This is a genomic window from Carnobacterium maltaromaticum DSM 20342, assembly GCF_000744945.1.
GTDB classification, from domain to species: Bacteria; Bacillota; Bacilli; order Lactobacillales; family Carnobacteriaceae; genus Carnobacterium; species Carnobacterium maltaromaticum.
Map to the genome: position 1 here is coordinate 1 of NZ_JQMX01000004.1, position 57,671 is coordinate 57,671.

A 57,671-nucleotide genomic window follows, 5' to 3' on the forward strand; every position below is an offset into this window, starting at 1 on the left:
CTACATAAATAATGGAGAGATCGTTTTTTTTTGATTTTATACATAAGTCTTCAGCTATTAACTGAAGACTATCCGTATCAATCGGCGAAAAAGTTTCATCTATAAGAATTACATCCCAAATATCGAAAAATAACAATGATAGTCCTAATTTCATTTTTGTTCCTAAAGATGCTTTTCCATAGGGTGTATTTAAAGTACCTGAAAAAAAAGATTCTAACTTTTCCCACTGTATGATATTAGGAACTATTGAAAAAGTTGTAAAAAGAATTTCTAAATTTTCTTTGATACTAAAAGGACTTATACCTATTGGATAAGAGTCTAAGTATAAACATCTTTTTCCGGAGATAACTATTTTTCCTGTATAAGATGTATCCAAACCTGAAATTAATTTCAAAAGTGTGCTTTTACCAACTCCATTTTTCCCAACAAGACGATATAAGCCATTTGGAATGTTGAAGTTTAGCGAGTTGAAAAGCACTATATTTTTATTCTTTTTCTGTAGATTATTTAAATAAATACTCATAGAATTCTCCTTCTGAATTAGGATATTTACTGGAAAAATTTTCTAATTATTCCAGTAATTACATTTCACGAACTTTCTTAACCAACAAATCCTTCTACAATTGCCGAAAAGATTAATATTAAAAATGATAAAAAATATAATTTAATGAATTTTTTTTGTTCTGTTAACAACTGTGTTATAGATCTAGTCTTGATTAAAACAAATAACATATATTGGCTTAAACCTTGATAAAATATAAAATTAGGTAATTCCAAAAATGAATGAGGAAATAAGTATTTAAAAGATTCTTGGATTCCGTAAAGACGAATGCCTAGCGTTATTTGAAGTGAAGACGAAACTAAATCAAAAATTTGTAATATTGGAGAAAGAACGGGCAAAAAAAGATATAACATAAAATTTTTTGTATTAGATGTCAAGACAACAGACATAAAGCTATGCCCGGTTTTTGGTGGATTACTGACTATCATATTTACATCTAATGCAAAACCAATAAATATACCTAACGAAATACAAGCTATACAAAAAAATATATAATATGTCAAAAAATATTTCAGGTTAACTATTTTTATGCTCACTCCGTCGCTTTTTAAGTTCAAGAAACAACCCCCTTCCTCTAAGACCTGTAACGTCATTCTTTTTATCTGCAAAGAACTATAAATTTAGTCGAGAATCTTTTAGTTAAATAAATCTAAATTAAAATTAATTGATACTAAAAGGTCATACTAAATTTAAATTTTTATTTAGATATAGGAAGTATCCAGTGGATTAAAAACAAATTCACTGTACAATTTAATATATTCCAATTTTTGCGGTTTTAGACCTTTAAAGAATTAGTAAAGTATTAAATGTGATGATGATTAAATAAATAATTGGAAGAGAGAATTTTAGAATTCCCAAAGGTGTACCTATTATGAGATATTCCGATTTTATAAAATAAACTAAACCGATAAAAAATGGAAAAGGTAACAATAAAATATTTTTTAGTAATTGAAATATATCGAGATTTGATAAGGTAGAACCTAATAAAATGATGAAACAAATCAAGGAAAATATTAGAGAAATTGCAAATATTTCACTGATTAAAAATCTTATTTTCCTATTCAATCTGCTGGAATATAATAATTTTGTTCTAGATGAGTTAAAAAAAATATCATCAGAATCGGATCCAATTAAAAGTTCTAAAATACTAATATAAATTATTTGGAAATATGAAAGTATGGGGAGAACTTCACTATAAATAAGAAAGTGTTGTATAATCCAACCAATTGAAAATAGCAAAATTGCAATTAACGTTGTGAATAATGCATTTTCAGTAATATATGTTTTTATTAGTAATATAAGGTTCATTCGTGGAATTTTAATTTTAGAAACTTTTAGTAAATTCAAGTTTTGACTTAAATATTTTCTACAAAAAATATCTATTAGTATAAGCGTTGCTTGTAATAATATTATGTAAAATATCACTAATTTATTTTCTGTAAGAATTAGGGATGCAAATACTAAATATATTAAAGCTCTAATTAATACTTTAGTAACAGAAGTTAAAATAATAGATATAAAGTAGATTGCTGCTTCAAAATAGGGAAGTAACAATAATAAGTTAAAATCTAAAGTATTTATTGCTATTAAGCCAAAAATTGCACTGAATGATAGCTGAATTAAATAACCATAAAAAACGCCATAAAAAAGGTGCTTAAACCCATAATGTTTTGAAGTATAAAAAAGGCCAGGTGTTCGATAACGATATGGGAAATCGAGTTTATTTAAATTTGAAGTAGAAATTGTGAATATATTCGCAATGATTATAAAGCTAATTAATTCATTCTTAATTAGAAATGGATTTATTAAACAAAAAAGTGATATTATTGTAGTAAATAAGATCATCCCAAAAAAATTGAGATGATCTATTATTGAGTTACCATAAAACCTAAAATTAAATTTCATAGCTTACCACAACGCTGCTTTTGCTTTTCCTTGTTTTTTTAGTAGAAATAAAACGGTAGCAACAATTCCAGATGTAATACCCCCCACACCAGTTAACGCTCCAACTATACTAACAATAGCTGCCGCAGTTTGATATGCTGAGATTAAACTAACTACTTGAGTAGCAGTTCCAGTACTAAGTCCTAATGCTCCAGCAATATATGGCGTTGTTGATATAAATAAAATACCTATCGTAATAGAAATTAATACCAAACTAATTGCTCCATAGAACTTGTAATTTTTTGTAAGTCTAACATTCATCATAACTAATACCCTCCATTCATTTTTTTATTCTGAGAACTTTAACATTATAATGCCATTTGTTTTTCATGATATCATGTTTTAAACTATAACATTTAATTTATATTCTGTAAAGACAAATTTGGGAATTTGTAAAAATTATTTATTTACTAAAATAAAAGTTCTATACATATAATTTGGCTATTACAAATATAAAGAGCATGATGGATAGATTAAAAACGGCATTTTTTAACTATGAAATTTTATCTGCTATATTAAACTGTTAAAGAAGCATGAATAGTATTTGAATAGTATTATTTTTTTTCTTTAACAACAGAACGCACAATTAAAAAGCTTGAAATTATAACTATAATGACAGCAATACAAAAAATTAAAACAAATAAAAAGCTATCCCTGAAAGATACAGGAGCAAAGTTTGCCAATGCATATACCAAAATGAAACCTAAAATATCTGTTGATATATATATAATTTTTTTATCCATACTTAATCAAACTCCTTTTCTATTTTTTACGCAATTCTTGTAGCATTATATATAATGTTACACTTAATAGCGTACAATAAAACAAACTAATTGTCTAACTATTTTGAATATTAATAATTTTTGATTTATATTTAAAATGAAAATGAAATTTGGTTATGTTATAATTTTACTATGTAAACGCGTTTAGAGTTTTTATGTTTCACTAAATTTCAAAAATACTGAATTAAAGAATGAACAAACTAATTTTTTTACTAATTAACAGACTGGGGATGACGATATGAGAAAAAGTAAAGTAATCTTATTTTTAGGATTAATTGTTTGGGGATATTTCGGATTAGGTCCATGGAGTAAACCTGTAGATGATTTCTATGATATAAAATGATAAAGGCAGGGCTAAAATATATTTTATAGGGGAAACTAACGTGAATATTATTGTTGATTTTTTTTTAATAATACTGGATACATTTCAAATGAAAAGCACAAAGAATTTCAGAAAGAAAAAATAAATTGATTTAAAAATTTTTCATTAAATATTTTAGAGAAAACATATGAAACTTAAACAATGACAATTTAACTTTCGAACTTGACACAAGCGTGTTGTGTCAAGTTCGGTAAAATGGCTCAATCCCATGTGGCTCTAAGCGTACGTCCATTTATTGGAGGTGCGCTTATTTTATAGTCTGTTTGAACTTGACTTAAACTGTGCTATAATGAATTTGAGTAAAGTTCAGAAAGGGAAGACTTTTTATGGAAATTGTGAACCCAATTCGGGATAAAAAAAAGATTGAGGACATGAAAGCCGTTTTGGCTTCCACAGAAAAAGGAAAACGAAATGTCTTACTTTTTACATTAGGAATAAATACCGCGTATCGTATTTCAGATTTAGGTCGATTGAAATTATCGGACGTCTTAATGGTCTCCAGACAAAAAGTGGTTGCAAAAGAGCGACTTCAAATGAAAGAGAAAAAAACGAGCAAAAATAATTCAATTATCATTTCGAGTAAATTAAGAAATCAACTCATGGAGTATGTGAGAGAAGAATTTCCAGAGCAGCTTGCGAATCAAGACTTTGATACGTATTTATTTCCGAGTCGAAAAGGAGTCAATCAACCATTAAGTCGTCAAGGTCTGTGGTTAATTATTAGTGATGCGGCCAATCGAGTTGGACTGAAGAACATTGGTACGCATTCGATGCGAAAAACATTTGGCTATTTTCTTTATAGTAAGAATAACATTCCTATAGAAATTATTCAGTCTCTACTCAATCACTCTTCAGCGAAGGAAACTTTACGTTACATTGGAATTACACAAGAAGATAAAGATACTGCAGTAATGAGTTTAGATTTATAAAACGACAAAAAACGAGAAAAATAATACGTTGTGATAACGAGAGAGTGATTTTAATAACCGTTCAACATGACATGGTACTATTTAACCATGAAAGATCACATTAATAATACAACATAGGAGGAATAAAATGAGTAATTTAGGTAAATATCAAGAATTGATCGAGGAAGCATATAAAGCAGGTGGAGTTGATGAATTAATAAACAATATTGAAGTTAGAGGGGCAAAAAAAGCAGCTGCAATTTTGACCGCAAGTATTGGACTGACATACGGTGGTTACAAAATTTTTGAGCCAAAAATTAAAAAAGGCTCAAAATTAGTGAAAGATTACAGCAAAAAAAAAATTCAAGAAATACTAAACAAATAGATTCCAATTTCTTTATACATTTGCAAAAAAAAGAATCCAATTAAATATTGGATTCTTTCTAAAATTTAATATATTTAGATATTTTTTAGTCAGGTTAATCAAAACCTCAATTCTTGAAAACTTTTTTTAGTCAGGTATGTTTAAACCTCAATTCTTAAAAATATTTTTTAGTCAGGTCTATTTAAACCTCAATTGTTCTTTCTACAAAATAATTGTATCATGTTTTTTAAAATTAGTCAAAACAAAATGTGTTACCTCAGTAATTATCTAGATTTTGTTTTAGAGTTCATTTCTTCTTTAAACTTTTGTTCATTATCAAAACTAATATTATTAGTTGAAATGAAAAATTCTTTCATTAAAAATTTTTCAATGCCATCTTTTGTGACAAATGAATTCTTATTAAAGTGTACGGAATCATCTGTATTTAAATCATTTGTGTCTCCAAAAAAATCTGAGTTCAATAATTGAATACCAAATCCTAGACCTTTTTCAGTAAAAGTAGAATTATAAAAAATACCTAACATGACTTTCTCGCTAAATTGTGCTCTCAGTAATCCTCTTAATTCCTTTTGCATATTTTTATCTTCAATTTTCAAATTTATAAATTTAATAATCCTATAGGTATGTCTTAAAAAAGTTCCGGTCTCATCGTAATGTTCATTGAATATTTCATTGCATTTTTTGAATATATCATCATAACAAAGTTTTTCTTCTTTTAAGTCGAATTGTTTTTCAAACAAACTGAATATTTGTCTAATTTCTTTCTGGTGATTGGTTTTATTCAAATACTTAAAAACTTTATTTTGTTCACTTGTAAGTAAATTTGAAAATATAGAAGGACTTTGATCGCTCATTTGGGTAATAACTATTCGCTCAACTACATTGTAGTTTAATATTTTTAACTCTTTCAAATCTTTCAATATGCCTGCCTTTTTTCCACTTGTACCTGATCCTTTTGTTATTGAAGCTTCACTTTGTTCAATAGCAGCAAGTATAGTCACTTCATTATTACGCCAGTACTCAGTTAATGTTGCAATGTTTTTTTCCAATAGTTGTCCATTATTGTTAAAATACTTATCTAATTTATCTAGAATAATACTCAAGTTTTTCCGCTCTTCTTTAAACATAGTATAATTATTTTCTATTAGTTTCATAACGAATTGAATATCATGGGTTTCTTTGTTAAATTTTGAATTTTTAAATAATGTTCCAATTGCAACGCATAAAGATCCGGTCGCAACAAAAGCTGTAAAAACAGAAAAACTTACTGTCTTATCACCAAAGCTAAAAGAGTCTATATTTGTACTGATCAACATAAAACCTGATAGTAAACCTCCTACAAAAATTGATACACTTAAGCTAACTAAATAAGGCCAATTTTTAAATTTATTTACTTTTCCACCTTGTGTGTCAATTTTTTCACCAAAAAAATAACTTAATATACTAAGTCCAAATGAAACAAAGGATAAGCAAAACAATAAATTATTTACACTTCCAAATATTTTTTCAACCATATTAAACTCCTTAAAGTAACTCCATTTATTTTTTTATTATAACAGTTTAATAGCTTTATTTCTAGGTTTAGAAAAATGACTAGAAATATTATGTTTATCTTTATACTATAAATAAGGATGCCATTGTAGTTATAAAGTCCTCCACTCTTTAATAAAAATCTCGTCCTCAGTAGTCATATTTTTACATATGATTACATTTGATGCATTTTGGATTACCAATCTATTTATGTCAGTTACCATTTTTTCTGACATAATATGAGGTGCGTAATAATGAATAAAATTGATTTCACTAAATTTCTTTAAGGCTATTGCATAAGTTGAAGAAATTGGTAAAAAATAATCGATGTCACTTACATCATGTACTATTACAGGACTATCAGAAAAAAATAGCTTATTCTCTTTTGGAGTTTCATAGAATTCTAAATAATAATCGTTAATAATGTAATTAATCAAAGTATTCAACACCCCTGTTTGAGGATTACGACTAAATAGTTCTTCAAACATTTTTAATTTAGTATTCTGGTAAGAAGCTTTAGCTAATTCTACTGCTTCTTCATCACCCCATAGAATTCCTTTATAAAACATATGTTCAATTTCTCTAGGTAACGTTCCTTTGAAAGCTATTTTCTTAATCTCTGGTAATCTTACTATTACCATTGATAAATGGGTCATTAACTGAACTGTTAATGTTTCGAATTCTCCAGTTTCGACCATTTTTTTTAGTTTTTGATCTCTGTCTTTTTCTTCTAATATACCTAATATATGTTCAAGATATCCAGCTAAATCGGATTCTATTTTTGCAAATTTATTTTCTGTGTGATTTCGATTAATATAATTACCATTTCTATCTTTATCTTCATAAAAATCCTTTTCAGTGCAAATATCTTTAATTGAACAGGTAATTCTTTTTAGTGAAGGTTTCAAGAGAACAGCATCTATTTGACCGTTGCTATTAAGAAATCTTTTTAAAGTGTACTGTGAAATGTAGTGTTGTTTTTTAGTAGGTTTCAAAATATAGCCTCCATATAAATAATCAGTATTATTGTAAATATTGAATAAAAAAAAGAAGACTGAGTGTGACAATCCTCTTTTCAGTATTGAAATACATTTAAAATTTTTAATTAATCTAATTGTTTGAGTAGATCATTTATAAAACTTGATGCTGAGGGATAATGATACTTATCAGCTAGGATGTCAGCATGCTTACGGACACTTGGCTCCAGGGTTATGTTGTAGCGTTCCTTTTTCTCGCTTATATTTTGATTATAAGGAATTTTAATTTGATTACTTATTTCGTTTTCTACTGGATTAACCGTTTCTTCTTTCCCAGGGTTCATCATTTCTTTTAAAATATCTTCTTTAGGTTTACTGAAGTCAAATGCCATTTATTATTAGCTCCTTTTAAAAGTGTGTATACACATACCTATACACACTATATAGTTTTTTTGTATTACTTTTTTTAATTACATTGGATTGAAACGTATGTATAAGTATGTGTATACACATACTTATACATACAAATCGATATACTTACTTATATTTTCTAATGTTTCTTCAGTGTGTAATAGATATTCTCTAGATGACTTATCTTTCATTAGGTTTTCGTCTTTTAGCATTTCTACAATCGGGATATTCTCACTTGTTGAATTGGCCATTAATGTACGATCCCAAAAGAATCCTAAAAAATCATCTCGATCTTCAACAACTTTTTTAAATGAAAAGCTTGATTTTGTATTGTGTTTCACCTTATTTCCGATAAACATTAGTTGAGCTTTTACAAGAGTTTCTCTTGATCTAAAATCAATCATTTCTCCTCTAAATTTGTCCAAATTTATCTTCGCAGAATCAAGACCTTCAAAGCTGAATTTATGCGGTTCAACGGGACAAAGAAGTAAGTCACAAACAATCAAGAAATTTTTTGTGATTATTGACATATTTGGATGTAAATCAATATAGATGCGATCATACTGTTCAAGTTCATCGGCGTGATCTAATAACCACATAAAAAACTTTGTTTCTTTATTGGTAGCAGTAGCTAATTGAGTATTTAATTCCCCTAGTTCCTTTGAACCAGGTATTAAATCTAAATTCTCTTTCACATGCACAAATTCAACTTCTTCTTTGTCAGAAAAACAATTCATTACAGTTCCTGTGTTCTGATAGTTGTTATAGATGCTGCTGAGATGTCTATTTTCGTCACCATCAATTAATAGGACCTTTTTACCATTAGCAGCATCATGTTCTGCCTTGTTATAAATTATAGTAGTCTTACCAACGCCACCTTTATCAGCTAAAGTTCCAATTATACTTGTTTTTGACATATTTTTTATACACTCCTTTTATTGTTGTGCGTGAGTATGTGTATACACATACCTATACACACGCTTTGATTAAAAAAATTAATTAATTAACTCTTCTTTCTTTTTTTGCACTAAAAATCGAATGGCGACCGTTGATTTACCTTGTTTAATAGTTGAGTAAGTAACGGTCATTGTCGTTACTTCAGTAATCGTATTAACTGCTTTTCTAATGTAGTTTAATAATCTATACCATTCAGTATTTTCTTTATTAAAGAATTCTTTCATAAATTCAACAGTACGTTCTACCTCTTCGCCGTCATCGTAAGATTGCAGCAATTCATATAATTTCTTAGCATAAATGCTTTTCAGATTAACTTGATCCCTGAATGAATAATGAGAATGTTTCTTTCCAGCATAATGTAGTAGATAAGGTGCTAAATCTTTGTCTAACTTTAAAACAGCCTGTCCTTCTTTTATATAGACTTTTTCCAACCAGCGACCATTCGTAATCCAGCCGTCTTCAGTTTCTACTAACATACCTTTACTTGTTAAATTGTAGAGAGCTTTCTCAGTACTTCCATATGAAGCGCCGCCCTCTCCAAAATCACAAATAGCATTTATTTCAGATAATGAAGTTTCAACCGACAATAATTGGTTGTCATTGTCTTTTACTCTAGAAATCATAAAGTCAACAAGAGTAGTTTCTTTTGCGGAAAGTTCATGTCTAGCCTTCCGGACAAGATCAACAGATTTTGAAACGACTCGATCCCGTTCCTTGTTTATATCGAGGGCATTTATTCCACTCAATGTAGCACCTCCTAAATTTATTATATGCATATCATAGCATACTGAAAAACAGAAATCAACGATTAAATAAGCTAAATGAAAAATAAGTATGTATAAGTATGTGTATACACATACTTATACATACACAAACACTTTAAAGGGATTTAAAAGCATTTTTAATGAATAGAACACTGATTTGTGTATGTGGGTGTGTATACACATGTGTATGTTAATGAAATGCTTGATCTGTATAATGATGGAAAAAAGTGTGCTATGTAATCTCGATTAACTCATGGAAAAAAGTATGCTACGTTGGTTGAAAGAGATAAAATAGTACGATTAAAGGGCTTATTTAGGATTATTTAATAAAATTAAAAAGAAAAACATCGTTTTTGGTTCTAAATGAGTCAAATGGAAAAAAGTGAGCTACGTTAATCGACGTGGAAATTTGTGTGCTATATAGATACCGGCACTATATGGAAAAAAGTGTGCTATATAGTTGTAAACATTAGTGTGATAACGTTTATAAAGCAGTTTTTGTAAATAATGAGATCTTATTATGTAAAAAAAAAAAGAGTGAAAGATATAGCACACAAATTTCCATTGCTATATCTATTTACATTCAATCCTATTTGTTGTATTTTGGATATAAGGATTTAAACGGAAACATAATTTAAAATAAAAAAAAGAGACGGAATGTAAAAGAGATTGGTCCCTCTTATACATTTCTGAATCACATACAACACTATGTGTTCATTCTCGTCCCGTAAAATTAGTATTTTATTTTGATGAAGCAGGCGGTAACCTGTTTCTGATAACTTATTATACCAAAATTTTGCTGAAACTTCAACCTTTTAAGGCTTATTTGAGTGTTTTTTATATTGATTTACGCCTAAAATAGTTTGAATAGACGAAAGAGAGCGCACAAGTAAAAAGTGCGCTCTCTTTTTTTATATCAAGTCAAACTGGAGGTGTTAATATGATTGAAATGCAAAAACAATGGGCTGAAGAAGCTAGAGAGTTCGTTTTAAGAAATGGAATTAAACAAGTAAAACCTTATAACAGTAGAATAATTAGTCTTTCTCAAAAAGAAGATAAAAACAAAAAAGGATCTATCTTTGGTTTCAGAACGAAAGAAGCTATGCAAGAGTCCCGTGGCATTGTACTAACATCTTTAGAGGGTTTAAATGAAAACCCCAACTTATCTCATTGGACACCCAATATATATGGGTGGGGTGGTTACGCTGATGCTGGTCGCAATTATGTAAAAGGGCACTTTGAAAAGAATTTAAATCAAATTAATTGTTTTGTGGTAGACATCGATTGCAGCGAAGACAAAAAATTAACTGAAAATGAATTAGTCCTGGAGTCATTAAACACTGACTTAGGACTATTACCAACACTTATTTTAGAAACACCAGCCGGATATCATGTGTATTATGTATTGGAGCATGCTAGTTTTATCTCAAGTGAAAATAATTATAAGTCATTAAATGTTGCTAAAGCTATTTCGATTAGTATCCGGATGGCTTTTGAGGAACGTTTGGGTTCAATGATTGACATTACGTGTAATCATTTTGGGGTTTTTAGAGCGCCTAACCAGGAGAACATTGTGCACTTTGAACCTAATTTTACGTATAAATTTGAAAAGTTAATGAAATGGTCAATGAAATACCAGGAGAAAAGATTAATTGAACGAAAAACAAAGTTATCTGTTGTTAAGACTCCGTTAAAAAAAGTTAAATATAAGCAAGTAAATTCAATGTGGTACAAAGCTTTAATTAATGCTGAAGAAGTTGATTGCGGCCACGGAACTGATTCAGGAAGAGATAACACAATATTAACGTTATCACTAGCCAACTTCAGTTCTGGAGTACCGTTTCAAGACTGTTTAAATGAAATGGATCTCTTTAACAGCAATTTAACTAATCCATTGCCACATCGAACTGTAGAACGAAAAGTAATTAGTGCTTATTCAGGAGACTATTTAGGAGCCAGTAGTCGTTTTATAGACTTACTAGTGAATGAATGGGTGAAATCTGATCAGCTACAAGCATTAAAAAAACAAAACACTGGACGAGTGGACCGTTCTTTATGGGTAAAACATGCCAAGAAACGTGAAGATCGAGAACGTACTCATTATCATGAATGGAGAGAAGACTTTTTCACGTATATTCATTCAAAAACAAGTCATAATAAGCCAACATTAGAAATTACAACTAAAGAAATTGTCAAAGATATGGGTATTCCATTAAGTACCCTAAAGGATTTAATGTACCAGCTGCGTACTGAAGGGGAGCTTTTCGTAAAAACGACCAGAGGTCGATACGGAAAAACATTCTTGACTACAAAATCGTTTATGCTTCAGTTAATTCTTAAAACTAAAAGAGAACAATTAAACAAATTTCAAGAGGCACTTTTAAATATAATCCCGGAAGCGAATAGAATCTTCCAACAGTTAAAAGAACACACGTTAAAAGAGCTGAAAATGCCTATAGAACAACAAATATTAGAGTTGGACACAGGCTGATTTTAAATAGCCGATGTGCCAATAACAATATATCAAGTATACGGCAATGACTAGCCTTCCCTGATACCATGCTTGTTTTATAGTTAATGATTATTTACAGTATATTCGTTGTAGACCTATTTTTATTTGAAGCTTTATTCTGATTGCGATATAATTATCGCATATGAAATAATTCTTTTATTGAAAGAGGGTAGGCAAGGAATGACTAAAGTGAGACGTATTGGGAAACACCCTATTTTTACATTTTTAAGGGATGAATTGAAGATGAATTTATCAGAGTTTTCGGTAGTTACAGGAATTCCACAATCTACAGTATCAACATGGATTGAACGTGAGAGGACTATAGAGACTTTACCAATGTATTTTTTTGTTGGTTTAGCTAATTTAGGGAATTTGATTTTAGATCAAGTTTACAATGCTTTAATTGTTCTTGAGTCTGAATATGTAATCAATCAGGTCGAGAATAAAACGTACCTAGCAGCTGAAGGTATTGCTTTAACAGATAAAGTTGAAAATGAAGCTCGTCTTTTAAAATCTGAATTTGAAGGAAAGGCTAAAGAACTTGGTGTACCTGGTATAGTTAAAAAGCTTAAAGTTGCAACGAGAGAAGCCAAGAAAGATGTTTTTATGTCAGAAATAATTGGAATGTATGCTTTAATTGGTAGAATATTGCCAGTATGGATTGGAATGATATTTGATGAAGACGAGGATATATTTGTTGAGATTTCTTTAATCTACGTTAGAGTGTTAAGTGAATTATCTTAATTTTACTAGATATTATGAATTTTTATACTAACATGCATGTTGACATGAATGTTAGTGTAGTATATATTAAATTTACTTGAAGGGAAGATCAGCTGTGATTAATTATGAAAATTTACTTTTGGAAGTTGAGAAAGTAGAACCTGGATTAATCTTTAAAGTTTCAGATTTATTTGTTCCACTTATTTGGAAACAAGTAGATTTAACAACAAGAAGACAAATGGCCATTAGATTTAAAAATGAAGTTGAAGAAAAAGGAATTTGTAATATTGAGACTGCGGGTAAAAATACGTCAAGTGCACAATTGTATAAAAAAAAGAAATAGAACATAAAAATGCACTATTTCAAGGGGAAATTAATTTTTTTTTTATGACCATGGGGTGTTACCGTATGGAGTGATATTAAAAAAGGTAGCTAAAAATTGCATTTTTTCACCTCCAAATATTAATTATTTTTAGTATACACTATGTGAAACTCATTGTCTAAGGGGGAGAATGTTATAAATAGGGAAATTGCTATGAAAATTAAGTCAAAAAGAAAACAATTAAATATGTCTCAAATTGAATTAGCAAAGGGGATTTGTACTCAAGGTACTATTAGCAATATTGAAAATGGCAATAGTATGCCTTCAACATATATTTTGAAGGAGATTGCAATAAAGCTAGATATTGATATATTTGAGATTACAATTGGGAATCAAAGTTCTACACAACGAGTATTGAGCAATGTAAGTAAACTTGTGGCACTAGGTAAACATGAAAATGCTTTTTACCAATTAGTGGGACAAATTAATCCTTCTGAGATTATTAATATTTCTCAAAGTAAAAGATACTATTACTACTTAGGCATGACAACATTAGTTGGTTTGGGGGATGTTGATAAAGCTGAGAAAATTTTTAATAGAATTTTAGAAGATTATGAAATTAATGGTGATGTTGAAGACATTTTAGTTTACTGTGGACTTGGAATTATTTCATGTGAAAGAAAAAAAATTAAAAAAGCTCAAAAATGGTTTGATAAGGCAGTATTAATGTTAAGAAATGAAACGTTGTTTAGAGAAGAAAACATTTTTGAAATATTGAAAATTTACTTTAATATAGCAAAATTTTATTCTGAAATAAAAGAATATGAAATATCAATTCAAATGGCAGATGAAGGGATATTTTGGGCAAATGAATTGAATAATAGCTATCATTTAGGATACTTAATTTATGAAAAAGGGTTTAATTTACTGGCATTAGGTCAAAAGAAAAATGCTGAAATTAATTACAATATGGCTTTAGTGTATGCGATTACTAGTAAACACGAAGTTTTAAAAGAAACCATTATTAATGACTCGAAACAGCTAGGCATCAACCTTTTTATGAGTAAAGCTGAAATCAACAATTATTAATCTGCTAATAATTACTAATATTTGCTAATATTTTGAAATCACCTAACATTTTTAGAAGTACTTATGATATATTTATATAGTAATAAGTGAAATTAAATATGCTATATCGTTTATTTATTTTGTTTTGTCTTGTAGTTAGTTCATTTATGTGTTAGATTAATATTGCAGAAATGAACTTAACTATTAGAGAATAACTTTGAAAACTAAATAAAAATTTTGTTTTACTGGTTTTTTGTTAAAACTGGGTAAACAAAAAAGGCCCTGAATGCTCGCATAATAAGTCGTTTGGCGACGATTTATTATGGTCAGTACATCCAGGGTGCAGCAATCTAACTCAGAATTAGATAGTGCACATTGCCTTTTTTCGTTGCTCCTGTACAAGAAGCCCCGGTTGCGACTAAATGTCACAACAATTAATAATATATCATACAACGGTTCATTTTTCAGCTTATTTTCAATAAGATTTTTGTGAAAATAGTTTTTTTAGCTGAAATGATTGAATTAATATATTATTTTTATGGGGTTAATTGTTACAGCGCGATTTAAAAGGGGGTTATCACTATTTATTTATAGTGATAGCCCCCTTTTTTTGTTTGTCGAGCTTTACTAAAAAATCATGGCACTGAGAGTTGATAAAATAACTTGGACCAAACAGTGTTGGTGATGGTAAGACATTAAAGATTTTCACATTAGATAATAAGTAAATTAATTAATAGGAGAAAGGAAGGATCAACATGGCAAAAGGTATGACATTAAAACAATCGGATGTTTCTAGGTTAGGAAGTACAGCAAAATTATTTACAGGGAGACCCATTGTTATAGACGGAAACACGACATTTGTAAAAGATTTCTATTATCACAAAGGGAGACGAGTAGAGGTTAAAGGTTGCGAAATGCCATTAGAATCCGTTTTTCATGAAATCAGTAGAGTGATGGATGAATCAGGAATCGTCATTGCAGAAAGATTAAACCCAAGAGCAGCATTAATAAGCACCGGAAAAGGAAAATCTAAAAAACTAAATAAAATTGATACAAAATTTGTTCAAGAGCTTGCTACATTAGGGAATAAATAAAACTGCACGTACCATTGCTAAACAATAGACATTTGATAGTTGCTAATTTGCTTGGACTTTCTTCTAAAGAAAATACCAGTTCGAGAGATTAGAAACTATAACCAGGTAAGAGAGTGAATTTCGAACATGGGGTGGAGACTTCTTTTCTAGTTTATGGACTTAGGCGAAATTAGAAGCGATTGAAAAATCTTTGGGTAACGAAAATACCTAAAGGAAAACCACAGGCTAAAGAAATAAGCTCACTAATTGAATATTTCGGTCTAGTCAACCGCCTTGCTGATCAGCGTAGCTACTAAGGAGCAGGGGTAAAAACAGGTCAAAATAGTTGTGCCAACAACTGAAAAGATTGTCTGCTACGTACATTGAGGGATTTGCCAAGACATACAAACATAAGTACATTTGTGGGTTGTATCGAGCAATAGCATGCCCAGAGAGACTTTGGCAAGTCTTTCGTTCATAGAGTTGCGGTAACTGATGCTTAACCGTGCGAATAAAACATGACTAAAAAATTTGAAAAAACATTTACAAAATTAGTAACTATCAGATGTCTATTTGATAATAAATTTAAAACTATTAATAAAAGAGAGGAAGGATTTTGTGGGAGAAGTACAAATAAATCAACTTATTGAATACCTAAGTCATAAAAAATCGAAAAAAGTAATTTTGCACTACTACAGCGATTTAAAACGATTAACGCAGCACCAAAGGTTAGCTTTAACGGGTGCTATTAAACATGATAATCGTGTAGGCATAACTTATTTACAAAACGGAAACCAAGTGTCGAAAGTAGTCTATCTCAGAGAAGTGATTGATTAATCAAAAGGGAGTGCATTTTTTTGAAAGCTTACATTGTTGAAGATCAATACAGAAATAACCAGGTACTTGTCTATGCGGTAGATGCTTTAGAAGCTCGAACAGCTGCAAAGAATACAAAAGAGTTATCTCATGTAGAATGGATTGATTTGCTAGTTAGACGAGCTGATTATAAAGATCACTTAACAGCATGGGAAGTAAGATGTTTTAGGCTGGTAATTGAACTAAATGAATTAGTAAACGGTTGGTCGTACGAAATTAGCAATGAGCTTATGTATGAAGATAACTGGAAGGACTTTCTTAACAGGCTTGATTCCATAGAACGGAAAAATATACTTGCTGCATTAGATAGGTTAACAGAAGAAAATGGAGGTAATGAGATGGAATATCCCTTAACCAAAAAGGTTTAAAAGAATATGAGGATGTGAATTGAGTGGAAAAATTTAAAATACCAGATATAAAGGACTATGAAACCTATCAACAAGCAATAGATGCAATTAATTTAAGTTCATTTTGTATTTATGTAGGTATTGTATTAATCAGTTTAATTTTAAGCACATGTTTATACAAAATTGCGGTAGTTGTCTTATATAGAAGAAAAATTGACAAAACTTATTATATTATGTTTTGGTTAATGTCATCGTTAGCAATAGGTATAATCACAAATTACATTTCAGCAGATATAAAGAACAACTTAAACGAAAAAATAGTAAACACTCCCAACCTTGTGTACAAATGGGAACCAAAAAAGACTTTTCAATTGAATCAAGTTCAAGTGGAATTATCCAAAAAGATAGGAACAAACATGATTTTAACAGTACGTTCTGAAGATAATGATTCAATAGATCTCAATGCAGTATTTATGCTTAATCGAAATAATACAATTATTCATAGTTCAGACAAAGTGAAACAAGAAAAACTAGTATTGGAGCAACAAGTATTAACGGATAAGAGATTTGAAAGTGTTCTTCTTTCTATTGAAGAGAATGAAAGAAACTTTTTATCAAATTTACTTTATCCAAATAGACAATACAAACCTCCAGTACGTTGGATATTCTATGTTGAAGAAAAAAATAAGGAATTACTACAGCTGCAGGAGATTGATTTTTAATGTCATTACACCAAATGTTAAAGATATTAAAGGAGGAACAAAAAATGAACAAATATGAAGTAAAAGATGTCGTTTGTGACTATGGAATTTTTGAAAACGGAGTGCTAATACCACAACTGATTTTAAACAGTAAGTCAAATGCTACTATTATCAAAGACATTTTAGATGTAGATCAACAACACAAGCGAGTTGTGGGACTTTTAGAAGTTGAAACAAAAGCTGATTAATCAACGTTGTCCCCCATCTAATATATTTTAACTAAGAGGGACAACACTATAATCATAAGGAGTGAAGGTAAATTGATAGAAGGAACAACAGATATAATACTTCAATTGACGTTAGTTTTGCTGAAAATTGCACTTTATATGAATTTTCTATTTCCCATAGGTATAGTTTTTAAACATGTAAGTCAGGGAATCATAGTTATCAATAAAATAAAGTTTAAAAAAAGTATGTTTACAACATTTGTAAATATACTTTTTCTTTTTGTACTTTTTGCAGTTTATAGGGATATTTATGAAAGAAATGAACCAATTTTACTAATGTTTTATGTTTGTGTGATTTTGCCGATTTTATTGATTTATCTATTGAATCAGACAAAAGTGATATTTAAACAGAGAGAACTTGTATTTATTGGAATAGTACCCATGATTTATCTTTACAAGAAAGTGAAAAAAAGACAAAGAGAAACAGTAGAGAAAATAATAGAAGAATGGATCCAGAATGATTTGAAAGAAGCCCATACCACGAATTTTAAAAATTTAGTTGATCGGGAAATCACTTTAGGGAAAGGTGCAATAGGCACACGAGAGAATTTGATAAAAGAGCAGGGGAAAAGTACCTCTATCGATGTTTCTGTACCTATTGTACCAATTGAAATTGAACTTATTAAGAAATATGAACAAAGTATTCATGGTTTTAATGGTGCACAAGGATTTTATATAAGAAGCGCAGAAAACCTTTTAACGGTTCTCATTAAATATATCGAATATGTTTATGATGAAAAAGGAATTAAGTTATCACGTGAAACAATCCTTCAAGAATTACTAGCTATTGATGAACTCTTGTGGGTATATGAATTGCCATTAAAAGTATTTTTAGCAGTAATAAAGGACATTATGCTAATTGATTCCAAAAATCATGACTTTTCTGTATTGGGCTTTTTAGGTGACAATGCAGCTCAAAAGACATCACATGAATTGAAGTTTATATTAGATCAAGTTGAAGGTGTAGACAATTTTGTTTCAGAAATAACTCCTAGTTTTATGAATGTTGAAATATGGGACGAGTCATTAAAATATAAGAAACAAGTCAAAGAAGATTGGAGAATGAGATAGTGAATATAGAAGGTTCTGAAAAGATGATTGATCGATTAAAGAAAACGGGCTATAACGTAAGGATTTTGAACATAGATGCACCAATAGATACTTTTAATCCAATTATCAGCCTTAAACAACAAATTATTGAAGTGTATATAAATGAAGTTTCCATTATTAATTTTAAAACAGAAAAAGAATTTGAAGAGTTTAAAGAGTATTTAAAAGAATACGGAGTAACAAGTGTGGATATTGATAATTTTACTCCTGGAGATACGTTCAAATTAACAAAGAGTATTCAACGAGCAGAGAAAGAAAAAAAGACAAGAGACGAAGAACTGTTGCGAGGTGAAAAAATTGATAATATTGAGAATAAAGGATACAAAGCGAGAATTATGGAAGATTCCGCTATTTTAGGAAACATGCTAAACAATATGGAACCAAGACCAGTTGCTGGACTACAAAAACAAATAAGAACAGCAAAAAATGCGAGTGTAAAAAATTATCTTTTTGTACAGAGCAAAGAAGAATTAAAAAAAGTATACGGAAAAGGAGAATAACAATGAATAAACTAAGAGTAACAATAGAAAATTACAGAATGTTATGGAAGGAACCGTATTTTAGGTGGTTGCAGGAATTCAATTGGTTTAGAGTGATGATAAATTTTGTCAGGGGATTGGGATTATTGGCTAGCCAAGTACTTTAACAACGACTTTTCTAGTTTTATATTTTTTCCTTGAAGAATTATTTTTAGACTATCTTCAAGTAGAGACAGATTTAACTTCAAAACAAATGGAGCCGTTAATGAAACTATTTCCTACGATGCTATCAATGATTTTTTCAATTGTTCTTGTTGTTTTAATTATATGTTTCTTTCACAAATTTATGCTTCATCCGAATTATGTAAGGGAAGACAAGTATATAGAAAGGTATAGCAAATGTGGAATCCATTTTGAAGAAAAAATTAAAGGAAATGAAGTAAGCAAAATAATTAGATTTATGGTTGTCATGGTTGTGTTTATGGGAAATCTACAACTAGGAAAAAATTCTATAATGGTTTCACCTGAATTTTTATTTCGAACTTGTTGGGTACTTGGTTTTTGGACGGCTTTTCTTCTTGTGCTTAAATTTATAGATAAGATGAAGTTCAAGAAATGGGCAAAAGACTTCAAAGAGAATATTCATATTTTAACAACCGAGAGAGATTTCATTCGATTAACCAATCAAATGGACTCTCTTTTATTTTTGCCCGAAAAATGGAAAAACTATTTGAAAGAAGATCAAGCACTATTTACACAATCCGTAAAAAGAACGGATATCGAAATTGAAGGAGAACCAGTGAATGATGTGGTATCAAGTCTAAAAGTTGTTTATTTAGTTCCATTTACGAGTGTAAGAATTGTGTATTTCATTCAATTAGTTGAGTTTGAAACAGAAGTGGAATTAAAAGAGTATAAAAAAGGGTTAGAGGAAGCCTATGAAAAGGCTCCAGGGAAAGGTCCAAGATCACCAGAAATTAACGTTCTTTTGGCAAATGTAGAAACGGATAATCTCAATCGAATTAAAGCGGACAGCCAATCAAAAAAAAAGTAAAAAGTAAGCTTGTTAACTTTGGAAAGAACATGACTAGTTTTAAAAAAGTAACGAATCCAATTAAGACTAAGACATAGAGAAGAGGTGAAGAAATGAAAGCAATTAAAATTAGAAGCCCAACGAAAGTAAGAGTATTTTAAAGAAGTTAGGAGACAATGAATTTTAGAAAGTTGGGGGCACATGGCGAAGGGAGAGACTATTTATTTAAAAAGAGAACAAGTTGAAATTTGTAGGAAACGAGATTCAACTAGAATCGAAAAAATAAAAGTCACAAATATTTTTTTTGGAAATGAATCAAATATGAAAAATAAATGGTACGGATTTGAGCAACTAAAAGAGGCCACACAACTTACAATTATTTCGGACACAAAAGACACTGTACTTTACTTGAAAGTTAAGAGCTTTAGATTTAACCGGAAAGCTGCTTCAGTGACGTATACTACTTTTTAGATAAATAAAAATAAGAAGGAGATCACAAATCATGTTAAAAAAACTAACGAAGATTTTATTAGTAAGTATTTTTTTCAGTGGATCCACGTTGGGAGTCTTTACACAAACTGCTTTAGCGGAACTTATTGTTGTCGATAAAGATAACCCAGCCATAAATGCAACAAATAATCTTGTTGTAGAAATGAATCCTGAAAGAAAAGGGTACAAAGTGGAAACAAACACTGGTAGTAGAGCAAAAATTTATTCAAAAGATGAGAACGCTCCTTTAAACGAAAGTTCGTCTAATTATCAATTTGAAGAAAATTTCAAAACAGATTTAGCACCAAACTACGTTAAAGGTTATGGAGCAACAGCGGTGGCATTACACGATGTGAAAAATACGGACACTGTTACAGTAACTTACAACAATGTTGGAAACTATAACAAAAAGCCAGTAAAAGCAATTGCTACGTATTCAAACATAAAATCTGTTGATGCCCCAACAGATTATGATTATCCTATGATCGATATTTCAGAAAATTTGTTTAGTGGAAATATTTTCTTTAATGTTGGAAGTTTCAATTATGATTTGGAATTTCGTTTGGCAGAAACAGATGAAGTCATTGAATTTAACAAAGATGCTTACATTGGTATAAATTCTCTAAATATAGGGGAATTTGCTGATTATAGTAAATCAAATGAAAATAATGTGTATATTACGAACGATTCACTTGTTAAATACCAAGGAGTCACTGCAGCAACGGGTGTTACAGGAGACTATTGGAGAGGAAGTTCTAATGATTTTATAGACAAAATTGGATCAGAAAATTTTAAAAAAGCGACTGTTAGTTTCCAAATTTCTGGAAAGAAACAGTCTTTTACTTTAGGGTCCGAACATGGAAGTGCTTGGATGTCAATTTCAAGTGCGACACTTTTTAGTGTTGAACCGGAAAAACCAACTAAAACCGTTGTAAATACTCAAGGAAAAGACATTAACAAAGTTCAAGTGCAGCATGGACAAACAATTGCCTATTTGATTAACCAAAAAATCAATACACTTGGCCAAGATTTACTAGAAAAATATTCCAAATTTATTATAGAGGATCCCTTACCAGAAAATGTAACGTTTGTATCAGCTGAAATAGTGGATGAAAAAGGAACGGTAGTTCAAAATGCTGGAACAATTGATTTTAATGAAAAATCAAACACAGTCAAATTTACAGCCAACGAGAACATGTTGAAAAATGTTATGCAGTATACAGGTGAAACCTATTCATTGAAAATAACAGTGAAAGTAAAGTAATAAAAACGTAAATAATCAAGAAAAAAGGAGGGAAATAAGATGAAATTAAGACGGTTTATTTCTAAAGTTACTATAGTAACCATTATCGGTAGTTCTTTTCTGGGGTTCTTTAATTCAGTAAGTGCAGAACATATTACAGTAGATAAAGATAATCCAGTAATTGAAGCCACAAACAACCTAATTATTGAACGTAATCCTCAAAAAAAGGGGTATACGATTGAAAGTTCAGCTATTACTGAAGGAAGAGCTACAATCTATAAAAAAGCGGCTAATGCAGCCAAAAAACGACCTGAACGGTTAGATGGATTAGAAACAGGAGTACACCCGCAATACCTTGATGGATACGGATCACAAGCGATTAAATTTAATGATTTTAAAGCAACAGATACGGTTAAAGTAACGTATAACTATGTAGGGAAATACAAAGGTAAAGACATTAAAGCGGTAATGACATTAAGTAATATGAAAAAAGTTAAAGGAGTGGCCGTTTTTTATGAAGAAGCAGCTATTGATTTTTCAGAAAATTTATTTTCAGGATATTTCTTTTTAAACATGAATCAATTAGATACGAAATATGAATTTTTTGAAGCTGAAAGTGGGAATAAAATCACATTAGGTGGCGATTCCTATTTTACGATTAATTCTTTAAATACAGGTGAATATGTGGCATACAAAACAACTGATAAAAATTTAAACAGCTATACAACCCATAATACACTTGTTAACTACTCCGCTAATCCAAACTATCCAGCTGAAACAGAAAAAGTATGGCTAGGTATTGCTTTAGGTGGTGGGAACGCTGAAAACGACTTTGAGGACGTACTTGGTGCAGATTCATTCAAAAGAGCAACTGTCAGTTTCCAGGTAGCTGGAGATAGTCAAGTTTTAAAAGTTGGATCTAAAAATGGCTTGGCTTGGAATTCATTAAACTCAGCCACGTTGTTCAGCGTTCAACCAGAAAAACCGACTAAAAAAGTAGTTGATTTATCCGGAAAAGACATTAACAAAGTTCAAGTAAAACACGGGCAAGAAATTTCCTATCTCATTACTCAAAAAGTAAATATTCTTGGCCAAGATTTACTGGAGAAATATAAGAAATTTATCATTACAGATCCTTTACCGAAAGAAGTAACTTTTCTTTCGGCGGAACTTATAAATGACAAAGGCGCAGTTATTCCTAATGCGGGAACTATTGCACTAGACAAAGACACAAATACATTAACTTTTACAGGAAATGATCACTTGTTAAAAGAAGTAATGGTGTATGAAGGCGAAAGTTACTCCTTAAAAGTGAATGTACGTGTGGATTAAGAAAGAAGGGGAGAAATAGATGAAGAGCAAAATAAGAAATTGGCTTGTCGTTGCGATTATGCTAGTCATGGTTTTTAGTGCAAATAATTTATTTGCTAACGCTGCTGTATCTTTTGTGATTAAAAATAAAGCAACAGTCACAATAGAAAATAGTACTAAGGAAACAAACGAAGTAGAAAATCCAGTAAAAGAATTGTTGCCTAATTCAATTATAAAAAAAATAATTGATGCAGACGGAAAAGAAGTTGATTCAATGGAAATTGATAATATTAACACTGAATTAACGTTTAAAGGGACGATTCAAATTACAGATGATGAGGATATTGATTCAGTTATCCTAAAAGATGTATTAAACAATTCGTTTGATTTTGTCAGTATGAAAGTACTCGACTCTGATGGGAAAGACATTACAACTAAAGGTAAAGAGGTTGTAAAAGAAAAAGAAGTGGACAGATGTCAATAAAGTAGACACAAAAATAGATACAATTTAGATAGACCCAAAATAGATTTTTTCTTTTTCATTCGGGGTCATCATATTGTTTGCTGAATGGGGGCGTTTTGAATTGTAAAAACCCTCTATATATTCAAATGAAGATTGTTCAACTTCTTGGATTGTTCTAAATGTTCTGCGGTTCAGTTCTTCTTTTTTCATATATTTAAAAAAAGACTCGTTTACGGCATTATCCCATGGGTAAGCTGCTTTGGAATAAGATGGAACGAGGTTATGTGTGTCTAAAAATTGACGAACACTAGTCGCACAGTATTGGCTTCCACGATCTGTATGGAATAGAACAGGCTCTTTGGGATTTCTTTGATTCACAGCTGTTTCAAGTGTCTCAAGGACTAAAGAAGCTTCCATAGTTGGACGAACGCGCCATCCTATAATTTTCCTGGAAAATAAATCTAAAATGACACAGAGATAAACAAACCCTTTATTAACAGGAATGTAAGAAATATCGCTCGTCCAAACTCGATTCGGTTCAGTCGGATTGAATTGTTGGTTTAAGTGATTTGAGTAAGCTAAAGAAACCTTTGGTTTCGCATATAAAAATTTCGGCTTAGCTGTAGACATTTTTGGCAAATCCATTGATTTCATTAATCGGTACACTCGCCCAACACTAATGAAAATTCCAAAATCACGCTCAAGAACAACTTTTATTTTCGCAGCACCTAATCGTTTTTTAGAATCCATATAGATAGAAAAAATGGTTTGTCGAAGCTGTTGATTTTCAACAGTTCTAGGAGCAGGAGTTGGGTCAAAGTGTTTATAATAGGTACTTCTATTTACGTTTAAGACTCTACAAAGGCGCACAATAGAATGATCAAAACGTAATAAATGAACCGCATCTAATCGTTGTTTGAGTGTGGCGTGAAGATGGCAATCGCTTTTTTTAAGATGAGGTTTTCCTCTTCTAATAAAGCATTTTTCTTCTGTAAGTCTTTAATCTGTTTAGCAGTAAGGATAGAACCATCTTCAATTTGAACTTCAGAATATTGTTTTACCCAGCGGGATAACGCTGTAAAGGAAACGCCATAGTCTTTACACAACGAAGTTTGTGTTTTACCTCCATGGTAAAGATTAACAAGGCTTTTCTTAAATTCTTCATCATATTTTTTGTAATTGGACATTTGAATCATTCCTTTCGTTTTAGTGTCTACTTATAAACAGTATACCATTAAAAATACTGTCTACTTTATTAGTATATATCCAAAGTGTCTTTTGAGTTCAATACTGACTATGTACAGTCTTTAAAAGGTAAGAAAATAGAGTGGCTTATTAAAATTAAATACAATCCAAGTGTTCCGATTGAAAAAGAAGAAGACCAAGAATTTATTTCATTGCCGAATGTGATGGAATTGATTGTAAATGGAAAACCAGTAGTAAGTCCTCCAGTTGAGGTTTTAGTACCACCTATTGAAGCTACAATCACTCAAAGAGTATTAAAAGCAACTGGAGAAGAAGATATTGATGATGTTTTTACTGACAACCAACGAGATATTATTTTTAGAGGAACGTCAGTGGTGACAAATGCTACACAATTAGAAAATGTTAGTGTAGATGAAGAACTCTATAAAGCCTTGAGTTACAAATCTATGAAGGTATTTAGTGCCGATGGAAAAGATATTACTGATAAAGGAAAAATTTCAACAGAAGGACAAAACTTGGAATTTAAATTTGATCAAGATTATGTATCGACCATGTACGGGAAAACTTTTGTTTGGGAAGTGACAACGAATTATGTAGAAGGATCTGACCTTTCAAACTTAGAAGATGGTAAAATTCCAAATATCATGAATTTACGTGTAAATGATGAAGTAACAAGTAGTGATCTTTCAATGGAATCAAACATTGTAACCGTAAGCCCAATTCCTTTAGAAAACACCATTGTTAAATCTATTGTTAATGATTCTGGTGAACATGTTGAAGAATTAGAGTTAATTGATGTAACAAAAGATATTCTTTTTAACGGAGACGTACAAATCGCAAATGATACAGCTGTAAAAAACGTTGTATTAACCGATATGTTACATGAAGCCTTTTCGTTTAAAAAACTAAGCGTTTTTGATCAAAATGGGAAGGATATCACCAACGAAGGTGTTGTTAAAGTAAATGGTGAAGTTATCAGTAATTCTGAGGAACCTATGCCAAACGACAACGAAAAAGAACCAACGAATGAAGAAAGTGAATCAACAGTAGAAAAAACAGACGAAAAAGCACCTGGTGATTATGCAAGTAATGAAGTAACCTTTGAATTTACTGAAGACTATGCACCTCAATTAATAGGCCAGAAACTAAATTGGCAAATTAAAGCTAACTATATTGAAGGAAGTGATTTAAGTGCCTTAGAAGCGCTTAGAATACCAAATAACATGAAGTTAACTGTTAATGAAGCCACAATTGATTCTAATATTGTTCATGTTACTCCACCGGCTTTGGAAAGTAACATTATGAAGAAAATTGTTGATGGAGATAAGTTAGTAGATTCAAAAGAAATTGTGTCTGTTAAAGATCCAATTGAATTTGTTGTGTACGCAGCAATTCAAAACGATGAAAAATTAAAAAGTATCGTGATTCAAGATGTATTAGATGATCGACTAGAATTTAATAGTTTAAAGGTTGAAGATTCAAACGGACAAGATGTTTCAAATTGGGGAGAAGTACAAGTTGAAAAACAAGTTGTATCGTTTAAATTTAATGAGGAACGATTAGAAGACTTACACGGAAAAACATTTAAGCTAACGATTTCAACAAAAATAAAAGAAAGTGTTACTCCAGAAGAATTAAAACCTCCAATTGATAACATTGCTTTCTTGTTAATCAATGATGAGAAAATGGAAAGTAATAAAGTAACAGTCATTCCTAACATTCCTGAAGAAATTTTACCACAAACTGGTGAGCGTAATCTATTAACTGGAGTTATAGGAATTAGTGTGGCGATTGCTGGAACCGCAGGTTTTATTTTATGGATGAAGAAACGAAAAAAAGCAAAAAAAGAAACCACGTAAACAAGTGATTAATAGAATAACCGACTGAAGACTCTGAAACTAGAGTCTTTTTTGTTTTTCTACTGTAATTTAATGGTTTTGGTTATGGGATCCAGTTAAAACCCAAATTTAAAAGAAGTGAGGGAACAGAAGTGGCCGCAAAAAAAGAAAGTATTTTTGAAACAGCAGCTAAAACGATTTTAAACAACCAAAACAAAGATTTTAAGAAGTGGCGGGACGACATTTTAACAAAAAGAAAAATGAAAATTCTTAATGGAACGGATAAAGCTTGGGAAAAAGCTGTTATTGAAGAAGAATGCATCAAATTAATGGCAAAAAATATTAAATAAAAAGGAAGTAGGAATAAAAATGAATGTAGCAGCATTAGAAATTGTAAACAGAGTGAAAATGGCAGTCACATTAATAAAGTTAGGTATGGAGAACTGGTCTTTAAATGCTTTAGGAGATAGCGCAATCAATAGCATGAATAGCATTGTAGAATTTGTTCAAAAATTGGCAGTGCCTGGTGCAGCTGTATGTGCCGTTGGAATCGGTATTATGTTTTTCATGGGTCGTAAAGGGGCAGAAACAGCAAAGCCCTGGATCATGTATGTGTTGATTGGGATGTTTTGTATTTTTGGAGCTGCAGAAATTGCAACATTCTTCAAAACTTCAACTGGGTTCTAAAATAACTAGATGACTAAGAGAGGGATTCCCTCTCTTTTTCTTTAAAAATAAGGAGGATGAAGATGGTCCGGTATGTAGTAAAGTTTATAACCATTGGAAAAGAACTAAAAAAAGCCAAAATCTTAAAGTTAAAAAAATCTTATAACCTTTTAGAAGCTGAAAGTTTGTTGTCTAACTGCTATGATGCACTCGAAACATTAGGAATGACAAGTATGAATCTATCTTTGGAAGTAACAGAGACTGAGCAAAATGAAGACTTCGAGTTTGACGATTTAACAATACACTTTGGGGATAATCGAGAATTGTTAATCGATGTTTTAACAACGGATATCTATAAATCAATGGAAACAGCAGAAGATAATGATCAAGAAGTGTTAGAAGCGTTGGCTGAAGGATTACAAAGCCAGGTTGAAGAAGAATACAACAATCCAGAACGCTATTCAGAGCAGAATAATAAGAAAGCATTCTCTCTTAAAATTCCATTTGTTGGGAAGAAAAATAAGGAGAATCTAGGACCAACAGAAAACAAGCTACAAGAACCTTATAATACGACTTGGGATCAACCAGAAGAACCGCTTGTTGTAAACCTTCAGAAAAATGAAGAACCGCCAGAAATGGTTACCATGCAAGTAAATGCTGAAGAATCAAGTGATATTGAATATGAAGATGAGTATTCTGGAGCTGAAGAAGAGAAAAAACAACTTGAAACAGAAAATCAAGAAAAAAAACAACATCAAAAAGTCGAATATGTCGCACGTATTAATGGAACCTATCAAAATCAAGATCAAAATAATCGAACAGCCACAAGCGCCTTAACCTCGTTAGAAGCCTATTCAGATTTAACTGAAACTGGAACGCTAGAAGCGATAGAAGTGGTTTTAACAGCATTAAAAGAAGAAACAAAGGATGAAGATAGGCTTTTATATGAACGTTTTGGTGTGAGTGCAAATGAAAGTGAATTAACGCCACTGCAATTAAAGAAAAAGGAGTATTTGAATTCAATTAAACAGTTGAATTTTACAATGTCACTTGTAAGTAATTTTGAGAAAAATGTCCGAGCGTTAAAAAAAGCAGCTGGAAAAGTGCTAATTTCAAAATATCAATCGAATAGAGAATTAACACCTGAAGAAGCGATAGAAGAACAATTAGCGCAATACAAAGAACAATTGGCTTTAAAAGCTGAAACAAATGTGAATCAAGTTATTGAACGAATAGATCAGGAATGTAAATCTGAAGAAAAACAGCTTTCTATTAAACATGAAAACGAAATGAATGCCCTTCAAATGAAACAAAAAAGTGAACGTGAAGTTGTAGAGCAACGATTTACTCAGCGAAAAATTGCTGAAGAGGACTTGGCCACAGAAGAAAATAAACGAATCTTTAAACTTGAAGCTGAAGAAAAAAGAATTGAATTAGTCAATGAAGAGATTACGAAGCGTGACGAAGACTTATTACTCTTTAAAAATCAAACATTAGAAGGCTTTTCAAAAGGATTAGAAGACGTTATCAGTGCCATGAAAGATACACAAGATGCCTATTATGACGACTTAGAAGCACGTTTTAAAGAACAAGAGGAGTCTTGGAAGAAAGAAGTGGCAGCTGAACAACGTTTGGCTATGCGTAAAGCCGAACAGCAATTAACTGAAGAACAAAACCGATTAAAAGCCAAAGAGCTGCAAATACTTGAAGAAGCAAAAGTAAAAGAAAGCCATTCGGCTCGAACTAAAGATACTTTGATGCAAGAAATTTTAGAATCAAATGATCAATTGTATCAAAAGCAGCGTGAAGAACGAAGAAAAAACCAAGAATTTCAAGAACTAATCGAAAACACACTACGCACGATGCAAGAAAAAAATTCGATTCCACAAGTGGTTCCAACAGAGGTAGTTCAGCCACCACAAAAAGAAAAAAAGAAAAGAAAAATCTTGTTTCCTATTGTGACGGGTATTTGTGGTTTGTTATTAGCTGGAGGTGGGTTCTTTGGATATACCGAACTTCAAACCGTTCATGCGAAGAACCAGGAGCTTCAGCAATCCATTATTCAACTGAAAGAGGACAGTGTTAAACAAGTTGAAAAAGTTAAAAAAGAACCTACAGTAGAAAAAGTAACCCTTGAAGACCTTTTAAAAGATAAAAAATATTTGGATGCAGCTGAAGCTTATCCGGATAAATTAGACGTCATTGAAAATCAGTTGTTTAAGGACAAGGAAATAGGCATATTGACCGCTTTTAATGTCTTATATAAATCAAAAAATGGCGCTTTAAATCAAGCTATTTTAGAAGGAGATAATGCCAAAATTATCGAGGCATTTGAAAAGAATGAAGCAAAAGAAAATCTTAGTAAAGATCAAGAAAAATCAGTTGCACTTGCGTACTTTGCGACAGGAAAAACGGAAGAAGGAACAAAATTAATTACAAAATAAAATGAAGAGAGGTTTATTTGTGAAATTCTATTGTACAAAAAAACAATTAGCCGAAAAGCAAGAAATGAATTTTTTGTTTGAGGAAGTTGAGGACAAAGAAAATTTTTTAAAACCGGACGTTGATGAGCCTGATGTGGATGTATTCAATTTATTTACTGTTCGAACTGGTGAAGATTGGCAAATAGTTAGAAATGCTCGATGTGATTTAGTCAGTGAAAAAAATCCAAATAGACAAGAAACGAAACTTACGTTAGTTACAGAGGGTCTATCACAAGTAGAAATTAACAAGGCTATTTATAAAATGCAAAGACAACTAGATAAATATTCTAAAAAATCTAAAGAGGCTCCTTTTATTAAATTAGATAATAGTAAAGGCTATTGATTTAGGGTATTTGTTAGAAACAAAATCAGTGAAATCACACAGGAGGAAAATAAAATGAATATGCACTATGGAATGCTTCAAATTAAAGTTATTCAATCAAAGGACCCATTGCTAAAGCTGGGTACTTTATTTCTTGATGGTTTACCAGGAACAGGAAAAACTTATTTTATCAATTATCTAAAAGAAATTACTGGAGAAAAAATGATTGTCTTGGATTTTTTAAGTCCAACCGCAGAAATAATAGCTAGTCTGAATAAAATAAATACTGACACTAAGGTCATAGCCATTGACCATCTTAATCTAGAAAAAGCAAGCCCTTCTAAAAAAGAACTAGCAGAAACTTTTTTTGACATTATGAACTCTTATTTGGAAACTGCAGCTTCTAGTTGGAATGTAAAAATAATTGTTACTAGTCCAAATGCACACCATTTAAGCTATTTAATGAATACAAAAAAACGAATGAAAGACCAAATGGAATGGGAGGAAAGTGAAAAAGAACATGCAGAAAATCACAGCAAAATCATTAATCAAAGAAGTGAAGAATAAATTGAAGCAAAAAGAATCTAAGATGCAAGAGGATGTAACAAAAAAATCAAACTATCTACTTGATGAATTTAACCGTATAACCTAAGTGAAATTGGAAGAAAAGGACTAGTACAAAATGTACGTACTCAAATAAATAATACAGGGGGAATAAGATTATGAAGTTTTTAGTTGTTACGGAAGTATTCAAAGAAGCAGAAAACGGTGAAAAAGAGCATTTAAGATTTGAACAAGAACATGCAGAAACAGAAGAACCAGTTGCAGCTGTGTTAATGACAGGTCAAGAGGATTGTGCAAAGTACCTTTCTGGTGAACAGAATGATTCTGACACAGATGAACAGAAAGCTATTGTTGGAGTATATGAAGTAATGGGTTCCGAAGTGGGTTCATACAATCATCTTTTTGCGATTAATGACTTGCAAAATAAAGCTAGCTGGGGAAATAAGCAGTTGGAAAGAGTCGAAGAATTAGAAGATCAGCTATTAGAAAAAATACAAAGTTAAAGGAGTAGAAATATGATTTTAGCAAGCCTGATTTTTATACTAGTAAATGTTCTATTGTGGAAAATAATAGATCATTTGATGTCAGTTTTCTTTACTTTTGGTTTTCGGTAGGTTCGGCCCACGTCTATCAATCTATTGGTGAAAGACAAAGTAATTCCTTAATATATCCATTAATATTGCCTATTATCGTTTGTTTAATTAGCATGATTTGTTTAATTATTTCTTTTTCTTTATTTGAAATGAAAAATAATTATCTAGTAAAGAAAAAACAGGGGGAATAAAATATGTTCTATCAATTAGAATACGATAAATGCTTAAATGCTAGGGGCACTTTTTATTATCAAGAAAAAAAGGAGTTATTATCAGGTGTTAGCCTATGGCTAAGATTTGATCCAATCTTTCATTGTGATAGCGATAAGGGATTTGAACAACATTTGGAAATAGATGGAGAGATGAAGTCATTATGCGGGCTTGTTCGAGTAGGTTATGATAATCAAAAAAAAGTATTTTCATTTAAAGATCAAGAATTTATTAAAGGCAACTATCAAATTGTTGGATATACAAAAGATGTTGTCGAAAAAGTCGAATCGGAATTAACTAAAGAATTAAATGCACTTATTGGATTCAAAGCTCCGATGAGTGTTGCAGTCATGATAGAAGCAGATGAATTTTATTCAATTATAGAAAAATACGGCACTCTTTTTGAAAATGACAACTGGTTACAAAGCTGTGCTTACAGCTGGCATGAAGTCAGTAAAGACTCAAAAATAAAGGCATCTAACTAATAAATCAAAGGAGGAAAAATTATGTCAAATGTAAATTTAGACAATCTTACTCAAGCAAGAGGATTCATTCAAAATATTACTACCAGGTCCAATGATCAATTCAGTACAACCTTTTTTAGCTTACGGGTACGTAGAAATTATCAGAACACAAACGATGAAGGAGAAAAGGTCTATCAATTTGATACCATTAATTGTAGAGTTCGAGGAAATACAGAAAAATATTTACTCAATCACTTGGTTGAAGGTCAAGCAATCCGTGTAATAGGGGCTTTAGAGTCGTTTGTGCAGTTAATTATTGGGGGCGAATTAAAGCCTTACTCAGAAGAATTAAAAGATCATGGGAAGAAGGTTTTTCGCCATGTGTTAGCAGTTGACACAATTAAAGCAGAAGAATCAGCAGATCGTGCAAATAAACGAATGGATTCCTTTAAAAATGAACGAGAGAAAAATCAGTCAAATTCCAGTCATTCCGAACAACCAGTGCAGCAACTACAAATGAGCCAAGAAAAACAAAAAGAAACTGCAGTTGAAAAAGTAATGGATCAGAATGATTTTTCTGGTGATGATGCTTTTGATGACTATTTTCCTTTACCTGAATAATAAATGGAGGGAAGTAGAACATGAAGAAAAAAAGAAAGCTCACAATAAGCGAAAAGTTGAAGCAGAAGCGGATTATTAGACGTTGGGCTTTAAGAAAAAAACGGGGATATGAAATAAGTGGGGAAGATCTTCCGGATGAAATAAAAGGATTAAATAGAATAGGATTAGGAGGCGCTGGAATAACATTTCTAGTCGCCTTTTTTGTTTTAAATTATTTGATGACTGCTTTTGTGAAGTATAGGACTGTACTTGCTAAGACTTTTGAAACGAAGTTTTCAATGGATTTGTTTTCTTCAAACTATAAAAAAATAAATCCCTTCAGTGCAACTAATTTTCTAAATTTCCAATTTTCAAAATTATCCTTTTTCTTGATTATTCTAATGTGTATCGCCTTATCGATCTATGTGTATTTAAAATTAGCCTATCGTTTTACGAAATTAGCACATGGTCAAAAAGGGGATAACAGGTTAGCCTTGCTAAAGGAATTAATTATTCAATACCCTGGTATTCCTGATAGAAAAGAACCTTTTGAGGGTATCGGTGGCGTGCCTATCACTCATTACAATGGTAAATATTACATCGATGTAGATACCGTAAATAATTGCTATATCGGGGTTTCAAGGTCAGGTAAAGGGGAAATGTTCGTTACTGTATTAATGGATATTCTTTCCAGGGCGCTAATTAAATCCGCCATGATTGTTAATGATCCTAAAGGTGAACTTTACGCAGCTGCAAAAGAAACATTAGAAAAAAGAGGCTTTGAAGTACAAGTTCTAAATATTTTGGATCCAATGCAATCCATGAGTTACAATCCGCTTCAGTTAGTAATTGATGCGTGGAAGCAGGGAGATAAAGCAACGGCTCAAATGTTGACGAATACCCTAACTTATACGCTCTATAACGACCCTAACGCTGGTCAAAACAAGTTCTTTAATCAAGCAGCCCAACGAGCAGTAAACGGCATTATATTAGCCTTAATTGAAGAATGCGAGAAGACAGATGAATTTGAAAAAGTTACTATGTATAATGCGGGTCAAATGCTAAATGAATTAGGAACAACTACCTGGACGGATCCTGAAACACTTCAAGAAAAAAATGCGTTGGATGAATACTTTAAGGCCTTGCCACAAGGTAATCTAGCAAAAACGCAATACGGAACAACAAGTTTCGCTGGTGAAAAAGCAAAAGGAAGTATTTTGGCAACAGCGAACGAAGGATTAAATATTTTCCAATTTGAAACATTAGGAAAAATGACATCAACGAACAGTTTTGATTTAAAATCAGTAGGATTTCCAAAAACGTTAAAATTAAAATTTGATAAAAGTACGTTGAACAAACGAATGACGGTGAAATTTTTCAGTGCGAAGAAAAATAAAGTATTGGCAGTGGAATCCATTAAACCCAATTTACTAGGCTTAGTAAATTTAAATTTTAATTGTGATCTTGAAACAGGAGATACTGTTCGGATTACTTATAAAAATAATGGAGCGAAACAAGAAGCTGTTTATCAGGTAAATCGAGTAAAAAATCAAGAAATAGGAGATTGGCAACGTAAGGTAGATATTCGCTTAGTTGCAAGTACCATTGATGTTCTTGAAAAAGTTGAAATGGACTACTCAGAAAAACCAATTGCAGTATTTATGATTACGCCGGATTTTGATGAGTCGATGCACGTTATCGCAAGTATTTTCGTTAAACAATTGTATACAACACTAGCACAGAATGCATCAATTACAAGAGGGAAAAAATGCTTTAGACGTGTACAGTTTATTTTAGATGAGTTTGGAAATATGCCTGCAATTGAAGCTATGGACAAAATTATGACCGTTTGCTTGGGAAGAAATATTCTCTTTAATATAATTGTACAAAGTTATAGTCAGTTAAAAGGAGTTTACGGAGAGACTGCAGCAGACACAATTAAAGAAAACTGCCAAAATCATATTTACATTATGAGCGGAAACAGTGACACAATAGAAGAAATTTCCAAGAAGGTCGGTAACCGAACGGTTGACACCGAAACGTCAAACGTGAAACAAATGGAAATTGAAAACAGCAAGAATTTACAAGCAAATGAAGAACGTATCTTAACACCGGAACGATTAGGGACCTTAATTGAAGGGGAAACGGTCGTCATCCGGAACTTACACAGGCAAGATGTGTTAAGAAGAAAAATTAGACCATTTCCAATTTTTAACACAAAAGAAACATCGATGCCTTACAGATGGGAATTTTTATCTGAAGACTTTGACACAGAAAAAGACATCAACTCCTTTGACATTCCTTCAGAGCATACGTATTTAGATTTGGGTGAATTGTCTATTAATTTTGAAGAATGGCTTACTGAAGATGGTGTAGAGATTGAAATTCAAGAAGAAGTCCGGAAAGAACAAACGCAGCACAGACAATTTTCAGAAATTAAAACTGGTATTCTCAGCATATTAAATGCGGAAGCTGCACCTGGAGAAACGATTAAAGCATTTATGCAAGCTATCGATCAAGAAAATATCAATGAACTCAAAAAACAGGCCAGTAATATTAACAATCCTGATGTACGAAATCGAATCCTTGCTTATATAGAAGAATTAATCAAGATTGTTAAAGCAGCAGCTTAATTCAATTAAAACATTTGTTTATATGTACTATATATGGTACTCTTAAATAAATGAATAAGTTGAAGGAGGTTTTATCTATGCAAGCTACAAATTTTAGTGACTTCAGAAAAGATATGAAAAAGTATTTAGATAGAGTTACCTATGATTTTGACACGGTGATTGTAACGAGAAAAGATAATGCTAATGTGGTCGTTATTTCTGAAAAAGAATACAATAATTTGATGGAAAATCAACACGTATTAGGAAGTAGAACAAATAGAGAATGGCTTGAAGCCTCAAGAGAACAACTTGAAAAAGGGAAGTTTGTGGAACACGAGCTATTAGGTACGGAAGATGATTAAACGTTTTTCAGATAATGCCTGGGAAGACTATCTTTACTGGCAAACACAAGATAAAAAAACATTAAAAAGAATCAACAAATTAATTAAAGATATAGAACGTACTCCTTTTGAGGGGATGGGAAAACCAGAACCACTAAGATTTAATTGGGCTGGCTATTGGTCTAGAAGAATTAACGATGTTGATAGAATTATTTATTCAATTGAGGAAGATACAATTAACATTCTTGGATGTAAAGGTCATTACGATTAACTAGATGGAGAGAGAGGGGAACAAATGAAAAAGAAAGTAGTTGTCTTACTGGCAGTATTTAGTTTGTTGCTAGTAATTGTTGGATGTGGGAAAAGTGAAGCAGTAAAAGAAAAGAAAGAAGCTAGTGATGACATATTTGCTAGTGGATCAACTTTTTATACTAGTAGGGATGAAGAATCGACAGAGGATTTTAAAGTAGCGTTGAATGAAAAAAATGAGCTTAAAGTGATTACTTTAAAAAATAGTCAAGAAACCCTTGTTCCATATGAAACTGAGAAGCAAGAAAATGGATATTTAATATATCAATTTAATGGAAATCAAATTGACGGAAGTCATATTTTTGAAAAAGGAGAGCCAGGCACTATCGATGATTCAGACACTTACATTGTGAAATTTGATGAATTTTATTACTTTATTTCACCAATCACAGTAGAAAACGAAAATATTGATTTAAAAGATGCTGAAACAGTTAAGAAACGAAGCTATACAATGATGAGAGAACAAAAATAAGGAACTAGATAAAATGTAAAGCGTTAGGATATCCATTATCCTAGCGCTTTTTTTGTACAGAAAGGAGATCCAATGAATTCAATATTATACACGGTGCTAGCTTCAGAAAGTAGTAAAGAAGCCCTTGAATTTTTAGAAAGATTTAAAGATTGGATTGATCATGCGGACGTAGTGATGTTTATTGTGAGAGCGGTCCAATGGGGATTTGTTAAATTTTTATTCACATTCGCTTCTATGGCTGAAAAAAGTGTAGATAACATATTAACATTAGGTGGATTTTTAAACTATGGTCCAATTGCTACAATATACAATTCAATGAAGCTAATTGCATTAGCTATAATTATTGTAATGGTAGCTATTATGGGGCTTAAAACAATGTTTAACATGGGCCCGAAGTTAAAAGAAACTACCATTCGGATGGTAATAATAGGGTGTTTAATGGTCGAATTACCAGCATTGATGACGATGAGTTTGGATATTTCAAAGTCTTTTTTTGAAGAAAGTAAATCTGCTGGTTCAACAACAGTAACTAATAACTCTTTATCCTTTTCTATTATAAAAGAAAATACTGCCGATTTAGCTTTTGCTGCAATGGGAGATTTTGCAGTGTTAGAACAAGGAAATACTATTATTGATGCACCAGGTCAATCAGGTACAGTTGTTCCTGAAAAAAATATGTTGACTGAAGAAATGTTTGGTATGGTTAGTATGGTGGATGTCATTACACCAACGGATGCTGATAAACTTGCCAAGGCAAGTCCAAGAGCTAAATATCTAGGTTATAAAATGAGTTTTGATTACAACGGAGTACAAGAGGCGGTAAAAATTGAAAATGGATTTTTCGACATGTTTAAAGAAGGAGTCTTTAGATTTCCTGCTAACTTTGCAACAATAAATATAGGGCTAATAACGTTAGGATTCGCATACGTTATGGCCCTTTTTGTTTTGGTTCAAAATTTTATTGAATTAGCGTTCAAGAAAATTTTGTTCCCAATCGTTGCAGCCTCAGATATTGAAACAGGACAACGAACTAAAAAATTTGTAGAAGATATTTCGCAATCCTTTTTAGCAATTATGTTAACTGGATTAAGTTTAAGAGTATTTACAATCTACTATGGTTACATTAGTACGTTGGGGTTAAATTGGTTCCTATTCTCTATTGCAAGCTTTGTAGGGGCTATGGTTTGTATGAATGGTACAAATACAATAGCGAAGCACTTTGGCGTGGACGTAGGCGTTAAAGATGGTCTTAAAGGCATGTTAATGATGATGGCAGCTGGTAAATTAACAAAAGATGCTGTTACTGGAGCTGGAAAAGGTGCTAAAAATCTTGCTGGAAAAGGAATTGAAGCTACTGAAGCTGGATTTGAAAAAGCTAAAAAATCAGTTAATGATGCAAAAACAGGCGTGGATAAAGGAGCTAAGAAGCTTGGAAGTGAAATGGCTCAATTTGAAGAACGTGGATTATCAGGATATGCAACAGATAAAAAAGAGGCTATGAAGCAAGCCGCAACTGATAAAAAAGAAGAAGCACAAGAAAAAGCACTTGAAACAGTAGGGAAAATTGCCAAACCAGTTAAAGATATTAAAGACAATTTCCAAAAAGGGCAAGAAGATGGAATTGTTAAAAGCGTTCAAAAAAATACAGCAGATAATAAAGCTGAAAAAGAAGATCAAAGTAAATCAGCAAGAGAAGCAGAGGTTGCTAATAAAGGTCGTTTAGCAGTAAATAATGAGGCTGATGGTGAAGTTAGTAAAACTGGCGTTCCAAGTGGACCAATTAAAAATAAAGATCATTTGGATCCAAATGCAGTTAAAGAGGCTAAAGGTGAAGAAAAATCAATTTCTACAACTGTTCCAGTGAAACAAGACAATAGTCAGAAAATAAAAGAGGCTATGAACTCAGGATCGTTGAACAAAGATGTAGAAAAAGACAATCCAACACTTTCAACATCGACTAAACCTAATACTGATGAAAATCAAGCTACGCCAAGATCATTAGATGGAATCAAAACTGAAGGAGTTGCAAAAGTTGAAGGAGCTGTTAAAGCTGAAGGCGAATTAAAAGGCCAAGGCACAGTAGAAAAATCTCTTACAACTAACCCAACAAATGCAACAACACCAACTAAAATAGATGCTGATGTTAAAACAAGTGTACAAGGTAATGGCAGTGCGGGGTCTGTTAACTTGAATTTTGAAGAAACCAAACAACAACAATTTAATAGTACGTCTTCAAATGCAGCAACCGTGAACCAAACCATGAATCAAAATGAAACAAGAAATGTCACTGAAAATATGCAAGCAACTACAAACGTTGCAAATAATCAAACGAATCAAGTAACAAAAAATAAAAATAATCAATTGAATTCAAATGTGGCCGTCCACGGAAGTGGAGCGAGTAATCTAAAACCAAGATCTAATAGTCTAAAAGGTCATGGTAATTTTGAAGTGAATTTTGATAATCTATTTGATAAAGAACCGTCTGAATAATAAAAATAAACAAAGGAGCGAGTTAAAAAATGGAAAATTACAATAATTTAAGAATTCCAAGAAATATTAAGGCGCAAATCAAATTGTACATGTTTTTTTTCGTAGACATTATGATTGTAGTTGGATTCGTGTTACTTGGATACTATGCTCAACAAATTGTTCAATTCACAGCGCCAGTATTTGGGTTGATGATGGCAACAAATTTAATTTTTGGGATTTATTTGTGTATGAAACCAGCTGCTTGTCCGGATAAAAGAAATTTCCAAGTGATTTTACAACTATTGGTTATGGATACGAGAAAATATATTACACAGCACTACTCTTCTAAAGAGTAGTGTTTTTAGTTTAATTAAAGGGGGAAACAGTGTTGAACTTGTTAAGAAAGATAGGAGTCATTATATTTGTGAAAACAGGGCTATATACTCTTTTGTTGATTTCTTATGTTGTACTAGGGAAAGAATACACGAAACAAATGATTTTAGAGATGAAAGCTATGGAAGTTGAGGCTGAAAATTATTTAAATGGGAGACAAAATGTATCAAAAACTTTTGGAAGATAACCAAAAAGTAATAGAGAAGGAGGATGAAAATGATTAAAGTGAAAGATAAAAAACAAAAAAAAGGTGAAAAAAGTGCTCTATCCAAAAAAGGTTTAACATCAATGATAGAAGTATTCCCTTATAAACGCATGGAGGACGGTTTTGTAGTAGACATTGAAGAAAAGTACCAGGCATATTTAAAAATCGGTACACGCAACGTCTACGCCCTTAGTGGGTCAGAGCAACAAACAGTTATGGATCACTTTACCACACTTGTTCGATTGTATCCGGAAGATATAAGCATCATATCGCTGATGTTTCCAGCTGGAACAGAAAGCCAGCAAGTTTTTTGGAGAAGACATCTGTTGCAAGCGAGAAGACGGAAAAATAGAGCACAAATTCAAGCATGCCAAGAGCAGCTGGGAAGAATGCTTTGGATCGAGCAAAATTTATCCAATCTTGATTTTTACTTGATTGTATATGGAGATAGTAAAAAAGAATTAATTGAAAAAGTTAGAGATATCAAGCGCAATGGTGGAATGAATCTAAATATTACAGATACAGAACCCGAAATAGTCGAGCGTATATTATTTAAACTAAATAATATGAATACAGATATATAGAAGGGGAGGCTATGGAAAAAAGAAATAATCTAGGACTAAAAGAATAAAAAGATACAGTAGAAAATAAAAGAATAAATAAGAAAAGGTGAAATGAATGAACTCGAAACAATTAGCTGAACTAGAGAGAAATAATTATGATTTAGAATTTATTGAGCGGATTCAACCGCAAGGTGGAATTCGTTTTAAAGAACGACATATAGAAGCTGGTGATGGTTATTATGCTGCTGTACATGTGTATCGGTTTCCACGAAATGTGCCACCATTTTGGTTGACTCATTTAACAGATAATTCAAAGTCTATAACGTCAATTGATATTGCAACAGCCAATAAAGAAGAAGTCTTGTCAGCTGTAAATAAAACACTTGGTGAATTTGAAGAACGAACGACAAGTGAAAGAAAATATACAGATAGAAATGATGCGATGGATGAATTTCAACAACTATCAAATTTTGCAAGCCAAGTAACACAAGGCGGCGAGATTATTAAAATCATGCAAATACGTATATTTTTAAGTGCAGATACATTAGAAGAATTGGAAAAAGACATTTCTGAACTGCGAAAAAAACTAAATGGTTTAGATTATAAAGCGACACCGTGCCTTTTCGAACAAAAAGAGGAATGGTTGTCGCTTTTTACATCCTATTCAAAGCAACAAAAAAATAGTATCAGTAAAAGACCTGGTATTGAAATTCCTTCGTTGGCGGTAGGAGGTGGTTATCCATTTAACCATCAATTCTTAATGGATCCGTGGGGTGGTCATATTGGAACAACTAGTACAAATGGTCCTTTTGTTTTTGATCCATACATTATTACTGAAGACCGAGCTTCATTCTCAGCAATGGTGCTTGGAATGATGGGTTTTGGGAAATCAACCTTCTTAAAAATGATAGAAGACATGCTAGTTGGAAGAAATACAATTATTCGAGGAATCGAAAAAAACGGAGATTGGTACAATTTAGTACAAGGTCAAGACGGAAAAATCATTGATTTAGCTGGTGGTCATGGGATTGTTAATCCTTTGGAAGTTTTTGCGACTGTTACAGATAAAACGGCCCGTTTTATTGATGAATTAGGAAGCTATCAACAGAATAAAGCGAAGCTAACAGCGCAAATTCGATTTTTAAATCCAGATATGCGTGCCATCGATGTTTTAGATTTAGGAAAACTAGTGGATCAATTTTATATTAAAAAAGGCATGTTAGAAGAAGAGTTCATGAAAAATAGAGATAAAATTAAAATTACGGGCCTTCCACACACAGCCTATCCTATTATGAGTGAATTAGCGGAATTCATTAATGAACAACTAAAAACAGATCACTACCAAAGTGTAACACCACGAAAAAAAGAGGAACTTGAAAATATTCAAACCGTAATTAATGCAATGGCTTATGAATACAGCGCATTGTTTGATGGTCATACATCACTAGAAAATTTTGATGATGAACAAATTGTGTTTTATGACATCGATGGAATTAGTACACTAAGTCCTGAAATATTCCATTGCCAACTATTTACATCATTATCCATTACTTGGAGCCAGGCAATGAAAAATGGTCGTAAAATGAAAAATTTATTATTTGAGAAAAAAATAGCACCTGAAGATGTTACGTATTTCATATTTTTACTAGACGAATGTCAGAATATCATCAATACAAATAATATGTTTGCGGTTGATTATATTGTGAAATTCATAAAAGAAATGAGAAAGTTTTCGGCTGCTGTGTACTTTGCGACACAATCGCCACAAGAAATACTTCCTGAAGGAGCTAGCTCTACTGATGTGTCAAAAATAAAACAGGTCTTTGAATTGTGTTCGAATAAGTTTTATTTAAACCTTGATGATTCTGTTATGGAACGAATGAAACAAGTATTAGGTAATTCATTAACACAATCAGAATATGATTCATTACCTAGATTAAAAAAAGGTCAAGTATTTGCGAACTTAGGTGGAAAGTTGAAATATACAGTCGATGTGGATCCAACTGAAGAACAATTAGAGAGATTCGCTGGAGGACATTAAAAAAAGGAATGAGGGTGAACAGTGAAAAAAATCAATTCAATTATCCGGATACTTCAAGGAAAAGGAACAAGGAAAGAAAAAATTACGTTAATCATTCAGGCGTTGACAACTCTATCTACCACTGGAGTTGTTTTTTTTATATTTGGGTTTTTACTATTTTTAATTATCTTAGGTGGAAGTTCATCAACAACAGCGCCTATAGGGGATGGAACAGTTACTAATAAAAATTTATCTGAAGCAACACTTTCTTTTAAATCATTGGTAGAAAAAGAGGCTACAAAGCAAGGTGTACCAGAATTAGTTCCTTATGTTCTCGCAATCATTGAAGTTGAAAGTCGAGGGGATATCGTAAGTTCTGGAGGAGATATTATGCAGTCTTCAGAGAGTAAATATGGTGGAAAACCAGGAATGATCAGTACGCCTGAAGAAAGTGTAGAAGCGGGTATAGCGCACCTTGTTGGAACTTACAATTCAACTAAACAATTGGGTCAAGATACACTAGCTGCTATCGCTTCTTATAACTTTGGTGGAGAATATAACACCGTTTGGATGGTTAAAAATGGAGAAACAAAATGGTCCTATGAAAGTGCTGAAAAATATTCAGCCTATAAAAGTGGAGGGAAAACATATGACTATAAAAATGCAGTTAGTGTGCCAATAAATGGTGGTTGGAAATATAGTTATGGCAATCAATTTTATCCATTATTGATTAAACAATATCTTACTGAAGGCGGAGGTTCAACAGGTGGAGGTGAGTATCAAGTGCCGGTTGATAATCCAATTATTACTTCAGCTTATGGAAACCGACCAGCAACAGGAGTGACACCACCCCAATTCCATAAAGGAATTGATTTTGGAAATCCGACAGGAACAGAAATTAAGGCAGCAATGGATGGGGAAGTTGTAATAGCTCAACACAATGGTATGCCAGTTGATGGTTATGGTATCTGTACTGTAATCAAACACAGTAACGGTCAATGGACCTTATATGCTCATCAATCCGAGCAGTTTGTTAAAGTCGGGGATACAGTAAAAAAAGGTCAAGTAATTGGCAAAATTGGGAGCACGGGCCAAGTTGATGGACCACATTTACATTTTGAAATTCGGACGACTCAAAATGGTGGAGAAGGAAATGTTTTAGATCCAGCACCATTATTAGGACTTTAAAAACAAATTATTTTAAATGAAAAGGCGGAATTAAAAAATGGGAAACAAATTTATTATTATGCTTCTAGGATTTTCACTTATTATAAATGGGATTTTTATGTACAAGTTAAATGAAGATCGGACGACTCAACAAATTAATGTTGAGTCTATACGTACACAAGTCAAAGAAGAAAACAAGGAGAGCATGGATGCCTTAGAAAAAGAACTAAACCAACTTAAAAATGAAAAGGAACAGACGTCAAAGAATCCTCAAACCAATACTGAAACTGAAAATAAAAATTCAAGTGATACAGTAGAAAAAACAACAAAAGCAGACCTTGAAAAAGAATTAAAAGAAATTTCTACCAAATTTACTGAAGGGTATTTATCGTTTGATGATCTTTACTCAGAATCACGAAAAACTAATTTGTTGGCGGTAGCAACTGAAGAAGTGGTGAGCCGATTAATTCCAAGTATCAGTCAAAAAGGAGAGGTAACAGAACAAGGAGTAAGCGATATGGATGTAGTTATTCAGTCAGAAATTCAAAGTATGAAAATATATTTAGGGGATTATGATGATGGACAGATGTCAATAAAGTAGACACAAAAATAGATACAATTTAGATAGACCCAAAATAGATTTTTTCTTTTTCATTCGGGGTCATCATATTGTTTGCTGAATGGGGGCGTTTTGAATTGTAAAAACCCTCTATATATTCAAATGAAGATTGTTCAACTTCTTGGATTGTTCTAAATGTTCTGCGGTTCAGTTCTTCTTTTTTCATATATTTAAAAAAAGACTCGTTTACGGCATTATCCCATGGGTAAGCTGCTTTGGAATAAGATGGAACGAGGTTATGTGTGTCTAAAAATTGACGAACACTAGTCGCACAGTATTGGCTTCCACGATCTGTATGGAATAGAACAGGCTCTTTGGGATTTCTTTGATTCACAGCTGTTTCAAGTGTCTCAAGGACTAAAGAAGCTTCCATAGTTGGACGAACGCGCCATCCTATAATTTTCCTGGAAAATAAATCTAAAATGACACAGAGATAAACAAACCCTTTATTAACAGGAATGTAAGAAATATCGCTCGTCCAAACTCGATTCGGTTCAGTCGGATTGAATTGTTGGTTTAAGTGATTTGAGTAAGCTAAAGAAACCTTTGGTTTCGCATATAAAAATTTCGGCTTAGCTGTAGACATTTTTGGCAAATCCATTGATTTCATTAATCGGTACACTCGCCCAACACTAATGAAAATTCCAAAATCACGCTCAAGAACAACTTTTATTTTCGCAGCACCTAATCGTTTTTTAGAATCCATATAGATAGAAAAAATGGTTTGTCGAAGCTGTTGATTTTCAACAGTTCTAGGAGCAGGAGTTGGGTCAAAGTGTTTATAATAGGTACTTCTATTTACGTTTAAGACTCTACAAAGGCGCACAATAGAATGATCAAAACGTAATAAATGAACCGCATCTAATCGTTGTTTGAGTGTGGCGTGAAGATGGCAATCGCTTTTTTTAAGATGAGGTTTTCCTCTTCTAATAAAGCATTTTTCTTCTGTAAGTCTTTAATCTGTTTAGCAGTAAGGATAGAACCATCTTCAATTTGAACTTCAGAATATTGTTTTACCCAGCGGGATAACGCTGTAAAGGAAACGCCATAGTCTTTACACAACGAAGTTTGTGTTTTACCTCCATGGTAAAGATTAACAAGGCTTTTCTTAAATTCTTCATCATATTTTTTGTAATTGGACATTTGAATCATTCCTTTCGTTTTAGTGTCTACTTATAAACAGTATACCATTAAAAATACTGTCTACTTTATTAGTATATATCCATGAAGACTTGGAAATAGCAGAAGTGATGGTTGATGTTGATTATACGACAACTGTAGATGGAAATGAGAATAAGACACGGAATTTATTTATTATAAAAATTGAAAATGTAAATGAGAAAAAAATGGTAACAGAATTTAGTTATCAAACACTCGTTTAACAAATGGAGGCAGCAGCATGGAAACACAAATTGAACAATTAAAACGAGCACACAATTACAACAAGGAAAATAAAGAAATATTGATCACTCATTCAAATAAAAATGGAAAGTACTCTAATCAATATCGAATTGAATGGTTTGATTTTGATGATACGTGGTTATTAGTGCGTTTAGCTGGATTAAAAAAATATAAACGCCTAAAGAAAACAAACATTAAAAGTGAAGTAGTTCTTCTTAACTATGACCAAAGGAAGGTGTTAGAGAATGCCTAAATCACCCAAGAACAGATTTTCTAAAGTCAAAGACTCTTTATCAGCATTCACTGTAAAGTCAAGGAGAAGTCGTTCAAATGGCTTCTATGGGGTGTTGGCATTTTTTTTTCTACTGTATCTTTTTATTTTTTCGATTGGGTTTAATACAAGCCAAAAGTACAAATTTGTTGAAGCAGCAATCGGTCAAGAGATTCCGTTTGGACAAGGTAATTTTCAAGTTGTAAAGCGAGAATATAATCCAAAAGAAAATTTAATCCGTGTAGACTATTGGTTTTATTCGGAGAGTAGTTACATGGACCTTGGAAATATTAATCTAGAGATGAAAACAATTGGAAAGAATGATCTTGAGAATTTTTTGAAAACTAAAGTCGTACGAGTAGATGACAACTACTATGTCACTTACATTAAAGGTGTAGAAGAAAATTTTGGAGCTGTAAAACAATTTATTTATCCGAGCTACATTCAGCTATTAAAAAATAAACCAGATGAATTAAAAGAAATGGAATTTGTTATTTACACGAAAGAAGAATCGGCAGAAATTAATCCGTCATTAACCTTTGAAACAGATCCAAAAAAATTAGTATCCGTTAGTACAAATTATCAAATAAACCTACTATTGAAACAAATAAAAGAATTAGAACAAGTTATTGAAGACAATAAAGCTTCTATAAAATTGGTGAAGAAATCAATCAATAAACTAAAAGAAGACTTAGATTATGTAATTGGTGATGACTTGGCGAGAGAAAAATCTAAAATCCAAAGCAAGGAATCAGAAATATTGATGTTCAAAAAAGAAAATGATGACAGCAAGGAACAAATAAAATTGTATGAAAGTAAGATTGAACTACTTAAAGAAAAAAGTGAAAAACTTCAAGAATAATAACTGAAGGGTGTGAATAAATGGAAACGAAAATAGACTATATAATTACTTTCGATAGTGATTTTGAATTGACATTGTATCACTTCATAAATGGTTATACACGCTCAAAGAATCCAAATTTTGCAAATACACTTATTAAACAAACAAATTTACAAAATGAAGGAATACTAACTTTTACAACTCAATTTAACATGGCGTACGCAGAATATTTTTTCAGAAAAACTTTATCAGAAGACTATATAGATGTTCTTTATTCAGAAAAATTATCTTTACCAAGTGATCCCAAAAATTTGGAGAAAGAACTTCTTACTTTCATGAAACGCACAAACATTAATTATGTTGAATTGAGAATGGCTAAAACAAAAAAAAGAGCAGTCCTACTCATTAATATGAGTGGGGTTAGCTCAATAAAAATAATTGATAAATCAATCTTTGATGATTCTAAAAAATTAAGTCCAATCAATCTTTCCAATTGGTAAAAGTAGAAGCAGTAAAAAAATTGTGCTGGAATAGAAATGAATTGCGAAGGACATTACGACCTTAAAGTGCAGACTGAAAGACAAGCCCTAGAGATTTTTTAGGGCTAAAAGAGTTTGAAAGACAAAGAGCATAAGGGAAACCCGGTGTCACTTTCTTACGAAAGGTGTCAAATAGGCTGTGCCTATTGGGTTTTTAAGCTCAAAAGAGTGGGTCAAAAGAAGGAGAAAAGGCACACAAAAAACCCACCTTTTAAGTGAAAAAGCCCACTTTTAGTACACATAAAACACACAAACAGTCCACTAAAATAGAAGGGAGTTTTTTTATGGAAATAAAAATTAGAAACGTTGATGAAGCTGTTGGTGCAAAATTAGAATCAAAGGCAAAACTTCTAGGTGATAGAAGAGGAAAACCGATGAGTCGGAATGAACTCATAAAAATTATTATTGAAAAAGCTATGATACAAGACATAATAACCGAAGAACTGTCGGAAATAAAAGAATTAAAAAATGTAATCCAAGAATATGTAGATACAAATAACTACATTATTCAGGCCTTATTAACAGGAGAAATGCCAGAGGAAGGTGATCAATAGTGGCTGGAAAAAGAGAGCATTTTTACATCAATGATGATGTAAAAGAAGTTTTAATACAGGTAAAAGAAAATACGCCTGGTATCAACAATTTGAGCCAAGCTTTGAGATTCATTGTATTAAAACATAACAATGAGGCTGAAAGCAAAGAAGATAAAAAATACAATGCCATTTCAAAAGAAGTATCCATGATACTTGAAATTACATCCAACTTAGCCGATGAACAAAACTTATTACGTCTTAAACCAGTAAGTGAAATTCCAATTTATACTGAAGCAAAAGAAACAATAGAAAATAGGATTAAACGAAATACGACAAAAGCAATGAGATATAAACATAATAAAAAAACAGATGAAGGTCCGGATATTGAAGAAACAAAATCAGTAAATACAAAAATGTGGGACGATTAATAAAGGGTGTGAATTCAAATGGCACATGCAAAAATTATTTTAACTTCGGAATTTGAAGTACCTGGAGGAAAGAACTACAGCTCGTTTATAAATTATCTGACAAGGGAAGGTGTACTTGAATCTAAAGCAGATTTAACTCAAGCTGAAACGAATGAACTTACTCGAATTAAATCAGCGATACAAAAAATTGAAGAAGAAAAATATAATGATATGGACCAACCAAGTGAGCAAAAAAACACAAAAGAGTTAACTGAAATTGAAGGAGAAGCACAAGTATTAATTCAGAATGATGTCTTTTCTTCAGTGGAGAAATCAGAAGACTTTTCAAACTATATATCTTATATGGGTAGAAGTCATGCTCTATCAAGTAAAGAAAAATTATCACCCGACCAACAAGAGCAGCTTGAATTTATGAAAGGAAAAGCAAAAGAATTTAAAGAGAAAATAACCAAGCAAGTGGATGTGTTGAATAATGAAGTCGTAAAAGATCAGTCAATTATGACTGGTCTTTTTAATTCCAGTAAGGATGATTTAACCGTTGCTGAAGAAGCTGAAATAAAAAAACAATTTTCTAAAGCTGAAAAAAATGGATCCATTTTATTTAAGGATGTTGTTTCTTTCGATACAGCCGACTTAATAGAAGCAAAAATTTACAATCCAGAAACAAAAGAACTAGATCGAAAAAAATTAATTGATGCTGGTAGGAAGATGATGGAGAAAATGGGTAGTTCGGAAAAGATGAATGAAACGATGCTATGGACTGGAATGGTGCATTACAATACGAATCATTTTCATATTCATTTTGCGACAGTCGAAATGCAAAACACCAGGAAGATGATGACAAAAAAAGAAAATGGGTTTGAGTACCAGCAACCAAGAGGCATGAGACCACAATCTACAATTGATGATATGAAGAGTACGTTCGCAAATGAAATATTTGGACGTGGGGAAGAATTGGCTCGTGCAAGTGAACTTAGAAATAAGTTGGTCCAAGATATAAAATCTCAACTTTCTTCTACGTCAACTTTTGAAATGAAGTTGATGAATGAAATTAGAAACGAACTTCCAGAAAATAAAAAGAATTGGACGTACGGTAGTAAAAAAGTTTCAGATGCAACAAGGGAAAAAATTGATGAATTGACAACTAGCTTGATGAAAGATACCCCTGATTACAGCAACTATCTTTCTTTGATGAAAGAAGAAAGTGCCGCTCGAATAAAAATGTATGGTGACACAAAAAGAGCGGATAAAGATTACTTCAAAAATAAAGAAGAAGAAATCAAAAAAAGGTTGGGGAATAGCTTTTTAAAAGAATTAAAAGTGATTGAAAAAAATTCAACTGCTGCAAGAGAAAAAGTGGTTGAAGCGAAGTTGGAACTGAATGAAGAAAAACAAATGAGCTTTGAGGATAAAAAGGAAGCTGCACTTAACAAAATTAAAGATCACATGAAACGTGAAGAAAGCAAACCAGATATTAACCAATTTGAAGAGACTAAAGAAAAACCAGTTAACCTAATCTTTAAATTAAAAGGTCAAGAAGTAAAAGAAAATGCAAAAGCTAAAATTGAAGACAGGGAATCAAATCTGATGAACTACTCAAAAAAAAATCAAGAGTGGTTGGAGAAACAACTACCAACGGTTTCATTTGTTCAGAGTCATCAAGCTTGGGAAAAAGAGAATTTAGTTCCATCAAAAGGTGTCGAGCCATTAATTGTAAAAAGTCCCGTTTTTGAATTAGATCATGAAGGGATTCCAACAAAGCGTGTCATTGCCTTTAGTGAAATTTCCTTGTATGACATTAGCCAAGTTGAAGAAAAAGAAATGAGTCTAGCTGAAAAAAAGGAAGGTGCTCTTTCCAAAATTAATAACCATTTCCAAAAAGAAAATAAGAATGATGGAAAAGTTAAATTTTATGATTATGGAGAATTTACAGGTAAAACGAACCTTGATAGGTTTTCACAAAAGAATACGGAATGGCTAAAAAAACAATACAAAGACGTGACCTATGTTCATGGAGAAATGGATTGGTTACAGAATAATAGAAGTGTTAAAAATGGAAGTATTCCTTTACTTGTAAACAGTCCAGTATATTTCGTTGATGATTATGATGGTGTAAAAAAAATTAGTGGTTTTAAAACGGTTGAAGTATTTGACATTAGTCAAACTGAAAAATTAGAAATGAATTCAGATGGAACTTTCAATCAAAAAGAAGAAAAAATGAATGACTTTCTTGAACGAGAGCAACAAAAACTAAGAGATCGAACTATTACAAAAAAGTGGAAGTTATCTGGTTCGGATGAGTACAAACCTTACACGGTATCCAAACAATTTTACTCGACACCAAAAGCAGTAAATGACATAAAGGCCGGGTTAAATGATGAGTACGAAAAATTCAAAGACTTACAAGAATATGAACGAACTCAACGCTTAGTTGAACAAGCCAAGCGAGAACAAGGCTATTAATTTGTGAGGTGTTGACGAATGAATAAAATCAGAAGCCCACCATTGAAATTGATTTTAAAAGAAAAATGAAACTAAAAATTGAAAGGACGATGTAATCATGGAACCAACATTACTAACAGAAATTAATGAAGAGGAAAAAAGTGTCACGTTGTTTAGCTTTTTTACAAACGAAACAACAAAAATCTATCCACCTGCAGCAACTTTAGAAGCCTTAAAATTCATGGTAACAGAAGAAGAGGATGAAAATATTTTTATCAATTTTGATTCAAATGGAGGGATTATTGGATGAGTGAAAAAGGGAGTAGCTACTCAAAAAAATCTACAGGTTCAAAAAAGAAAAAGTTCTATTCGAAATCACCTGAAGAACTAGAAAAAGAAATTAAAGAATTGTCCGGAAAAGCGATGAAAAATATTGAATCGTACACGGATGATCCTGAAGAGGTAAAGAAGCTCGCTGACTTTATGGGTCAGTTCCATTATTACTCAAAGAAAAACATGGCACTGATTAACGAACAGTTTAATGGAGCAAAAGCTGTTGGTAGTTTTGACCAATTTAAAAAAGCGGGTTTCTCAGTCTCAAAAGGTGAGAAGGCAATCAAAATATTTGTTCCTACGCCAGTCCAATTATTTAAAACCAAAGATGGAATAAAAAATATAAATCAGGCGACTCCTAGTGAACGTGAACAGATAGTAAATGGTCTAATAAAAGTGAATAAAATTATGAAATACAAATTAGGGAATGTTTTTGATGTTTCACAAACAAATGCCACAGCGGAAGACTTGCCGAAGATTTTCCCTAATAGAAAATATGATTTCAAATTAGATAATGATATTTCTATTAATCAACTAAATAAAGGCTTGGAAAAAATCAGTGAAGGTTTAAACGTTCCTATTAGAGAAATGGCAGACTCTCAAAATGGTGTCACTGAACTTGGAGTTGCTAAAGGTGCATATGTACAAGGGCCAGGTGGAGAAGAAATTTTACTCAATCCAAGATTACCTGGAACCGATAAAACAACGACATTGATTCATGAATTGGCTCATGCAAAAGCCCATAAAAATAGTACACTTTCCCCTGGGGAAAAAGAATTTCAAGCAGAGTTGACGTCTTATGTGGTAAGTAAACATTATGGAATTGACACGTCTGAACAAACCGTTCCTTATATTGCAAAATGGACTAAAAATGGAGAAAATGTCGAGGATAAAGTGAAGCTGTTGGAAGAAGTTCATACTATTTCAAGAGAGTTTATTAAAGTGATTGATGAAACAATAGAAGCTGAACAAACGTTGGAAGCAGAAAGCCTACAAGTGGCTGAAGTGGAAAAAAAAGATAATGAAGAAAAACAACCAGACAAAATAGAGCTTCAAAATAATCAAAATGACATAATCGAAAAAGAAAAAAATGAAATGCAAGATCGTTACTTTAAAGTTGAATTTAACGAAACCAATCTTGAAACGGGAATAATTAGCTATGAGGGACGAATTGTCACACCAGAACTGATCCAAGTAATAAAAGTATTAGATGACCAGGCTATACCAGAGCAAGGGTATTATAAATTTTACTTTGATGAAGTAGTAAATGGTGAAGTAGTAAGTAACTTTAGAATGGATGTAGGGGATGGTGTAAATGCCAATCAAAAAAAATATGATTATCTTTTGGAAGGAACACAATCGGAAAAGGAACAAACTAAACCGACTAAATTATCTGAAGGAACTGAAGAAGACAAAGTAACAATTGAAAATAAAAAAGAAATTGAAGCTTCTAATGAATCAAAAATGGAAAAACAAGCTGTTGAAACAAAGAAGCAATCATTTAAAAAATATGTATCAAAAGAAGAAGTTTTAGCTGCTAAACAAGTTGATATTGTAGATTATGCGACTTCAAATGGAATTTCACTAATAAAAGATAGTGAACGGTACTATCGATGGGCAGATCATGATAGTTTAGTCATTGATCGTAAAGAGAATTTTTTTAACTGGAATAGTCAAGGTATCGATGGGGACAGTGTTCAGTTTGCACAAACTGTAGGTGGGATTGGTTCCTTACCAGAGGCTGTACAAATTTTGAATGGTGGAGAGTATGAAGCACATAGTACTGAATCAGTTCCTCAAGAACCCTATTATTATGATTCAACGAGAGAGGTCATTGATTTTAGTAAAGCACGAGATTATTTAGTGAACGAACGAAAAGCAGACCCTAAAATCGTGGATGTGTTGCACAAAAATGGATTATTAGCCCAGGACAAATACAATAATGTTGTCTTTAAAGCCGTTGAAGATGGGGAAGTTGTTGGAGCCAGTGAACAAGGAACCGTCCGTAACGAAAACTATAAACGTGGTAGCTGGAAACATATTCAAGAAAACTCAAAAAAGGGAACAGGATTCCATTTCACGGTTGGGAAACCTGAAAATATTAAATTTTTTGAATCGGGAACTGATGCACTTAGTTATGCTTCCATTAATAAGGCAGAAATTCAGAACACTCGATTCGTGTCAATGGATGGACTAAAGCCAGATACTGTTTTAAATCATACAGAAAGAGCCGTTGCAGAATTGGGTAAAGTTCCTAATAGCGTGTCCTTATGTGTAGATAATGATCCAGCTGGAACTAATTTTTCTGAAAGAAAATCGTTTGTTGAAAAATTTAATATGCTTCAGCTACAAAGAGAAGATGGAACGATGGTTCAATTTGAAAAAGAAATGCCTGAAATTCCTTTACAAAAACAAGCTGAAGGGATTGAAAAATGGGATTGGACGGATGAACGTGGCTACCAAGTAGAACAATTACAATCAAAGCAAAAACAATTGGTACAAGCAAGAGCTACACAAAGTAGTGGAATTGAGATGTAACAATCAAATGAAGCAGCACTCTTTAAAAGAGTGCTGTTTTTCAATTAAAAGGAGAGAAATGACAATGACAAAAACCGTAATTTTAGCCGAAAAACCAGATCAAGGAAAAGCCTATGCGAACGCATTGGGTAAAGTAAAGGATTGTCGGACGTACATGGAAGTTGAAACTGATTTTTTCCCTGGAGAAGTGATTGTAACATGGGGGATTGGTCATTTAGTTTCAATGGCGCCAATGGATCAATACGATGAAAAATACAAAGCTTGGAACATGGCAGATTTACCATTTTTACCAAAAAACTATCTTTTCACCGTTACTGAACGAACAAAGGCTCAATTTTCAGCTGTAAAAAAACAATTACAAACTGCCGACTTAATTATTATTGGTACAGATGCCGATAGAGAGGGAGAAAACATTGCGTACAGCATTATCAACAAATGCGGTCAACAAGTCCAACGGATCCCGAAAAAAAGATTATGGGTTAGCAGCATGGTTAAAAGTGAAATTCAAAAAGCCTTTAAAAATTTACGAGAAAGTAACGAAACGTATAACTTTTACATTGAAGCTCAGACACGTCAAATTAGCGATTTCCTTGTTGGAATGAACTTTACACGTTACTTTACCTTACGTGCTAAAGAAAGTGGGTTAGACGGCGTTTGGTCAATGGGTCGAGTCCAAACACCTTGTAACAGCTTAGTTGTTCAAAATGATTTAGCCATTTCACAATTTAAGCCGGAGAATTTTTACAAATTAAAAGGGACGTCTACTAAAGAAGGAAAAGACCTGACATTTTCGACAATTGTAAAATATGCTTCCCTTCAGGAAGCACAAAATGTGTTAAATGAAAAAGGGCTTCAAAGTCCAATAAATGTTCCAATTACGAAAGTCGAAAAAGAATTAAAAGTAGCGACTGCACCAGGGCTTTACAGTTTGGGTGGGGTACAAAAATATGCCAATAAAAAATGGAAATATAGCTTAGATAAGACATTGGAAATTATCCAAAGTCTTTATACGAAAGGCTATTTAACCTATCCTAGAACAGATTGTAAGCATATTACTGAAAATGAATTTAATTACCTTTTACAAAATGTGACTCAATATATGGCCGTAAGTAAATTGAATTTTAACGTGACGAATACAGCACCAAGAAAAAAATATGTAGACAATACAAAAGTAGTGGAGCATTACGCTATTATTCCTACGGAACAACTACCGGATTTAAGCAAATTAACAGAGCAAGAATCACAAATATACTTGGCCGTGTTGACTCAAACATTAAAAATGTTTGCGCCTGATTACACGTTTGAAACAACCACAATCCTTATTGATATCAAAGGAATTGAATTTAAAACAACGGGTAAAGTGGTTCTTCAGGAAGGCTGGAAATCTCTTCAGGAACAAACCAAAGAAGCAGAACCAAGCTTACCGCCATTAACTGAAGGCGAAAGCTTATTAATGGCAATAACCATTGATGAAGGCACAACAAAACCACCGGAACGATTAACTGAAGCAACACTTGGAGCTGCAAAAGGACTCATGGAAAAACTAGATATTGGTCGGCCAGCCACAAGAGGGGCGATTGTAAAAACGTTGATTAATAGAGAATTCATGAGAGTGGAACAAACCAAGCTATTTCCTACGGAAAAAGGGAAACTGGTTTTCTCGATGACAAAGGACCTTTTAATTGGAAAACCAGAAATGACGGGTAAATGGGAACAGTATTTAAAGCTTATTGGGGATGGGAAAGGCAATCAAACAGTATTCGTAACAAAAATAGAAGGATTTGTAAATGAAACCCTGGAGCAATTAAAAAGACAAAAGATAGATCAAAATAATGTGGACCAAGTAATGGAATCCAATAAAATAGCAACTTGTCCAAAGTGCAAAAAAGGGATTATTACTGAAAAATCAAAATTATTTCCTTGTAGTGAAGAAAAGTGTGATTTCGTTTTATGGAAAGTAGTTGCGGGGAAAACCTTATCTGTAGCACAAGCTACAGAGCTTCTAACAAAGAAAAAAACAAAATTAATTCAAAACTTTAAAGGGAAAAAAGGGCCATTCAATGCAAAATTAACCTTGAAAGAAGATTTTACACTAGCTTTTGAATTTGAAGACAACCCCAAAAAAATTACGAAAAAGTTCCCATCTAAAAGAAAAGGAGCGACTAAAAAATGAGAATTAAAAAGAAAGAAGCGGTATCACGAAAGAAAAAGGCTCTGAAAATCATTATTCCAGGGTTTTTTATTGCACTAATTCTTGGTGGTTTGTTGATAGCAAGTTACCAACCAATAAAAAATAATTTGGTTAAGAGTTCACAAGAAAAAGCCTATTCTAAAGCGGGAAAATTAACAGCTGGAGTAGCGGAAAAAAATGCCTTAAAAGAAGAAAAAGCTGAATTTAATCCAAATACTGTTACTGATTTAACGTTACAAGACGTGATTGATGGTAACAATAACGCTGAAGGTATCATTACCAACTTTGGAGTTGGGAAAATAGTTATTCCTGATTTAAACATTCATTTACCTATTCTATTAGGCATATCCAACACGAATTTGGCTATCGGTGCTGGGACAATGAAACAAGAACAAACCATGGGGCAAGGAAATTATGCATTGGCTGGTCACCATATGAACAATGCAAACTTATTATTTGGGCCACTTGAAGGAGCCAAAAAAGGTCAAAAGATTTACGTAACAGATTTTAATACCATTTATGAATACACGATTACAACGGTTGATGTTGTAGATAAAACGGCGGTTCATTTGATAAAAGATCAAGCAGACAAAAAACTAATCACTTTAATTACATGTGCTGAAGGAGGAATTAAACGGTATGCCATTCAAGGAGAACTTTCAAAAAACTACTCATTTCATGATCCTGAACCAAAAATTAAGAACGTATTCCAATAAAATTCCATTGAAAAAAAGTATACAGCTAGTCGTATTGGGACTAGCTGCCACTTTTGTGGTGGCAATCGTTGGGAGCCTTGTTCAAAGTTACTTAGGGCTAATGGATCCAAACATAGACCAAACGATTGAAAGAATTAACCGGATTCCTATATGGACCCTCTTGCCATTAATTTTGGAGCCAATTTTTGAAGAATATGTATTCAGAAAACTATTATTAACCAGATGTATGAAAAGATGGCCAACATTACTAAGTTGCAGTATCACGTCTTTAGTGTTCGCAGCATTGCATTTAAATTGGTTTTTCTTTCCTTTCTTTTTAAACAGTATGATTTATTCAGCAATTTATTTAAAAACAAATCGAATAGCTGAAGCGAGCATTGTTCATATTTTATACAATTTCACTGTATTATGGATTGCATTTAGTTAAAAAAATACAAGCTAGGGAGCGGTCCCTAACTTGTTGGAAGGTGCTAACGTGAAAAACTGAAAATCTCACAAAAGCTTTATTATTATACCATAAATCGTCAAATAAAAATATATATAGAAAGAAGTGATTCTAAATGATTAAACTTGATTCAAAAGATATCATGGATTCAAAAGAAGCTGCAGAACGATGGGGAAAATCTGAAAATTATGTTAGGCAAATGTATCGTAAATATCCGAATAAATTCCCACCTGGTACGATCAGAAAATTTGGTAAACAGATTGTCGTGACTCGTGATGGGATGGAGTCAGTAACTGGACAAAAAGAAACTTCTCAGACCGAATAGGAATGAGAAGTTTTTTTGAATTTAAAAAGAGAAAAATATAAATATTAAAGAAGCAGCAACACTCCCAAAAAGAATGGTCGTGCAGCTGCAGATGGGAGGAAATGCCGAGTCATTTCCCTTTAAAAACATTTTTTCCTTTTGGCTCAGTCACACGCCCTAGAGCATTTCTCATAAAATCGAAATAGGGCTTCACCATAGCGCAGTAACACTACTTTTTCTTGACCTTATAACGTGGCCAAACTTGACTAGCCAAGTTGCGAAAAAGAGGGTTACAAAAGAATTGCAAGGACCAGTTAAATTTTTTTGAGGACGTAGCAATACCAAGACTGGCTACTCAAAATAATTAAACCTGTAAGAACCCCTAAGAGATCATTTTAGGGGTTCTTACTCCTTGCAATCCTTTTATGCTCATGGTTAGTGGACCTCATCAAAAAGGAAAAAATTCAGCCTTGCGACTCACACTGCGACTTAGCCAAAAACAAAAAATAAACAGATGTCGCTTTAAAAAAGCTAGGCAAATAAACCCTTTAAAGAAAGTTGGATATTAAATGAACAGACAGGTTGAGATTTTAACGAAGAAAGAAGCAATGGAAAGAATAAAAAAACAAAATAAGCTAACAGTAACAAAAGTCAAACCTCTTATTTTTACTAATTTTTCACTATTTGAGAGACAAAGCAATTTCTACACACCGTCTAAATTTAGTTTTTACAAGGTTTTATTTACAGAAAGCACCCAATATTGGATTGTTGAAAGAACGAGTTAGTACAGATATTCATTAGAACTAAAGATTACAAATAAAAAACAATAAAAAGGGGATAAAACATCATGACAATTAAAGACAAAGAAATTCAAAAATTAGAGGCACTTGGGCTAGAAACAATAAACCTTTTGAAGCAAGCTAGAAATAACTTA

General features: G+C 32.1%; 64 protein-coding genes (1 of these 64 running past the window's edge). 52 read left to right on the forward strand and 12 right to left on the reverse strand.

Going from position 1 to position 57,671, the window contains the following annotated elements:
• The 5 genes from BR77_RS17085 to BR77_RS17105 all read right to left on the reverse strand — a co-directional run.
• A partial coding sequence (locus tag BR77_RS17085) for an ABC transporter ATP-binding protein (RefSeq protein ID WP_035066620.1) occupies window positions 1-523 on the reverse strand: 523 nt, incomplete at its 3' end.
• A 77-nt stretch (window positions 524-600) separates the two neighbouring features.
• Window positions 601-1,119 carry a hypothetical protein gene (locus tag BR77_RS17090; RefSeq protein ID WP_080732578.1) on the reverse strand — a complete coding sequence of 173 codons (519 nt, stop codon included), beginning with the start codon at window positions 1,117-1,119 and terminating at the stop codon, window positions 601-603.
• Between the two features lie 226 nt (window positions 1,120-1,345).
• On the reverse strand, window positions 1,346-2,467 hold the full coding sequence (locus tag BR77_RS17095; RefSeq protein WP_035066624.1) for a hypothetical protein: 1,122 nt from the start codon (window positions 2,465-2,467) through the stop codon (window positions 1,346-1,348).
• 3 nt (window positions 2,468-2,470) lie between these two features.
• Complete coding sequence (locus BR77_RS17100) at window positions 2,471-2,770, reverse strand: uberolysin/carnocyclin family circular bacteriocin (protein WP_035066626.1); 300 nt, start codon at window positions 2,768-2,770, stop codon at window positions 2,471-2,473.
• A gap of 290 nt (window positions 2,771-3,060) precedes the next feature.
• Window positions 3,061-3,249 (reverse strand): hypothetical protein, encoded by a 189-nt coding sequence (locus BR77_RS17105; protein WP_035066629.1) that lies wholly within the window; start codon window positions 3,247-3,249, stop codon window positions 3,061-3,063.
• Between the two features lie 747 nt (window positions 3,250-3,996).
• Here BR77_RS17105 and BR77_RS17110 point away from each other — a divergent pair.
• Both BR77_RS17110 and BR77_RS17115 read left to right on the forward strand, forming a co-directional pair.
• Window positions 3,997-4,599 carry a tyrosine-type recombinase/integrase gene (locus BR77_RS17110; protein ID WP_035066630.1) on the forward strand — a complete coding sequence of 201 codons (603 nt, stop codon included), beginning with the start codon at window positions 3,997-3,999 and terminating at the stop codon, window positions 4,597-4,599.
• 127 nt (window positions 4,600-4,726) lie between these two features.
• Window positions 4,727-4,963 (forward strand): hypothetical protein, encoded by a 237-nt coding sequence (locus BR77_RS17115; RefSeq protein ID WP_035066632.1) that lies wholly within the window; start codon window positions 4,727-4,729, stop codon window positions 4,961-4,963.
• Between the two features lie 263 nt (window positions 4,964-5,226).
• Here BR77_RS17115 and BR77_RS17120 read toward each other — a convergent pair whose 3' ends face one another.
• The 5 genes from BR77_RS17120 to BR77_RS17140 form a co-directional block, all read right to left on the reverse strand.
• Entirely contained in the window at window positions 5,227-6,477 is a 1,251-nt protein-coding gene (locus tag BR77_RS17120; protein WP_035066634.1) for a putative phage abortive infection protein, read from the reverse strand.
• Between the two features lie 129 nt (window positions 6,478-6,606).
• Complete coding sequence (locus BR77_RS17125) at window positions 6,607-7,488, reverse strand: DUF4238 domain-containing protein (protein ID WP_035066636.1); 882 nt, start codon at window positions 7,486-7,488, stop codon at window positions 6,607-6,609.
• 110 nt (window positions 7,489-7,598) lie between these two features.
• Entirely contained in the window at window positions 7,599-7,862 is a 264-nt protein-coding gene (locus BR77_RS17130) for a hypothetical protein (protein WP_035066638.1), read from the reverse strand.
• 123 nt (window positions 7,863-7,985) lie between these two features.
• Window positions 7,986-8,798 carry a ParA family protein gene (locus tag BR77_RS17135; protein ID WP_051926815.1) on the reverse strand — a complete coding sequence of 271 codons (813 nt, stop codon included), beginning with the start codon at window positions 8,796-8,798 and terminating at the stop codon, window positions 7,986-7,988.
• Window positions 8,799-8,876: 78 nt separating this feature from the next.
• A complete protein-coding gene (locus tag BR77_RS17140; protein WP_051926817.1) occupies window positions 8,877-9,614 on the reverse strand; it encodes a replication initiation protein in 738 nt (245 codons plus the stop codon).
• Window positions 9,615-10,542: 928 nt separating this feature from the next.
• Here BR77_RS17140 and BR77_RS17145 point away from each other — a divergent pair.
• The 16 genes from BR77_RS17145 (at window position 10,543) to BR77_RS17220 (ending at window position 23,660) form a co-directional block, all read left to right on the forward strand.
• Entirely contained in the window at window positions 10,543-12,093 is a 1,551-nt protein-coding gene (locus tag BR77_RS17145; protein ID WP_051926819.1) for a primase C-terminal domain-containing protein, read from the forward strand.
• A gap of 201 nt (window positions 12,094-12,294) precedes the next feature.
• Window positions 12,295-12,858 (forward strand): hypothetical protein, encoded by a 564-nt coding sequence (locus BR77_RS17150; protein WP_035066642.1) that lies wholly within the window; start codon window positions 12,295-12,297, stop codon window positions 12,856-12,858.
• 94 nt (window positions 12,859-12,952) lie between these two features.
• On the forward strand, window positions 12,953-13,180 hold the full coding sequence (locus tag BR77_RS17155; protein WP_035066645.1) for a DUF1413 domain-containing protein: 228 nt from the start codon (window positions 12,953-12,955) through the stop codon (window positions 13,178-13,180).
• 192 nt (window positions 13,181-13,372) lie between these two features.
• The gene (locus BR77_RS17160) at window positions 13,373-14,248 is read left to right on the forward strand and encodes a helix-turn-helix domain-containing protein (RefSeq protein ID WP_035066647.1); all 876 of its coding nucleotides are present in this window, start codon (window positions 13,373-13,375) and stop codon (window positions 14,246-14,248) included.
• Between the two features lie 734 nt (window positions 14,249-14,982).
• Window positions 14,983-15,321, forward strand: a complete 339-nt coding sequence (locus tag BR77_RS17165) for a hypothetical protein (protein WP_035066649.1) — start codon at window positions 14,983-14,985, stop codon at window positions 15,319-15,321.
• 597 nt (window positions 15,322-15,918) lie between these two features.
• Window positions 15,919-16,137 carry a hypothetical protein gene (locus BR77_RS17170; RefSeq protein WP_035066651.1) on the forward strand — a complete coding sequence of 73 codons (219 nt, stop codon included), beginning with the start codon at window positions 15,919-15,921 and terminating at the stop codon, window positions 16,135-16,137.
• A gap of 20 nt (window positions 16,138-16,157) precedes the next feature.
• Complete coding sequence (locus tag BR77_RS17175) at window positions 16,158-16,544, forward strand: hypothetical protein (protein WP_035066653.1); 387 nt, start codon at window positions 16,158-16,160, stop codon at window positions 16,542-16,544.
• A gap of 23 nt (window positions 16,545-16,567) precedes the next feature.
• Window positions 16,568-17,245 (forward strand): hypothetical protein, encoded by a 678-nt coding sequence (locus tag BR77_RS17180; RefSeq protein WP_035066655.1) that lies wholly within the window; start codon window positions 16,568-16,570, stop codon window positions 17,243-17,245.
• 44 nt (window positions 17,246-17,289) lie between these two features.
• A complete protein-coding gene (locus BR77_RS17185; protein ID WP_056995092.1) occupies window positions 17,290-17,472 on the forward strand; it encodes a hypothetical protein in 183 nt (60 codons plus the stop codon).
• Window positions 17,473-17,544: 72 nt separating this feature from the next.
• A complete protein-coding gene (locus BR77_RS17190) occupies window positions 17,545-18,582 on the forward strand; it encodes a hypothetical protein (protein WP_035066660.1) in 1,038 nt (345 codons plus the stop codon).
• On the forward strand, window positions 18,582-19,121 hold the full coding sequence (locus tag BR77_RS17195) for a hypothetical protein (RefSeq protein ID WP_035066663.1): 540 nt from the start codon (window positions 18,582-18,584) through the stop codon (window positions 19,119-19,121). The genes BR77_RS17190 and BR77_RS17195 overlap by 1 nt, the downstream gene beginning before the upstream one ends.
• 244 nt (window positions 19,122-19,365) lie before the next feature.
• Window positions 19,366-20,154 (forward strand): hypothetical protein, encoded by a 789-nt coding sequence (locus tag BR77_RS17200; RefSeq protein WP_035066666.1) that lies wholly within the window; start codon window positions 19,366-19,368, stop codon window positions 20,152-20,154.
• A gap of 180 nt (window positions 20,155-20,334) precedes the next feature.
• Entirely contained in the window at window positions 20,335-20,604 is a 270-nt protein-coding gene (locus BR77_RS17205) for a hypothetical protein (RefSeq protein ID WP_035066668.1), read from the forward strand.
• Window positions 20,605-20,635: 31 nt separating this feature from the next.
• Window positions 20,636-21,886, forward strand: a complete 1,251-nt coding sequence (locus tag BR77_RS17210) for an isopeptide-forming domain-containing fimbrial protein (RefSeq protein ID WP_035066671.1) — start codon at window positions 20,636-20,638, stop codon at window positions 21,884-21,886.
• 39 nt (window positions 21,887-21,925) lie between these two features.
• Complete coding sequence (locus tag BR77_RS17215; protein WP_035066674.1) at window positions 21,926-23,197, forward strand: isopeptide-forming domain-containing fimbrial protein; 1,272 nt, start codon at window positions 21,926-21,928, stop codon at window positions 23,195-23,197.
• Between the two features lie 19 nt (window positions 23,198-23,216).
• Window positions 23,217-23,660 carry a hypothetical protein gene (locus BR77_RS17220; RefSeq protein WP_035066677.1) on the forward strand — a complete coding sequence of 148 codons (444 nt, stop codon included), beginning with the start codon at window positions 23,217-23,219 and terminating at the stop codon, window positions 23,658-23,660.
• A gap of 24 nt (window positions 23,661-23,684) precedes the next feature.
• Here BR77_RS17220 and BR77_RS18845 read toward each other — a convergent pair.
• A protein-coding gene (locus BR77_RS18845; RefSeq protein WP_233463432.1) for an IS3 family transposase occupies window positions 23,685-24,826 on the reverse strand; the annotation gives its coding sequence in 2 pieces (ribosomal slippage) (window positions 23,685-24,580 and window positions 24,580-24,826; 1,143 coding nt in all).
• Window positions 24,827-24,910: 84 nt separating this feature from the next.
• Here BR77_RS18845 and BR77_RS17235 point away from each other — a divergent pair.
• The 20 genes from BR77_RS17235 (at window position 24,911) to BR77_RS17330 (ending at window position 43,737) form a co-directional block, all read left to right on the forward strand.
• Window positions 24,911-26,704: an isopeptide-forming domain-containing fimbrial protein gene (locus BR77_RS17235; RefSeq protein ID WP_035066680.1), complete on the forward strand. Its 1,794-nt coding sequence runs from the start codon at window positions 24,911-24,913 to the stop codon at window positions 26,702-26,704.
• 131 nt (window positions 26,705-26,835) lie between these two features.
• The gene (locus tag BR77_RS17240; protein WP_035066683.1) at window positions 26,836-27,033 is read left to right on the forward strand and encodes a DUF5415 family protein; all 198 of its coding nucleotides are present in this window, start codon (window positions 26,836-26,838) and stop codon (window positions 27,031-27,033) included.
• Window positions 27,034-27,052: 19 nt separating this feature from the next.
• Entirely contained in the window at window positions 27,053-27,370 is a 318-nt protein-coding gene (locus BR77_RS17245; protein WP_035066686.1) for a TrbC/VirB2 family protein, read from the forward strand.
• A 62-nt stretch (window positions 27,371-27,432) separates the two neighbouring features.
• Window positions 27,433-29,793, forward strand: coding sequence for a hypothetical protein (locus BR77_RS17250; protein WP_035066691.1), 2,361 nt, complete (start codon window positions 27,433-27,435; stop codon window positions 29,791-29,793).
• Between the two features lies 1 nt (window position 29,794).
• Complete coding sequence (locus BR77_RS17255) at window positions 29,795-30,175, forward strand: hypothetical protein (RefSeq protein ID WP_035066695.1); 381 nt, start codon at window positions 29,795-29,797, stop codon at window positions 30,173-30,175.
• Between the two features lie 54 nt (window positions 30,176-30,229).
• Window positions 30,230-30,721: a hypothetical protein gene (locus tag BR77_RS17260; protein ID WP_035066698.1), complete on the forward strand. Its 492-nt coding sequence runs from the start codon at window positions 30,230-30,232 to the stop codon at window positions 30,719-30,721.
• 155 nt (window positions 30,722-30,876) lie between these two features.
• Complete coding sequence (locus tag BR77_RS17265; protein WP_035066701.1) at window positions 30,877-31,221, forward strand: hypothetical protein; 345 nt, start codon at window positions 30,877-30,879, stop codon at window positions 31,219-31,221.
• A 284-nt stretch (window positions 31,222-31,505) separates the two neighbouring features.
• Complete coding sequence (locus BR77_RS17270; protein ID WP_035066704.1) at window positions 31,506-32,006, forward strand: hypothetical protein; 501 nt, start codon at window positions 31,506-31,508, stop codon at window positions 32,004-32,006.
• Between the two features lie 21 nt (window positions 32,007-32,027).
• Window positions 32,028-32,606 (forward strand): hypothetical protein, encoded by a 579-nt coding sequence (locus BR77_RS17275; RefSeq protein ID WP_035066706.1) that lies wholly within the window; start codon window positions 32,028-32,030, stop codon window positions 32,604-32,606.
• A gap of 20 nt (window positions 32,607-32,626) precedes the next feature.
• Entirely contained in the window at window positions 32,627-35,218 is a 2,592-nt protein-coding gene (locus BR77_RS17280; protein WP_051926820.1) for a VirD4-like conjugal transfer protein, CD1115 family, read from the forward strand.
• A 77-nt stretch (window positions 35,219-35,295) separates the two neighbouring features.
• The gene (locus BR77_RS17285) at window positions 35,296-35,559 is read left to right on the forward strand and encodes a type II toxin-antitoxin system Phd/YefM family antitoxin (RefSeq protein WP_035066709.1); all 264 of its coding nucleotides are present in this window, start codon (window positions 35,296-35,298) and stop codon (window positions 35,557-35,559) included.
• The gene (locus BR77_RS17290) at window positions 35,552-35,809 is read left to right on the forward strand and encodes a Txe/YoeB family addiction module toxin (RefSeq protein WP_035066712.1); all 258 of its coding nucleotides are present in this window, start codon (window positions 35,552-35,554) and stop codon (window positions 35,807-35,809) included. The genes BR77_RS17285 and BR77_RS17290 overlap by 8 nt, the downstream gene beginning before the upstream one ends.
• A 24-nt stretch (window positions 35,810-35,833) precedes the next feature.
• Window positions 35,834-36,319, forward strand: coding sequence for a hypothetical protein (locus tag BR77_RS17295; RefSeq protein WP_035066715.1), 486 nt, complete (start codon window positions 35,834-35,836; stop codon window positions 36,317-36,319).
• A 72-nt stretch (window positions 36,320-36,391) separates the two neighbouring features.
• Window positions 36,392-38,809 carry a pLS20_p028 family conjugation system transmembrane protein gene (locus BR77_RS17300; protein ID WP_035066718.1) on the forward strand — a complete coding sequence of 806 codons (2,418 nt, stop codon included), beginning with the start codon at window positions 36,392-36,394 and terminating at the stop codon, window positions 38,807-38,809.
• Window positions 38,810-38,838: 29 nt separating this feature from the next.
• The gene (locus BR77_RS17305; protein WP_035066721.1) at window positions 38,839-39,144 is read left to right on the forward strand and encodes a DUF5592 family protein; all 306 of its coding nucleotides are present in this window, start codon (window positions 38,839-38,841) and stop codon (window positions 39,142-39,144) included.
• A 32-nt stretch (window positions 39,145-39,176) separates the two neighbouring features.
• Window positions 39,177-39,368 (forward strand): hypothetical protein, encoded by a 192-nt coding sequence (locus BR77_RS19255; RefSeq protein WP_155520250.1) that lies wholly within the window; start codon window positions 39,177-39,179, stop codon window positions 39,366-39,368.
• A gap of 29 nt (window positions 39,369-39,397) precedes the next feature.
• The gene (locus tag BR77_RS17310) at window positions 39,398-39,970 is read left to right on the forward strand and encodes a hypothetical protein (protein ID WP_051926822.1); all 573 of its coding nucleotides are present in this window, start codon (window positions 39,398-39,400) and stop codon (window positions 39,968-39,970) included.
• A gap of 94 nt (window positions 39,971-40,064) precedes the next feature.
• Complete coding sequence (locus BR77_RS17315) at window positions 40,065-41,990, forward strand: VirB4 family type IV secretion system protein (protein ID WP_035066728.1); 1,926 nt, start codon at window positions 40,065-40,067, stop codon at window positions 41,988-41,990.
• Between the two features lie 21 nt (window positions 41,991-42,011).
• Window positions 42,012-43,157, forward strand: coding sequence for a lysozyme family protein (locus tag BR77_RS19610; RefSeq protein ID WP_051926824.1), 1,146 nt, complete (start codon window positions 42,012-42,014; stop codon window positions 43,155-43,157).
• Between the two features lie 37 nt (window positions 43,158-43,194).
• A complete protein-coding gene (locus BR77_RS17330; protein WP_035066731.1) occupies window positions 43,195-43,737 on the forward strand; it encodes a hypothetical protein in 543 nt (180 codons plus the stop codon).
• A gap of 19 nt (window positions 43,738-43,756) precedes the next feature.
• Here BR77_RS17330 and BR77_RS18850 read toward each other — a convergent pair.
• Window positions 43,757-44,898 (reverse strand): IS3 family transposase gene (locus BR77_RS18850; protein WP_233463432.1). Its coding sequence is split into 2 segments (ribosomal slippage): window positions 43,757-44,652 and window positions 44,652-44,898, totalling 1,143 coding nucleotides; the frame shifts between segments, so codons are not numbered across the junction.
• An 89-nt stretch (window positions 44,899-44,987) separates the two neighbouring features.
• Between BR77_RS18850 and BR77_RS19265 the strand changes: the two genes are divergently transcribed.
• The 14 genes from BR77_RS19265 to BR77_RS17410 form a co-directional block, all read left to right on the forward strand.
• Window positions 44,988-45,137: a hypothetical protein gene (locus BR77_RS19265; RefSeq protein ID WP_185751429.1), complete on the forward strand. Its 150-nt coding sequence runs from the start codon at window positions 44,988-44,990 to the stop codon at window positions 45,135-45,137.
• Between the two features lie 17 nt (window positions 45,138-45,154).
• On the forward strand, window positions 45,155-45,409 hold the full coding sequence (locus BR77_RS17345; protein WP_035066734.1) for a hypothetical protein: 255 nt from the start codon (window positions 45,155-45,157) through the stop codon (window positions 45,407-45,409).
• A gap of 94 nt (window positions 45,410-45,503) precedes the next feature.
• Window positions 45,504-46,289, forward strand: a complete 786-nt coding sequence (locus BR77_RS17350) for a hypothetical protein (RefSeq protein ID WP_155520248.1) — start codon at window positions 45,504-45,506, stop codon at window positions 46,287-46,289.
• A gap of 20 nt (window positions 46,290-46,309) precedes the next feature.
• Window positions 46,310-46,768 carry a hypothetical protein gene (locus BR77_RS17355; RefSeq protein WP_035066740.1) on the forward strand — a complete coding sequence of 153 codons (459 nt, stop codon included), beginning with the start codon at window positions 46,310-46,312 and terminating at the stop codon, window positions 46,766-46,768.
• Between the two features lie 323 nt (window positions 46,769-47,091).
• Window positions 47,092-47,361 (forward strand): hypothetical protein, encoded by a 270-nt coding sequence (locus BR77_RS17360; protein ID WP_035066742.1) that lies wholly within the window; start codon window positions 47,092-47,094, stop codon window positions 47,359-47,361.
• Entirely contained in the window at window positions 47,361-47,768 is a 408-nt protein-coding gene (locus BR77_RS17365; RefSeq protein ID WP_035066744.1) for a hypothetical protein, read from the forward strand. The genes BR77_RS17360 and BR77_RS17365 overlap by 1 nt, the downstream gene beginning before the upstream one ends.
• A gap of 18 nt (window positions 47,769-47,786) precedes the next feature.
• Window positions 47,787-50,231 (forward strand): MobP2 family relaxase, encoded by a 2,445-nt coding sequence (gene mobP2 / locus BR77_RS18465; protein WP_051926826.1) that lies wholly within the window; start codon window positions 47,787-47,789, stop codon window positions 50,229-50,231.
• Window positions 50,232-50,328: 97 nt separating this feature from the next.
• The gene (locus BR77_RS17375) at window positions 50,329-50,520 is read left to right on the forward strand and encodes a hypothetical protein (RefSeq protein ID WP_035066745.1); all 192 of its coding nucleotides are present in this window, start codon (window positions 50,329-50,331) and stop codon (window positions 50,518-50,520) included.
• Window positions 50,517-53,081: a DUF3991 domain-containing protein gene (locus tag BR77_RS19335; RefSeq protein ID WP_051926827.1), complete on the forward strand. Its 2,565-nt coding sequence runs from the start codon at window positions 50,517-50,519 to the stop codon at window positions 53,079-53,081. Before BR77_RS17375 ends, BR77_RS19335 begins: the two co-directional genes overlap by 4 nt.
• 64 nt (window positions 53,082-53,145) lie before the next feature.
• Window positions 53,146-55,254, forward strand: coding sequence for a type IA DNA topoisomerase (locus BR77_RS17385; protein ID WP_051926829.1), 2,109 nt, complete (start codon window positions 53,146-53,148; stop codon window positions 55,252-55,254).
• Window positions 55,251-55,988, forward strand: a complete 738-nt coding sequence (locus BR77_RS17390) for a class A sortase (protein WP_051926831.1) — start codon at window positions 55,251-55,253, stop codon at window positions 55,986-55,988. The genes BR77_RS17385 and BR77_RS17390 overlap by 4 nt, the downstream gene beginning before the upstream one ends.
• A gap of 7 nt (window positions 55,989-55,995) precedes the next feature.
• Complete coding sequence (locus BR77_RS17395; RefSeq protein WP_162261914.1) at window positions 55,996-56,415, forward strand: CPBP family intramembrane glutamic endopeptidase; 420 nt, start codon at window positions 55,996-55,998, stop codon at window positions 56,413-56,415.
• 133 nt (window positions 56,416-56,548) lie between these two features.
• Entirely contained in the window at window positions 56,549-56,758 is a 210-nt protein-coding gene (locus BR77_RS17400) for a helix-turn-helix domain-containing protein (RefSeq protein WP_035066750.1), read from the forward strand.
• Between the two features lie 826 nt (window positions 56,759-57,584).
• Window positions 57,585-57,671, forward strand: the beginning of a protein-coding gene (locus tag BR77_RS17410) for a hypothetical protein (RefSeq protein WP_035066754.1). It continues 159 nt past the right edge of the window; the window shows 87 of its 246 coding nt (coding positions 1-87); its start codon is at window positions 57,585-57,587; the stop codon falls past the right edge of the window.

Excerpts from the sequence above, each read along its gene's own strand:
- BR77_RS17160 (WP_035066647.1), top strand. The coding sequence starts at position 13,373 with ATGAAAATTAAGTCAAAAAGAAAACAATTAAATATGTCTCAAATTGAA.
- BR77_RS17355 (WP_035066740.1), top strand. The coding sequence starts at position 46,310 with ATGGAAACGAAAATAGACTATATAATTACTTTCGATAGTGATTTTGAA.
- BR77_RS17390 (WP_051926831.1), top strand. The coding sequence starts at position 55,251 with ATGAGAATTAAAAAGAAAGAAGCGGTATCACGAAAGAAAAAGGCTCTG.
- BR77_RS17265 (WP_035066701.1), top strand. The coding sequence starts at position 30,877 with ATGAAGTTTTTAGTTGTTACGGAAGTATTCAAAGAAGCAGAAAACGGT.
- BR77_RS17285 (WP_035066709.1), top strand. The coding sequence starts at position 35,296 with ATGCAAGCTACAAATTTTAGTGACTTCAGAAAAGATATGAAAAAGTAT.
- BR77_RS17255 (WP_035066695.1), top strand. The coding sequence starts at position 29,795 with ATGAAGAGAGGTTTATTTGTGAAATTCTATTGTACAAAAAAACAATTA.
- BR77_RS17115 (WP_035066632.1), top strand. The coding sequence starts at position 4,727 with ATGAGTAATTTAGGTAAATATCAAGAATTGATCGAGGAAGCATATAAA.
- BR77_RS17250 (WP_035066691.1), top strand. The coding sequence starts at position 27,433 with ATGGTCCGGTATGTAGTAAAGTTTATAACCATTGGAAAAGAACTAAAA.
- BR77_RS17305 (WP_035066721.1), top strand. The coding sequence starts at position 38,839 with ATGGAAAATTACAATAATTTAAGAATTCCAAGAAATATTAAGGCGCAA.
- BR77_RS17105 (WP_035066629.1), bottom strand. The coding sequence starts at position 3,249 with ATGGATAAAAAAATTATATATATATCAACAGATATTTTAGGTTTCATT.
- BR77_RS17385 (WP_051926829.1), top strand. The coding sequence starts at position 53,146 with ATGACAAAAACCGTAATTTTAGCCGAAAAACCAGATCAAGGAAAAGCC.
- BR77_RS17290 (WP_035066712.1), top strand. The coding sequence starts at position 35,552 with ATGATTAAACGTTTTTCAGATAATGCCTGGGAAGACTATCTTTACTGG.
- BR77_RS17315 (WP_035066728.1), top strand. The coding sequence starts at position 40,065 with ATGAACTCGAAACAATTAGCTGAACTAGAGAGAAATAATTATGATTTA.
- BR77_RS17210 (WP_035066671.1), top strand. The coding sequence starts at position 20,636 with ATGTTAAAAAAACTAACGAAGATTTTATTAGTAAGTATTTTTTTCAGT.
- BR77_RS17100 (WP_035066626.1), bottom strand. The coding sequence starts at position 2,770 with ATGATGAATGTTAGACTTACAAAAAATTACAAGTTCTATGGAGCAATT.
- BR77_RS17185 (WP_056995092.1), top strand. The coding sequence starts at position 17,290 with ATGAACAAATATGAAGTAAAAGATGTCGTTTGTGACTATGGAATTTTT.
- BR77_RS17295 (WP_035066715.1), top strand. The coding sequence starts at position 35,834 with ATGAAAAAGAAAGTAGTTGTCTTACTGGCAGTATTTAGTTTGTTGCTA.
- BR77_RS17270 (WP_035066704.1), top strand. The coding sequence starts at position 31,506 with ATGTTCTATCAATTAGAATACGATAAATGCTTAAATGCTAGGGGCACT.
- BR77_RS17220 (WP_035066677.1), top strand. The coding sequence starts at position 23,217 with ATGAAGAGCAAAATAAGAAATTGGCTTGTCGTTGCGATTATGCTAGTC.
- BR77_RS17200 (WP_035066666.1), top strand. The coding sequence starts at position 19,366 with ATGAAACTATTTCCTACGATGCTATCAATGATTTTTTCAATTGTTCTT.
- BR77_RS19335 (WP_051926827.1), top strand. The coding sequence starts at position 50,517 with ATGAGTGAAAAAGGGAGTAGCTACTCAAAAAAATCTACAGGTTCAAAA.
- BR77_RS17310 (WP_051926822.1), top strand. The coding sequence starts at position 39,398 with ATGATTAAAGTGAAAGATAAAAAACAAAAAAAAGGTGAAAAAAGTGCT.
- BR77_RS17140 (WP_051926817.1), bottom strand. The coding sequence starts at position 9,614 with ATGCATATAATAAATTTAGGAGGTGCTACATTGAGTGGAATAAATGCC.
- BR77_RS17260 (WP_035066698.1), top strand. The coding sequence starts at position 30,230 with ATGAATATGCACTATGGAATGCTTCAAATTAAAGTTATTCAATCAAAG.
- BR77_RS17205 (WP_035066668.1), top strand. The coding sequence starts at position 20,335 with ATGGCGAAGGGAGAGACTATTTATTTAAAAAGAGAACAAGTTGAAATT.
- BR77_RS17165 (WP_035066649.1), top strand. The coding sequence starts at position 14,983 with ATGGCAAAAGGTATGACATTAAAACAATCGGATGTTTCTAGGTTAGGA.
- BR77_RS17345 (WP_035066734.1), top strand. The coding sequence starts at position 45,155 with ATGGAAACACAAATTGAACAATTAAAACGAGCACACAATTACAACAAG.
- BR77_RS17280 (WP_051926820.1), top strand. The coding sequence starts at position 32,627 with ATGAAGAAAAAAAGAAAGCTCACAATAAGCGAAAAGTTGAAGCAGAAG.
- BR77_RS17095 (WP_035066624.1), bottom strand. The coding sequence starts at position 2,467 with ATGAAATTTAATTTTAGGTTTTATGGTAACTCAATAATAGATCATCTC.
- BR77_RS17330 (WP_035066731.1), top strand. The coding sequence starts at position 43,195 with ATGGGAAACAAATTTATTATTATGCTTCTAGGATTTTCACTTATTATA.
- BR77_RS17245 (WP_035066686.1), top strand. The coding sequence starts at position 27,053 with ATGAATGTAGCAGCATTAGAAATTGTAAACAGAGTGAAAATGGCAGTC.
- BR77_RS17120 (WP_035066634.1), bottom strand. The coding sequence starts at position 6,477 with ATGGTTGAAAAAATATTTGGAAGTGTAAATAATTTATTGTTTTGCTTA.
- BR77_RS17110 (WP_035066630.1), top strand. The coding sequence starts at position 3,997 with ATGGAAATTGTGAACCCAATTCGGGATAAAAAAAAGATTGAGGACATG.
- BR77_RS17400 (WP_035066750.1), top strand. The coding sequence starts at position 56,549 with ATGATTAAACTTGATTCAAAAGATATCATGGATTCAAAAGAAGCTGCA.
- BR77_RS17135 (WP_051926815.1), bottom strand. The coding sequence starts at position 8,798 with ATGTCAAAAACAAGTATAATTGGAACTTTAGCTGATAAAGGTGGCGTT.
- BR77_RS17275 (WP_035066706.1), top strand. The coding sequence starts at position 32,028 with ATGTCAAATGTAAATTTAGACAATCTTACTCAAGCAAGAGGATTCATT.
- BR77_RS17215 (WP_035066674.1), top strand. The coding sequence starts at position 21,926 with ATGAAATTAAGACGGTTTATTTCTAAAGTTACTATAGTAACCATTATC.
- mobP2 (WP_051926826.1), top strand. The coding sequence starts at position 47,787 with ATGGCACATGCAAAAATTATTTTAACTTCGGAATTTGAAGTACCTGGA.
- BR77_RS17150 (WP_035066642.1), top strand. The coding sequence starts at position 12,295 with ATGACTAAAGTGAGACGTATTGGGAAACACCCTATTTTTACATTTTTA.
- BR77_RS17375 (WP_035066745.1), top strand. The coding sequence starts at position 50,329 with ATGGAACCAACATTACTAACAGAAATTAATGAAGAGGAAAAAAGTGTC.
- BR77_RS17130 (WP_035066638.1), bottom strand. The coding sequence starts at position 7,862 with ATGGCATTTGACTTCAGTAAACCTAAAGAAGATATTTTAAAAGAAATG.
- BR77_RS17360 (WP_035066742.1), top strand. The coding sequence starts at position 47,092 with ATGGAAATAAAAATTAGAAACGTTGATGAAGCTGTTGGTGCAAAATTA.
- BR77_RS17300 (WP_035066718.1), top strand. The coding sequence starts at position 36,392 with ATGAATTCAATATTATACACGGTGCTAGCTTCAGAAAGTAGTAAAGAA.
- BR77_RS17145 (WP_051926819.1), top strand. The coding sequence starts at position 10,543 with ATGATTGAAATGCAAAAACAATGGGCTGAAGAAGCTAGAGAGTTCGTT.